This is a genomic window from Stenotrophomonas sp. NPDC078853, from assembly GCF_044901215.1.
GTDB classification, from domain to species: Bacteria; Pseudomonadota; Gammaproteobacteria; order Xanthomonadales; family Xanthomonadaceae; genus Stenotrophomonas; species Stenotrophomonas lacuserhaii.
Map to the genome: position 1 here is coordinate 1 of NZ_JBJDOQ010000021.1, position 56715 is coordinate 56715.

Below are 56715 nucleotides of genomic sequence, written 5' to 3' on the forward strand. Positions count from 1 at the left end.
CTGGCAGTGTCGCTGGCACCTGGCGCAGCAAGGGCTAATCCCGTTTCAATTCAATCACTTGCAACGGCTGACCACGGCAGTTTGTATATTATGTTATTGACTCGCATGGCTGTATCATCAAACTAGACGCGCTTTGTCGCTGTTTGCTAAGTCAAGGTAGTCGGCGCTGGTTATTCAACTTCAACCGCTCTGCTTGCTTCTGAGGCGAGACCAAAGCCCATCACGCGCAGCGTCGTTGATGATCGCCAGCGAGGACCGCGCCTCCACAAGTGAAATGAAGTGCAGGAAAGAGGCGCAGGCCGCACTGGCGAAGACCCCGCCGAAACCCAAAGCCGTGATCCCCTCGCCCAGTCCCTGCCTGGCCCCGGTGATGAGCATCGCTGCGCCGAGTACGGCAAGGACTATGTAACCTGCAACGCTCAACAGCATCTCGAGCTCCAGCCGGTAGGCTATCCTTCGGCGCCTTAGTGACCACGTCAAGCTCCGTCCCGTTGCATCCATCTGCAGAAAATCCGCACTCAGTGCAAGCCGGCGCAGCTTCTTCGACGGCCAGCTCAAACGGGTGACATGGCGGATCAGCTCTGCAGGAACGGACGCGCCATATCCGTGCTGGATCACTTCCTCCAGCCACAAGTCGGAACTTTCCAGACTGTCAGTCCTCCAGAACTCCAGAAATTCTTTACGGCGTTGGCGGCGCGTCGCGATCAGGAAAAATATCCCTTTGGCCAAAGGTACCGCCGCGAGCCCGGCAATCACGGCCATCGTAATCAGATCCCCATCCTTCACTACGCTCGAAATCTCAGTGGCGTTCAACGTCATCTTCTTTGAGTACTCGCATCCTGTACAAGCAACCATCTTCGCCTGAGGGAATCGCAAAGACTGAGACAGAGTTCGATTCGCCACATCGCCCCGACTCCACCAGTGTTGCCCCAACGCCCGGCCGAAGTGGAGTAGCGAAGCGGTTTAGCACCGATCCTCAATGACAACGAGAGTGGTCGTGAAAGCGCTTCGGCAAAGAACAGTTCCTCGGCGTCCGCAGGCCGGCATGGCCGTCGAGGAACTCAGCGCCCGCGTAACGATTCTGTCGTGTAACGCATTTCATTCTTGCACCCTCCCCGCCCACGACCCGCCTCACGCTATGACGGAACAGTTGCGCCGATAGCCAACCCATCCCGCTGGCCCTTCTCCAGAAGCATCACCCCTCCCTCACTCATTCAGCGCGAACGCCCGACGCCACTCGCGCGGGCTCACCTGGAACGCGCGGTTGAAACTCTGGCGGAACGACACGGCCGTGCGATACCCGGCTTGCTCCGCGACCTGATCGATGGACAGTGACGTCGATTCCAGCAGGTCCTTCGCGCGACGCAGCCGCTCGGCATCCAGCCAGGCACCCACCGTCATGCCCGTGGCCTTCTGGAAGCGTCGGGTAAAGGATCGCCGGCTCATGGCGACCCGTCCGGCAAGCTCATCCAGCGAATGATCCCGGCGCAGGTCTTCGCGGATGTAGTCCAGCAACCGGCTGAGCAGTGCATCCTGCGGTGAATCCGCCAGGGGTTGGTCGATGTACTGGGACTGGCCCCCTTCGCGATGCGGCGGCAGGACCATGATGCGCGCTATGCGGTTGGCCTCGCGGGCACCACAGAGTTTCCTGACCAGATACATGCAGCAATCCAGTGCAGCACCGGTTCCGGCCGACGTCACGATGCGGTCTTCATCGACATAGAGCGCGTTCATGTCCAGGCTGATCGTCGGGAAACGTCCGTGGAAATCGCTCTCTGCCAGCCAATGCGTGGCGGCCGAATGCCCGTCCAGCAAACCCGCGTAAGCCAGTGCATAAGCGCCGTAGCACAGACCCACGACATGGGCGCCGCGTCGGTGCGCAGCGATCAGCTTGGCGCGCAGTGCACCGCTGGGCGCCTCATCCAGATCATTCCAGCCGGGGATGATCACCACTTCGGCCTGGTCGAGCAGCTCAAGACCCCCGTGAGGGGTCACTGCCACCTGCCCGCCCGACAACGTGACCCCTTGACGCTCGGAAGCGATACGAAGCTGGAACAGCGACCGGCTGCCCGCTTCGATGTCGAAGATCATGAGGGGTACGGAAAGATGGAAGGCACTCACGCCCTCCGGCGCGACCACGACTACCGGGATGGGCGCTGTTTCCTGCTGGGCTGAACGGTCAGTGGTCATGGCCCGAATCCATCGATGTTGGTCTCTCAGGCCAGTATTCACAGGTTCCTTCGGGCGTCAATCTAGGCGTCATCCATCCAATCGGAGACACGCACATGAAATCGACCTCGCTCGCCCTGGGGGCGCTGTTGGCACTCGGTCTCGCCACCGGTGCCAACGCGGCAGACGACCCTGCCACGACCACGTCCATCCAACAGATCCGCAACGCCACGGCCAGGATCACCTATGGCGATACGGTGTTGCTGGTGGACCCCATGCTCGCTGCCAAAGGCGCCTATCCCGGCTTCCCGGACACCTATCGCAGCGAACTACGCAATCCGACGGTCGAGCTCCCGTTCGATGTCGGCCAGGTGCTGAAGGACGTGGACGCCGTGCTGCTGACCCACACGCATCTGGATCACTGGGATCCCGCCGCGGAAACGCTCATCCCGCGCCAGATGCCTATGTTCGTACAGCACGAAGCAGACGCTGCCCTGCTCCGCGCCAAGGGCTTCGCCGACGTGCGCATCCTTCCCGCACACACCACGTTCGGCGGAGTGAGCATCACCCGCGTCGCTGCCCAGCACGGCTCTGCGGATATGTTCAAGGTCGAGCCGCTGGCTGCGCTGCTCGGCAGCGTCACCGGCTTCGTGTTCCAGAAATCCGGCCAACCGACCATCTACCTCGCCGGCGACACCGTGTGGACCGGAGACGTACAGGATGCGATCAAGCGCCACACCCCGGACGTCATCGTGCTCAACACCGGCGATGCGCGGGTGAAGGGTTTCGATACCGGCATCATCATGGGCGTGGACGATACCTCTCGTGTCCACGCGCTCGCGCCGAAGGCGAAGATCGTGGCGGTCCACATGGATGCGGTGAACCACATGACCGTCTCCCGTGCTGACCTGCGTCGTTATGTGGATGACAAGGCAATCCAGGACAGCGTGCTGATTCCTGAAGATGGCGAAACCCTGACTTTCTGAAGGAATAATGATGAGAACCGCACTGATTGTTGTCGATATCCAGAATGACTATTTTGCTGGCGGCCGCTTCACGCTGGAGAACAGCGAGCCGGCCCTGGCGGCGTCGCTGGAGGCCATCGCAAAGGCCAGGCAAGCCGGCGAGGTGGTCGTGGGAATCCAGCACATCGCGCCGGACGACGGTCCGTTCATGGCGCGCGGAACCGCAGGCGCCGACCTGCATCCGGGGTTCAGCCGAGATACGTGTAAAAATGCCCCATAGAATCCGATTTCTTTTGTGGAATCATGTGGTTGCCGGATAAAAAACGCTTCGTGGTCTCTACTCACGACCACGGCCCTTCCCGGCGGATGCCGTGTCGGCAACTGCCTGTTCGGGTTTCAGCTGCGCCAATAACTGCTCCAGTGTTTCCAGACGCACACCTGCGCGCAAGGCGTCGGCTTCGGCTTGCTCGCGACGTTCCCGTTCCTTGGTCGCTTCGGCACGAGCGCTGGTCAGTTCGACCCGCGCAGCCTCTAAGGCCTGTACGTCTTTGGCCCACCGTTCCTGCAGCGCCTGATGCTCTGCAGCCGTCAGCCGCAAGGCATCCAGTTCCTTCTGCTGGGCCTCGATGCCGCGGCGGGCATCGGCCAGTTCTCGCTCCAGGCGCCCGTGGCGCTCCAACCACTGGCTGTTATCGCGATTGAGTTGCAGCAACTCGTGGTTCTTGGCGGTCAGCGCCTCGTTGGCCTGGCGCAGCGTGACTTGTAATTCCTGCACCTGGTGCTCGTGGCGACGCTGTTCCTGTTCGCGCTGCTCCTTCATCGAGGTCCGGAAATGCTCCAGCGCCTCACGGGCGTGGGCATGCTTCTCTTCCAGCGATTTCGCATGGGCTTCGTGCTCGGCCACACGGGCGCTCAGGCCGGCGATGCGTTCGCTGAGCTGGGCGATTTCCGTCACCCGCTCCGCTAAGGACTGCTGGGCCGAAGCGTGGGCGGTCCGCTCCTCGTGCAGCGCCGCTTCGGTTCGCTGCAACTGATTGCTCAAGGCGCTCGCTTCCTGCCGAGCCTGTTCCAGCGCATCGCTGCGCTGCTGCAACTGCGCGGCAGAGCGCTGCTGAGCCTCGGTGGCGACGGCCTCCGCCTCTTCGTGCAGGCGGGCCGCAAGCCGGCCGACCAGATCCTGCAACGCGTCGCTGACGGCGACCTTGGCGCCGAGACCTTGCCCTTCCTCTTCCTCCAGTTCCTTGAGGTAGCGGTGGATCGTCGTCTTGGAACCGGTGTTGCCCAGCGCCACACGAACCGCATCCACCGACGGATGCTTGCCCTGCGCCCGCAACGCATCGCGGGCCTTCTGCACGTCGCTCTTGTATAAGCCGCCTCGGGCCATAACCGCCTCTCCGGACTATTCTGTAATGTATTACATACCACGTAATTACATACCGTGTAAATTACACAATCGGCGCTAATGAGCATGTAATTACACGCGGGATAATATTGGTTTATCCCGCCTAACCTGCCCGAACCGGTGGATGGGCTGCGGAGGATGGTACGAAACGGTCGTCTAGGGCCACCCACGCTGGCATGACCACTGCAGTCCAAAGCGGCCACCGGCAACACGCAAATACCACTGAGCGCGGTCCAGAATGTGTGCCCAAAGACGGCTAGGGCAGCACCGTGGAACGGCTGGAGCCAGCAACTCAGAACTGGAGATCAACCATGAACGATCACAAGAGAGAGGTCGCTAAGTTCTTCTGTGGGTTTGAGAGCTTTCATACGCTCCTCCACGCCTATTTGTGGGTCTCGGGTACCACGTTTTCAGTCTTCGGAATCACGGCGACTCCAACCTGGAGCGCAGGCGGCACGATCCTGAACGGTGCTATTGCCATCATTCTCGGTCTCTACGGATGGAGGCGGCGGAAGTTGGCATGACGCTACGGCGAGCCAAGCGAAGGAAGCACTATGCAAACAGCTCCCGCGTAATCAGAAAGATGGCCCATGTGTAGCCCAAGAATGTTGGAAGCACCGTCAGTACGAAGCCGAAGCCTCGGCCTGGTGCGCCCCTTTCATAGCCGAGGAAAAACGTCACTCGTCCTATGCCAAAAAGCACCGTGGCACTGACAAGTAGCGAAAGCGCTGGCGCTGCAAGCACCGTGACCAGTGCTAGATACGCGCCGCTGGCCAACACGGCTTGCTCCAGACTGTTCTGCAAGAACGCGATCCGGATCGCCAGGCGCGGACTGGGCGGACCGTATGCCGAGCCCCGAATGTCCTGGGCCGACCGACGCCGTCCCCGGGAAACCGCCCCGACGCCCACCGCCACCCAAATCAGTAGGAATATTTGCAGGCGAGCCCAGAACACGAACCGGTCGGTCAGCGCTTCGGGAAAATTGAAGTAGCGCGGCAGCAGTAAATAGCCCGCGAACAGTCCGACGAAACAGACAAGCACGCCCAACCCTGCCACCTTGAACAAGCCTCGGCGCTGGCCGGCCAGATCAACGGGCGCGCCGGGTTTCGATTTGTCGGAAGTCTTTGTGTTCATGAGATGCCTCCGTTTCGCCAGTGGCGTGGCGGAAGCGAATGGCTAGACGTGCAGCGCCCAATTGTCCACGGCCATCGCTGCCTCCTTGAGCGCCTCGGGCAAGGTGGGATGGGCATGGCAGCTGCGGGCGATGTCCTCAGCCGAACCACGGAACTCCATGGCGACGACCGCTTCATGGATCAGCGAGCCGGCCTCGGGACCAATGATGTGCACGCCCAACACCCGATCGGTCGTGGCATCGGCGAGCACCTTCACGAAGCCGTCAGTCTGCGCCTTGGCGCGAGCACGGCTATTGGCGCTGAACGGAAAGCGTCCGACCTTGTAGCTCACACCGTCCACCTTGAGTGCGTCTTCGGTCTGCCCCACGGAGGCGACTTCAGGCGCCGTGTAGACGACCGCCGGAATGGCGTCGTAGTTGACGTGTCCCGGCAGTCCGGCCAGTTGTTCGGCCAAGGCGACACCTTCCTCGGTGGCTTTGTGCGCCAGCATCGGACCGCCGATCACATCGCCAATGGCGTAAATGCCGTCCACATTCGTGCGCCAGTGCTCGTCAACCTGGATATAACCCTTCCGATCCCGTGTGATACCGATGGCGTCCAGTCCCAACCCGTCGGTAAAGGGCCGGCGTCCGATCGACACCAGCACATAGTCGGCGCGAATCTCCTCGCTCGGGCCGCCTTGGGCCGGTTCGGCCATCAAGACGATTTCATTGTCCTCGCTTCGCGCGCCCGTCACCTTCTGCGAAAGCCGGAATACGAAGCCCTGTTCCTCCAGCACCTTGTGCAAAGCTTGAGAAAGCTCGGTGTCCATTCCTGAAGTGATGCGATCGAGATATTCGATCACGGTGACGTTTGCTCCCAAGCGCCTCCAGACCGATCCCAGCTCCAGGCCGACGTAACCTGCGCCGATCACCACGAGATGCTTGGGCACTTCCGGCAAGGTCAATGCGCCGGTGGAAGAGACGATGCGTGCTTCATCGATCGGCACGCCGGGCAAGGTCGCGCTGTCGGAGCCGGTGGCGATGACGATGGAAGTGGCAGTCAGCGCCTGCGTAGCGCCGCTACTGTCGGTCAGGGTGACCTGTCCAGGCGCGGGTATCGATCCGGTGCCGACCAGGCGCGTGATCTTGTGCTTGCGCATGAGAAAGTCGATGCCATTGCCGAGCCCCGACACGACGTTGTCCTTATGCGCCATTAGCTTCGGCAGATTCAGCCGCAGACCCTCGAACTCGACGCCGTGTTCGGCGAACTCCGTGCGGGCGGCGATGAAGCGTTCGGAGGATTCGAGCAACGCCTTCGACGGAATGCAGCCGACGTTGAGGCAGGTACCGCCCAGCCGTTGGCGGCTCTCGATGCACGCGACGCGCAGCCCCAACTGGGCGGCACGAATGGCGGCGGGATAGCCGCCCGGGCCGCCGCCGATAATGACGATATCGTAGTGCTCGCTCATGCTCAGCTCCGAGTGGTGTTGTCTGAAGTACGACCCGACCCCAACACGCCGTGCAGCGCGATCGCGATGGCACCGAGCACGATGGCCGAATCGCTGAGGTTGAACGCCGGCCAGTAGTAATCGCGCCAGTGCCATTGGATGAAGTCCACCACATGGCCGCGCAGCGATCGGTCGATGACATTGCTCAGCGCGCCGCCGATTACCAAAGCGTAGGGCAACGCAACCTTGTAGGCGGAGCGCGGTGTCTGGTACAGCCAGTAGGCCAGCAACCCGCTGATACCCAGCGCCAGGATCCCAAACACCACTTGCTGCCAGCCGCCGGCATCGCTGAGGAAGCTGAAAGCCGCGCCGGTGTTGTAGCTGCGGTACCAGTTCCACACGCCCTCGATCACCGGAACCGCGGTGTGCTCGGGCAGCGTGGCCAGTACCCAGTACTTACTGGCCTGGTCCAGCGCAATCACCAGCGCGGAGACCGTCAACCAAATGAGGGCGTTGGGGATGGGAGCCGTGCGCTTGCGATCAGTGCTCATGCGGGCCCTCGTCGGCGGCTGGACGCTCGTTCCATGCGGCATGCGGCACGCACCAGCGCCGGCAACTGCCAGAAGTTGCGCGCCAGCAGAAGCACCGCGAGGCCGAGGTAGATCCACGCCATCGCGGTCAGCACGACGATCTCTCGTGCCGGGGTGGCCTGGTAGAAGAACGCGAGCCCCAACTGGGTCAGGAACAGGACCGCCAGCGCGACGGCGCCCCAGACACTCAAGCGCAACTGCAGCAACAGCGCAAGGCCGAACAACGACTGCGCCGCGGTGAGGAAGAATTCTTCATGCTGGCGGGCATCCAGCGGCAGGCTCATCAGTTTTCCAGCGCCGATGCTCATCGCAATGGGCAACATGCCGACCAGCAAGGTCCACTGGTTGATCTTGTCACTGATCATCGTGGTCAGGCCGGCACGGGCGCGACCGCCGAGCACGAACAGGATCGCAATGGTCACCGCCGGCGCTTCGCTTGCCAGCGGCGCCAGCCATTGGATCAGCAGGAACTCGTCGATGCCCAGGCGGCGACCGGAGGCCACCAGCGACTCGGCGAACGGCTCGGCGGACAGCAGGATCACGGTGGCCGCAACAATGCTCATCCCCCCCATCACCGCCCAGCGGCGGGCGGGCGAGAAGGTGGCGATCACCGCGCCCGGGCCCGGCTCCTCGTCCTCTTCTTCCTCTTCGTTCTCGGCCCGCGATACACGCCACAGATAGGCACCGAACAACGCGCCCAGCACGATGAAGTCGAAGATTCCGATGCTGTTCTTGAGCACGATCACGAACGCGTACGCGCTGGCGGCCGCGAGGAAGACAATCTCGACCGAGTTATCCGCCTGCAACGTGATACCGCGCTGGCGCGAACGCCACCAGTGCAATCCGACCAGCAACGGCCAGGCCAGGCCGATCAGCAAGCGGTTGGCGCCGGTCATATTGGCGGCGGCATAAGCGACGTAGCCGGATGCCGGATCCTGTCCCGCGCGGTAGGCGTAGTAGAAATCCACCGCGTACTCGGGCAGCACGGTGATCAACGCGACCAACGCGAGCACGAAGCCAGTGGCGATGTACTTCTCGGCCGCTTCCGCCCCCCACGACAACAGGAATCCCGCCGCCAGGATCGCCAGGCCGAACAGTAAGGCGTCGCCGATGGTTCCAGCACTGTTGCCGCTGAGGCGCAGGAACAGCGCTGGCAGCACGGCCACTACAGCCACAGCCACGGGGACGATGAGTTCGCGGATGGCGTTGTGCGGTCGGGTCATTGCTTGCGGCTCCTATGGACGATGTCAATGAAGCGTGTCGTTATCTCTCACGTCTCGCCGTCGATGACGAACGCCTGTTCGACCGGACTGACGTAAACCGCCCCGGCCTCGGCGCGCCCTGTGCGGCCGACGCGGCGGAAGATCTCGACCGCACGCGCCACCTCGTCGTCCTCGCAGAACAGCTCCATCTGCATTTCGCTGATCACCTGATCGCCGAACTCGACCGAGTACTGCTGCTCGCGCGCACTCAGGGCGCGCAGCAGGCCTTTGACGTCGAACAGGGAGAGCCGCCGGAACCCGGCGGCCTCCAGTTCATGGATCAGGTCGGCGACCCGGTTGCGATGCACGAAGGCCTTGATTTGTTTCATCACGCGTTCTCCCTAGAGTTGCGCTCGGCGGCTTGGCGGTCGGAGCGATTCTCGAGCCATTCGTACAGCACGGGCAGCAGCACCAGCGTCAACAGGGTCGAGCTGATCAGTCCGCCGACCACCACGGTGGCCAACGGCCGTTGGGTCTCGGCACCCACACCGCTGGAGAGCAACATTGGCACCAAGCCGAGGATCGCGACGCTCGCGGTCATCAACACCGGCCGCAATCGCAGGGCCGTGCCCTGCACGACCGCGTCGCGCACCGACAGGCCCTTCCCGCGCAATTCGTTGAGGAAGCTCACCAGCACGATGCCGTTGAGCATGGCCACGCCGAAGACCGCGATAAACCCGATGGCCGACGGTACCGACAGGTATTGACCGGTAATGAACAGCGCAAGCAGTCCGCCGATGGTGGCGAACGGCACGTTGGCGATGATCAAGGTCGCGTACTTGACGGAATTGAACGCGGTATAGAGTAGCACGAAGATGAAGAAGATCGTGACCGGCACGATCAACGCTAGCTTGGCCAAAGCGCGTTGCTGGTTCTCGAACGCGCCGCCCCACTCGATCCAGTAGCCGGCGGGCAGCTGCACCTGTTGCTTGATCGCCGCCTGCGCGTCCTTTACAAAGCCGTCGACATCGCGGCCGCGCACGTCCATCTGGATCACCGCGTAGCGCTGCAACTGCTCGCGCCGGACGAACGAGTAGCCTTCGGCCACGCTGACCTCCGCCACCCGTGCCAACGGCACGATTGCGCCGGAGGCAGTGCGCAGCGGAATCTGTCGTACCGCCTCCACCGACGTACGTGCGGACTCGTCCAGTCGCACGGCGATGTCGAAGCGCTTGACGCCGTCCAGCAGCACACTGACCGGTTCGCCACCCAGACCATTGCGCACGATGGTCAGCACTTCCTCGGCGTTCATCCCGTACAGCGCCAGCTCGTCGCGGTTGACTGCGATCCGGATTTGCGGCTTGCCGATGTTGGCTTCCAGCGACAGATCGGCCACTCCCGGCACCCCCTGCAGTACCTGCTTGATGCGGCCGCTCAGCTGGTCGAGCTGTGTTAGGTCCTCGCCGTAAAGCTTCAGGGCCAGCGTGGCACGCACGCCGGAGATCAACTCTTCCACGCGCATCTGGATCGGCTGGGTGTAGCTCGGCACGACATTGGGCACCGCCTCCTCCAGCGTCTCCTGCATCGCGGCTTCGAGTTGCTTGATGTCGCGTCCCGACGTCCACTCGTCCTCCGGTTTAAGGGCGGTGTAGATCTCCATGTAGTTGACGTCGGCGGTTTCGCCCTTCTCGGCACGGCCAATCATCGCCAAGGTCGTCTCGACCTCCGGAAACTTCTTGAACGCCGCGGCGATGGTGTTGCTGGTCCGGATCGACTCGTCGAGCGAGGTCGACGGGATGCCGGTCACGCGCCACATGATCGAGCCTTCCTGCAACTGCGGCATGAACTCCTTGCCGAGGAACGGGAACAACGCCAGGCTCGCCACCAGCGCGACCACCGCGCTGATCACCACTACCTTTTTCTTCGCTAGTGCCTTGTCCAGCAGCGGCCGGTAGACGCGCTTGATACGTGCGACGAGCCAGGTGTCACGCTCCGGTTTGGGCTTGAGGATCATCGATGCCAGTACCGGGATCAGGGTCAGGCTGAGGATCAACGAGCCGGCCATCGCGAAGGCGATGTTGAACGCCATCGGCTTGAACATCTTGCCTTCCAGACCTTCCAGCGCGAACAGCGGCAGGAACACGACGATAATGATGATGATGGCGAAGGCGATCGGGTTGGCCACCTCCCGCGCCGCCGCCAGTACCGCGGCGGTCTTGTCGACCTTTTCGCCGTGCTCTAATCGCTCGGCCATGATCCGGAACGCGTTCTCGACCATCACTACCGCGCCGTCGACCATCATGCCGATGCCGATCGCCAAACCGGCCAGCGACATCAGGTTGGCCGACAACCCGGCCTGGCCCATGCCGATAAAGGCAATCAGCATTGCCAGCGGCAGGGTGATGACGACAACTACCGCCGAGCGCAGATCGCCCAGGAACAAGAACAAGATGATCGCCACCAGGATCGAGCCTTCGATCAGCGCCCGCACGGCAGTTCCAACGGCCTTGTTGACCAGATCCGTGCGTTCATACATCGGCTTGAGCACCATGCCCTTGGGCAAGGCAGCGCGGGCGGTGTCGATCTTCGCCTTCACCGCCTCGACCACGTTCTTCGCGTTCTCGCCGATGCGGGCCAGCGCCTGGCCCATTACCACTTCCTGACCGTCGCGGGTGACGGCGCCGAACCGTGGCGCCGGAGCTTCCACCACCGTGGCCACGTCACGCAGGTAGACCGGCACGCCGTCCTCGGACTTGAGCACGATCGCACCAATATCGGCCGTCGACTTGAGCAGGCCCAAGCCGCGCACCAGGAATTGCTCGCGGCCCACGTCCATAACGTTACCGCCAACCTGGCCGTTGTTGGCCGGCAGTGCGTTGATCACGTCGGCGAAGCCCAGGCCGCGGGCATACAGGCGTTGCGGATCGATCTGCACCTGGTACTGGCGTTCGCCGCCGCCCCAGGAGGTGACGTCATCGACGCCGGGCGCCGTGCGCAGGATCAGGCGCACCGTCCACTCCTGCCAGGTGCGCAGGTCCATGTCGCTGATCTGGTCCTTGCTGACACCGGGGGCGCGCTCGACGGTGTACCAGTACACCTGACCCAGACCCGAGGTGTTCGGGCCCATGCCCGGCTTGCCATAGCCTTCGGGTAGCCGGTCCCCGATCTCCTGCAACCGCTCATTGACCAACTGGCGGGCGAAGTAAATGTCCATGTCGTCCTTGAAGTACACGGAGACATAGGACAAACCGAACAGACTGACCGAGCGGATTTCCTGCACCTTCGGCAAGCCGGCGAGCGCGGATTCGACCGGCGTTGTCAGCAGTTGCTCGACGTCTTCCGCCGCCAGCCCGGGCGATTCGGTATAGACGTTGACCTGCACCGGAGTGACATCGGGGAACGCATCGATGGGGACGTTGCGCACCGCGCTGAGGCCAAGGAAGGCCACCACTGCGAATATGATCAACACTAGGAACTTGTAACGCAGGGAGAGTTCGACCAGGCGATTCAGCATGGCAGGTCACTCCACATCGCAGGAGGAGCCAGGCTCATTCTTCTTCTCCCAACTGCGACTTGAGCATCTGCGACTTGATCGCGAATGCGCCTTTTACCGCTACCACATCACCGGACTTCAACCCCTCGCGAATGACCGTGCGATCGCCGATCACTTCGCCGGCGCGCACCGTCACCGGTTCGAGCGCGCTTTCACGGTTGCGTCGGAAGACCACGGTGTCGCCCTGGAACTGCACCAGAGCTTCATTGGGCACCGACAGCGTGGTGGCGCTGGCGCGGCCGGAAACCGACTCGAAGAACACGTCAACGAAATCCCCGCCGTGCAGGCGGTCGCCCTCGTTTGATACCTCGATGCGCACCACAGCGTTGCGGCTGGCGTCCGAGGTTCGGTGCGCGGGGTGTTGCACGATGCCGATCAGGCGCTCGCCTGCGAACACGATGGTCGCCTCCGATCCCGGCACCACACGCGACACCGTGCCGGAGGGCAGTTTGGCGTCGACCCAGACCCATGACTCGTCGACTAGACGGAACAACGCTTTACCCGGTTCGATGCGCTCGCCGACGACGAAGGCGTCTTCGGTGATGCGGCCCGCGTGCGGCGCGGTCAACGTGAACTGGCCGTTGACGCCGCCCGAGGCGGTGCCGGGCAGGCCATAGGCCTGTGCCTTGGCCCGGGCCCTATCGACTGCCACCTTGGCCTCGCTGATGCGACGACCTGCCACGGCTTCGCGACCAAGCGCCGAAACCCGGCGCCATTCCTGTTCGGCGATGCGCAACTCGGCTTGGGCGTCGGACACCTCGACGCTCGCCAGCGTTACCAGCGGTGCGCCGGCGCGGACCTCATCGCCGAGCTTGGCATGGCGGCGCACGACCAGGGCCTCGATACGGGGCGTGATCAGCGTGGTGCCATAGGCATCGTCGACCACTTCACCGGGCGCCCGCAGTTCTTCGCTGAGTGCGGTCGTCTGGATGGCTTGCAACTCGATGCCCGCGGCCTTGAGGGCCGCGGCGTCCATCTTCAGCGGAGCCCCGACTTCGGCTTCCTCACCAGCGCTGTCGGCGTCGGCGTGTTCGGTCTCGGCCGATTCGGCGGCGGGCGTCTGGGCGGGCTTGCCTTCAGGCGATTTGCTGCAGCCGGTCAACACCAGCAACAGTGACACGGTGAGCAGGGACATCAGTCGGAACGGAACCATCGAATTCTCTCTCATGGGGTGCCCTCCAGGCCGGCCCAGCGTTCGAGCTGGCCGGTGGCGGCAAGGTAATCGGCGTAGGAGCGCCACAGACGCGCTTCGAGTTCGGCGCCGGCGAGTTGCGTATCCACGGTCTGCTTGAGCTGTTGCAGGTAGTCGGCGGTGGACAGCTCGCCTTCGCGCCACAGCCGTTCCAGCAACGTGGTGCGGCGCTCGACGTCGGTGCCGCGGCTGGCCTGCCAGCGGGTCCAGCTCGATTGCGCCGCGGCATAACTGTCGATCGCGCGGCGTCGGTCGGCTTCCAGCTCGAGGCGGACGCGTTCGGCATCGGCGGTCGCCGCGTCCGCCTCAGCCTGCGCGGCAACGACTTCAGCGCGGTAGGAGTTGCGCACGAACAACGGGACGGTCAGGGTGACTCCGTACACGTTTTCGCTGGGGCCGCCGGAATCGTATTGCTTGCGGCCGCCGTAGGCGCCCAGCGTGGGATCGGCGATGCGATCGCGTCGGGCCACGGTGACGTCGCGTTCGGCCGCCAACGCGGTGGCTTGGGCGACCTGCCAGTCCGCTAGTTGGTCGATGCCGAGGTCCGCCCTGATCGGCGGCGACAAGGTTGCGGAGGGAAGCACGAGGTTCGCAAGCAGTTCGGGTGAACCACCCGCGGCACGAAATCGTGCTTCGGCCTCGACCTGCTCGGCAATCAGTTGTGCTTGTTCGGCCTGCGCCTCGTCCTGAGCCAGCAGCGCCAGGTCCCGTTCCAGGCCGGAGATGTCGTCCGCGGCGAACTGTTTTTGCGCCAACTCGGCGAAGCGGCTCATCAACACCAGCCGCTTTTCGCCGGTGCGCACGCGTGCGGTGGCGGTCTGCAGCGCGGCCCAACTGCCGAACCACTGCTTGGCGAAATCGCGGCGATGCAGCCGAGCTTCGGCCGTGGCTAGATCGACGCGGGCGGCGGCGGCATCGCGGCGCACGCGGCGCTTGCCGCTGAGATCCAGGGTGAGATTCAGCCCGGCAGTAGAGGTCCGCTCCGAGCCTTCGTCCTCGGACGCCAATTCCAGTTCCGGGTTGTGGAGCGGTTGCCGGGCCGCGTCGAGGCGAGCCCGGGCGGCGGCTAGCTGTGCTTCGGTCGCCCGATAGGCGGGGTGGTGCTGCCAGGCCGACTGCAACGCCTCGCGAATGGCGGGCGGTGCCGCTGGCGCGGAGGAATCGGCCGCAGCGGCCGGCATCGATAGTGCCAGGGCCAACGCCATGGCGCAGGCCAACCGCACGGCAAAACGCCGTCGCGGTAAACGAACAAAGTGCATGGAGAATCCTCTGAGTCGACGACATGCCAACGGCCGGATTACCGAAGGCGAAACGCGGTCACTCAGGCGATCGGTGGCCTCAATTCCAGACGCAGATAGGTGCTGGGTGGTAGGCCGGACCGATAGCCGGCAGCGCGATCCGGCGGGATCGGGACGACTACGAGAACCGGGTTCGTCGGCAGCGCCGTCGCATGGTGGCAGCCACAATGGCTGCACGTGCCGGCAGGGGGGAACGAAGTCTTGGAAAGATCGCCCGCGTTTGTGTCCGTCGCTTGCACAATGACCCCATGCGTGCCACTGATACCGAAGTTTGACTCGGCGAAGTCGTTCTTCGCGCAGGCGGCGGCCGCACCGACTTTCAGGGCAAAGATCAGCAGCACCAGCACCGCCAAGCGCGTGGAAGCGCGCAGGCGGGCAAGCATCGTGGTGCGGTCAGGTCGGGACGACATAGCGATCAACGATACCGGGCGTCAGTGACGTTATGAAATTTCATGCGGCCCAGCGGCGCAGTTCGGGTGGAATGGGGGCGCTTCGAAAGGCGCCCATCGTGGTGCCGCCGGTGTTGCCGCGCGGCATCCACAGCCAGGTGAACAACCCCGCTGCAACGATACGCAGCAGTTGCCCGACGATCTCCCCACCATCCCGATACAGGACTGCCCAGCGCAGGAAGGCGATGTGGCTGCGGAGGTGGGCCCAAGTGTGCGGCTGGCCGAGCACGTGCGCTTGCTCGAACAGGGCGTACGCCTTCGCCTTGTCGCCCGATAGCAGCGCCGCATACCCGCGCGCCAGATAAACGTCGAACGCGTGCGCACGTTTCGCTTGACCAGGCTGCACGAACGGCCAGGCGAGTTGACGACTGTAATCGACTGGCATGGTCTCCTCCCGCAAGCCGACGTCGTCGGCGCGCACCGGTTCCGGACGGTCGAGGAAGGTGCCGAACAGGCGGTCCCAGACCATGAAGAATTCACCAAAGTTGACCTGCGCGTCCTCGTACTCGCGCTTGTGGTGCCAGCGATGCACCTCGGCCACGCCGAGCCAGCGCCGCAGTGGACCGACGCGGTAATCCAGGTTGGCGTGCTGGAACGCCAACTGGACGCTCAACAGCGTAAGCCACGCGCTCAGGATGTGCGGCGGCGCGCCCAAGGCGACCGTCACCAGCAAGCCGGGACCGGCCATCAGTAACGCGCTGAGTGGATGGCGGCGTTCACCATTGAGCCAATATAGCCGCTCGGCGCTGTGATGGATGGCATGCAGGCGCCACGCCCACGGCGCGTGGTGACTGAAGCGGTGCATGGCGTACAGGGCCACGTCGATGATCGCGCCGGCCAGCAGCAACTGCGTCCAAAGCGGCCAGGTCGTCGGCCACAGGGTCAGCACCGGCAGTGCACCTCGCAGCGCGTGCAAGGCATAGGCCGTCCCGGCCAGAAGCCCGAGATTGAAGAGGCCATGAAAGAAGTCGGCCCGCAGATCGCCGTGATCGCGCAGCCAGTCGCGCTCGTAGGGTTGGATGCGTTCCAGCAACGCCACGGCGGCAATGCCGAGCGCAGCGATCACCGCCAGCATCGGCCAAGCGGGCAACGTCCCGTACAGCACGAGCCCGACGGCACCGAACGTGCTCGTCATGACGACGGGGTAGACGCCGTAGCGAATCAGCGTGGTAAGGCGCATCTGGACTTCCTCCTTGCTTCCAACCCAACAAAAGGCGTCTCGGTCATTGGCGCAGCAACCGCAACCCGTTGAACACCACCAGCAAGCTGGCGCCCATGTCGGCAAACACCGCCATCCACATGGTGGCCTGCCCGGTAAAAGTAAGCACCAGGAAGATTGCCTTGATGCCCAACGCCAGCACGATGTTCTGCATCAACACGCTTGCCGTGGCGCGCGAGAGGCGCACGAAGGTGGGGACCTTGCGCAGGTCATCGTCCATCAGGGCCACGTCGGCCGTCTCGATAGCGGTATCGGTGCCGGCAGCGCCCATCGCGAACCCGATGTCCGCCTGTGCGAGCGCCGGCGCATCGTTGATGCCGTCGCCCACCATGCCCACCGTCCCGGCCCGGGCCAATTGCTCGACCTCGCGTTGCTTGTCTTCCGGCAGCAGATTGCCTTGGGCACGATCGATACCGACTTGCGCGGCAATGGCTTGGGCGGTGTGCGGATTGTCGCCAGTCAGCATCAGGGTCTTGACGCCCAGGGCATGCAGTTCGGCGATCGCTTGGCGACTGCTGTCCTTGACGGTGTCGGCCACGGCGAACAGCGCATGCACGCGACTGTCTCCGATCAGCATCACCACGGTCTTGCCCTCGGCTTCCAGCATCGAGAGGCGGCGCTCCAACTCCGGCGAGCTGACGCCCAGTTCTTCCATCAATCGGCGATTGCCCAAGTGGTAGGCCACGCCATCGATCTGACCTCGCACGCCGCGACCCGGCAGCGCGGCGAAGTCGCTGACCGCTTGCAGCACTACGCCGTCGGCCTGCGCGGCCAGCGCGACCGCCTTCGATACCGGATGGTCGGAGCGCGCAGCCAGACTGGCCGCCCATTCCCGCGCGGCGGTCGGCACCGCTTCGTTCCAGGTCAGGAAATCCGTCTGCACCGGCTTGCCGTGGGTGAGCGTGCCGGTCTTGTCGAGGGCGAGCCATTGCAGCTTGCGCCCGCCTTCGAGGTAGACCCCGCCCTTGATGAGGATGCCGTGGCGAGCGGCGGCGGCGAGACCGCTGACGATGCTCACCGGGGTCGAGATGACCAGTGCACAGGGACAGGCGATCACCAGGAGCACCAGGGCCTTGTAGACCCAATCGAGCCACGGCCCGCCGACCACCAGCGGCGGCACGATGGCCACGGCAAGCGCAACCGCGAATACGGCCGGGGTGTACCAGCGGGCGAACTGATCGACAAAGCGTTGCGTGGGTGCGCGACTGCCTTGTGCGGCCTCCACCGCATGAATAATGCGAGCCAGTGTGGAGTTGCTCGCGGTGGCGGTCACGCGGAACTCGAACGAACCGGATTCGTTGATGGTGCCGGCAAAGACCGGATCGCCCGGGGCCTTTTCCACTGGCAGGCTCTCACCGGTGATCGGTGCCTGGTTGACGGTGGAACGTCCCTCCAGCACTTCGCCATCGAGCGCAAGCCGTTCGCCCGGTTTGACGCGCACCCGGCTGCCGATCATGACGTGCTTGGCATCCATCTCCTGCCACGTGCCATCGGTTTGCTGCACCGTGGCCCGTTCCGGCGCGAGGTCCAGCAGCCCGCGAATGGCGTTGCGGGCACGGTCCAGGGACTTGGCCTCGATCACTTCGGCCAGCGCAAACAACACCATCACCATCGCCGCTTCGGGCCAGTGCCCGATGAGCATGGCGCCGGTGACCGCAATCGACATCAACGCATTCATGTTGAGGTTGCGGTGGCGCAGCGCGATCCAGCCCTTCTTGTAGGTCGGCAGGCCACCCGTCAGGATCGCCACCAGGGCCAACGCCATAACGGACCAGTGATTGCCGTTGTTGAGCCAATAGATCGCTTCGGCGGCGATGGCAGCCACCGCGGAAATCGCCAACGGCCACCATTTCGTTGGGGTCGGCGCCGCCGGCGCCACGGCACCGGCGCCCTCCATGACGTGTGCTTCAAAATCGAGCGTCCTCAGCGCCGCCAGCACCTGGGGCAAGGCATCGGGCGTATGGCGGACCTGCAAGGTGCGTTGCACCAGATTGAAATCGAGATTCGACACCCCCGGCACCGTCCCAAGCTTGGCCCGGATCAAGGCTTCCTCGGTCGGGCAATCCATCTTGGCGATGGCCAGCGTCGTTGACTGGTCAGTCGGCGCCCCTTGAACAAGCACCGCACGCATGCCGATCGCGGCCAAGGCCTGTTCCACGGGCGTCAGCGACGGCAAGGCGTGGTGCACCGTCAGCAATCGCTGCACCAGATTGAAGTCCAAGCGCTCTACGCCCGGTACGCCTGACAGCTTGTTGCGAATCAAGGCCTCCTCAGTCGGACAGTCCATGTTCTCGATGCGGTAAACCGTCGAGGCGGGCGTGCGAAGGTGCGCCTCGGGGGCCGCCGCTGCGGCCGAACAACCACAGGTTTTGGAGTCTGCTTGGCTCATGGGGGCTTAGTCCTTGGTCGTCCGCACCGAGGCGGGCGAGCGCATGTTGAAGAGGAAGCCGATCACAGCAACGACGGCCACGGCCAACTGGGCCAACAGCGATTGCCAGGAGGGATAGACGCCCAGCCATTCGATGCGCGGGGCCGCCACCAGGGCCTGCGCGATCCAGCCCGCCTCCTGCAGGGCCGCGACGCCTTTGCCGACCAGGACCACGGCCAGCACCGCGATCAGGATCGAACTGGCAGAGAAGAACTGGCCGATCGGCAGCCGCTTGCTCATGCGCAACATCCAATAGGCCACCCCGGCCAGGACCAGGGCACCGGCCAGCAGGCCGCCCAAGATCGCGCCGGAGGCCTGTTCACTCCACATGGCGATGAAGAACAGGATCGTCTCGAACACTTCGCGGTAGACGGCGATGAAGGCGAGCGAAAACAGGAACAGGGCCGACCGCCGGGTCAGCGCGGCCGACATCTTGGCGTGCAGGTACTGCTGCCAGCGCCCGGCCAGGCTCTTCTGGTGCATCCAGATACCCACACTCAATAGGACCACCGCGGCAAACAGCGCGGACACGCCTTCGGTGACTTCGCGATTGGCGCCGCTAATGTCCACCAGATGCGTGGCAACGGCCCAGGTCAGCACGCCCGCCAGCAATGCACCGACCCAACCGGCATGGACGTAGGGCAGCACTTCGCGCCGCTCGGCCTTGCGCAGGAACGCAATCATGCCCACGACGATCAGCAGCGCTTCCAGTCCCTCACGCAGCAGGATGATAAAGCTACCCAGGAAGGCTGTGGTTGTATCGGTGTGGGACGTTTGCAGTACCGCTTCAGCGCGATCGAACAAGCCGGTGATCTCCGCCGCCGTGGCGGTCACCTCGGCGGCCGGCGCACGGCGCCCCAACGCGTCGCGGAATCGGGCCATACCCGCTTCGATCTGGCGCATCAGAGCACGATCGCGGCTGGCCAAGGTCGGCTCCACCGGCTCCACACCGTCCAGGTAAGACGACAAAGCCAGTGTCTTGGCGTGCACTGCATCGCCGGCCGCATAGGCTTGCAAGCTGTCCGCCAGGCGTTGCCGCGCGAGTGCGAACGGGCTAGCCCCGACAGCGGCATGCGGCACCGCTTCAGCCGGGTGAGCACGCAAATACGCGGTGATCGCCTGCGCCTGTGCCACCGCCAACGTCTGGCCCAACTCGGCCTCGCTCGAACCGGACAGGGCGGCCAATGTCGGGAGCGCCTGATGCAGCTTCGGATCCTCTCGCCACAGGATTTCGCCGCGGCTGCGCGCCGCGTCGTCGTAGGCAAATCCCCCAACGTAGAAGGCCAGTGCCCAGCGGTCGGCTTCGGACAGATGGGCAAAGCTGGTCATGGCCGTGCCGTTCAAACCCTGCGAGATCACCTGATACAGCGCCAGGGGACTGCGCTGTGCTGCACGCTCCGCGTCGGTGAATGCGATCGGCCGCGGCGTGAGGCTAGCGGCTATGGGGCCATCTCCGCGGCCCTGGGCCCCGTGACATCCGGCGCACTGCTGGGCGTAAAGCGGGGCCGCGCTGGCCACGTCCGGCGGGGTCGTCGGTGCCGCCTCGATGCGGTAAACCGTCAGCAATTCGGCGGCCAGTGCATGCGCAGTTTTCGCGATGACTTCCGGTTCGGCGCGGGCGGCGACCGCCGCCTGCAGCCGCTCGGCCGAACTCACCAGCGCAGCTTGCTGCGGCGTCGCCGGGAGGCCGGCCACTTTCGTGCGCACCGTGGCCGCGAACTCCTGCATCTCGCTGTACTCACCCGGTTCGACCACTTGGCCGCCGCGCACGGCCCCGGCGTAATCCACGGCGATGTAATCGAGCAGCTGCCAGGCCTGCCGGGCTTCCGCCTGCGGGTCCGCCGCCCCGGCGACGCCGGCACTGAGCGCGATGATCAGGAGGGCGAGCGCGCAGTGACGCAGGACTTTCATCGAAAAAAAGGGCATTGCATGCGACCAGATGGGAGCCCATGGCGGCCAAGCGGCCAGGGCGTGGAATTTCGGAGGCCTCCAGTTTAGAGTCTGTACCTACTACAGAGTCAAGTAATGCGAATGACAATCAGTGACGCTGCCGCCGCCAGCGGCTGCCACTTCGAAACGATCCGCTATTACGAACGCGTCGGCCTGCTGCCCCGGCCCGGACGGACGCGCAACGGCTACCGCCAGTACACGCCGGCCGACGTGGAGCGCCTGCGCTTCGTCACGCGTGGCCGCGACTTGGGTTTCAGCCTGGAGGAGATCCGCAGCCTGCTGCAGCTGGCCGAGGATCCGGCGCTGTCCTGCGCCGAGGTCGACCGGCTGGCGCGCGAACACCTGGACGATATCCAGACCAGGATTCGGGATTTGCAGCGGATGGCCAGCGAACTGGAGCGCACCATCGGCAGTTGCCGTGTCGGCCAGCGCGGGCAATGCACGATCCTGGAAACGCTGCGGCGATTCCCCGACCATTCCTCCCCCTGACGCCGATGACCACGCCACTTCGACTCGCGCTGGCGCAGTTCGATTTTCCCGTCGGCGATCTGATCGGGAATGCCGACCGGATCACGGCCTATATCGCCGAGGCCCGCGATATCCATGGCGCCGATCTGGTGGTGTTTCCGGAGCTCACGCTGAGTGGTTATCCGCCCGAGGACCTGCTACTGCGTCCCAGCTTCCTCGCCGAGTGCGAGGCGGCCGTCAGGCACGTCGCGGCGGCGGCCCGCGGCATCGTGGCGGTAGTCGGCTGGCCGGAAGCGGCCGGCGCCGTGGTCTATAACGCGGTCAGCGTCTTGCGCGATGGCGCTATCGCGACCACCTACCGCAAGCGCGACCTGCCCAATTACGCGGTGTTCGACGAGCGGCGTTACTTCGCCGTCGATCCCGACGGTAGCGCCTGCGTGTTCGAGGTAAAGGACGTTCCCATCGGGCTGCTGATTTGCCAGGACCTGTGGGGCCTGGAACCTCTCATTGAAACCGCGGCCGCCGGTGCGCAGTTGGTGCTGGTGCCCAATGCATCGCCCTTCGAGCGCGACAAGCACGCGGAACGCGATGCCTTGCTGGCCGAGCGCACGCGGGACACGGGCGTGGCGATCGCGTACGTGAATGTGGTTGGGGGGCAGGACGGCATCGTCTTCGATGGCGCCTCGCTGCTGGCCAACGCAGACGGCCACGTGCATCCAGCGGCCATCGCGTTCGAGCCGCATTGGCTGATCGCGGACTACGACGTCGAAAATCGCACTCTGCTACCGGTGTCGTGGCCGATCGAAGGCGACGAAAGCCGCGATGGCCTCGCTTGGCGGGCCGTGGTCCTGGGCACACGCGATTACTGCCGCAAGAATGGCTTTGACCGCGTTTGGGTCGGCCTATCGGGTGGCCTGGACTCGGCGGTCGTGCTCGCGATAGCGGTGGATGCGCTCGGCGCAGACCGCGTCACAGCCGTGCGTCTGCCGTCGCGCTACACCGCCGCGGTGTCGAATGACCTGGCCGACGAGCAGTGCCGCGCCATGGGCGTACGCCTGATGACGCTGCCGATCGAGGAGCCTTTCCAAGGGTACCTGGATGCCTTGGCGCCGCTGTTTGCGCAGGCGCCAGCGGATGCGACCGAGGAGAATCTGCAATCACGCACCCGCGGTGCGCTATTGATGGCCTTGGCCAACAAGTTCGGCGGCCTGCTGCTGACCACCGGCAACAAGAGCGAATACGCGGTCGGTTACACCACGATCTACGGCGACATGTGCGGTGGCTATGCGCCAATCAAGGATCTGTACAAGACAGAAGTCTCCGCGCTCGCCCGCTGGCGCAACGCCGTGGCGGGCGCTCCAGTGGTCCCATGGGGTGTGATCGATCGTCCACCTTCGGCGGAGCTGCGCGCGGACCAGACCGACCAGGACACCTTGCCGCCGTACGACGTGCTCGACGCCATCTTGTTCCGTTCCATCGATCAGGAGCAGTCGCGAGAGGAGATTGTCGCGGCAGGATTCACCCCCGAAACGGTCGACCACGTGCTTCGTCTGGTGCGCATCGGCGAATGGAAGCGGCATCAGGCGGCGCCAGGACCGAAGGTCTCGCGCCGCGCCTTTGGTCGGGAGCGGCGATATCCCATTACCGACGCGTGGGCCGACACGGCGGAATAGTCAGAAGAAGGCACGGCATGAGTGATATCGACCGTTACCTGCAAGCCGCCACCCGCGACAACACGCGGCGCAGCTATGCCTCGGCGTTGCGGCACTTCGAGGTCGCCTGGGGTGGGCACCTGCCGGCCACGGCCGACAGCGTGGCCCGTTACCTGGCCGAACACGCCGGACGGCTGGCCGTGAATACCCTGAAATTGCGCCTGGCTGCCCTGGCGCACTGGCATGCCGAACACGGGTTTGCGGATCCGACCCGGGCGCCGCTCGTGCGCCAGGTGCTCAAGGGCATCCAAACCCTTCACCCGCAGGAGGAGAAGCAGGCCACACCGTTGCAGCTGACCCAGCTGGCGCAGGTCGTGGACTGGCTGGACGGGGCGATCATCGCCGCTCAGGCGCGGAACGCACAGGCTGCGGATCTGCGTCATCGACGCGATCAGGCGCTGATCCTGCTCGGCTTCTGGCGGGGATTTCGCGGTGACGAACTGATCCGGCTGCGGATTGAACACCTGCGCCTGGTTCCCGGGGAAGGCATGGTCTGCTTCCTGCCGCACAGCAAAGGCGACCGTCAAGCCCAAGGCAAGACCTACAAAGTACCGGCCCTGTCGCGCCTGTGCCCGGTAGCCGCGACACGGGACTGGCTCGATGCCGCACAGCTGACTTCCGGCCCGCTGTTTCGGAGCGTCGGTCGTTGGGGCCAGATCGCCGACGCCCCCTTTCATCCCAACAGCTTGATCCGGTTGCTCCGGCAGGTGTTCCTGCACGCCGGATTGGCCAACGTCGAGGGCTACAGCAGCCATTCCCTGCGCCGCGGTTTCGCCGGCTGGGCCAACGCGAACGGCTGGGACGTAAAGGCGCTGATGGAGTACGTCGGCTGGCGCGACGTGCACTCGGCGATGCGCTATCTCGACGGCGGCGATCCGTTCGCGCGCCAGCGCATCGAGGCGAGCCTGCCACCACCGGCATTACTCACTCCCTGACCGAACTGAGGCTTCAATGGCGTCGATCGAACGGACCGCATACCCGCAATTCAAGCGCAACCCCGTCGTCCGGGAACTGGTCGCCGCCTACACGCCGACCGACGCCGAATTGGCCTTCATCACCGACAACGCTCGCCAACCAGGCCATCGATTGACCTTGGCGCTGCTGCTAAAATCCTTCCAGCGATTGGGCTACTTCCCCGCAATCGATGAAGTTCCCTCTGCGGTCGTCCGGCACCTCCGCAACGCGCTGCGGTACCGGATCCAGATCAAGCCCGCCGACATCGCGCCGAACAAGCGCTACCGCTATTTCCAGCGCATCCGGGATTATCTTCAGGTTCGAGCCTATGCCGACGGCGGCCTCGACGTGGCGGCCCGCGCCATCCACGAAGCCGCCGCCGTCATGGACAATCCGGCCGACCTGATCAACGTGGCGATCGAACAACTTGTCCGCGACCGCATCGAGCTGCCTGCGTTTTCCGCACTGGATCGCCTGGGGCGCCGGATTCGCACCATGGTCAATGGTCGTTACTTCGCTCTCATCGATGCGCGGCTGACGGCGGACGAGAAGCAGCGTCTGGACGATCTGCTGGTCGTCACCGACGCTCGCATCAAGAGCCCGCTGCAGGCCATCAAGCGGCTGCCCAAGCGCTCCTCGCTGCAGCACTTCCAGGAACTGATCGACCATATCGCGGCGTTGGACGAACTGGTCGGCAGCGAACTGCATCTGGCGGACATACCGGAACTCAAGCGCAAGCATTTCGCCGCCGAAGCCCGGGTGCTGGACGCCGCCGAGTTGCGCGACTTCGGCCCGGCCAAGCGACACGCACTCCTGCTGTGCCTGATCCATCGCGCTCGGGTGCAAACCCGTGACGACCTGGCCGAGATGTTCATCAAACGCATGGGAAATCTCCACAACCGCGGCAAGGAGGAACTGGAGCGGCTGCGTGCGCGCTATCGTGAGAAGACCGAGGCCATCGTGGCCACGATGTCGGATGTGATTCAGGTGCTTGATCGTCACCCTGGCGACACCGATGCAGGACGGGAGATTCGCCGCCTGGTCAGTACGCGCGGAGGCATCCAGACCCTGCAGGCCGACTGCGATGCGATCGCCGCACACAGCGGCGACAACCATCTGCCGCTGCTCTGGCCGTTCTACAAAAGTCACCGCGCCACCATCCTGCGCATGGTGCGTATGCTGGACCTGGAATCCACCACCGAAGACCGTTCATTGATCAACGCGATCGAACTGATCCTGTCGCAGGAGCGCGCCCGCGGCGACTGGCTCGACGAACCGGTCGATCTGGCGTTCACGACCCAGCTTTGGCGGAAGACGATCACCCATCGCACCGAGCAGGGCGAGGAACGCATTCGCCGCCGTCTGTTCGAGGTGTGCGTGTTCTCCTCGCTGGCCAACGAACTGAAATCCGGTGACGTGGCCGTGCATGGTTCGGAAACCTACGCCGATTACCGCGAGCAGCTGCTGCCCTGGGAGCAATGCGAACCGCTGCTGGACGACTACTGTCGCCAGGTGGGCTTGCCGGCCTCTGCGGTAGGATTCGTCAATGCCTTGCAGTCAAGGCTGATGCAAGTCGCTGACCTGACCGATCAGGGTTACCTGGAGAACGGCCAGGTGATCATCGGCGACGACGGGTTGCCGGTGCTCAAGCGCCACAAGGCCAAGGACATGAGCAGTGGTGCCCGTGCCTTGGAAACGGCGATTCTTGCTCGTTTGCGCGAGCGCAGCGTCATCGAGATCCTGTGCGACGTGGCCCACTGGACCCGCTGGCCACGGCATTTCGGACCGCTGTCCGGATCCGACACCAAGATCGACCAGCCCACCGAACGCTACGTGCTGACGGCATTCACCTACGGCTGCAACCTGGGCCCGGCCCAGGCCGCACGGCATCTGCGTGGCGCCGCTTCCGCGCATATGCTTTCATTCGTCAATCGCCGTCACGTGGATGCGAACAAGCTGGCAGCGGCCTGTCGCGACATCATCAACAGTTACGCTAACCTGCAGCTCCCCAAATTCTGGGGCGATGGCAAGCGTGCCGCCGCCGACGGCACCAAGTACGACTTGTACGACCAGAACCTGCTGGCGTCGTATCACATCCGTTATGGCGGATACGGCGGCATTGCCTATCACCACGTGTCCGACACCTACGTGGCGCTCTTCAGCCATTTCATCCCATGCGGCGTTTGGGAAGCGGTGTACATCATCGACGGACTGCTGAAGAACACTTCCGACATCCAACCCGACACCGTTCACGCCGATACCCAAGGTCAGTCGCTGCCAGTCTTCGGGCTATCGCACCTGTTGGGCATCCAGCTGATGCCGCGTATCCGCAATTGGCGCGACTACCGGTTCTTCCGTCCGGACGAGGACAGCCGCTACGAGCACATCGATGCGCTGTTCCGGGAGGACATGGACTGGGACCTGATTGAGACCCACTGGAAGGATCTGATGCAGGTGGTGTTGTCGATCAAGTCCGGCAAGATCGCCGCCTCGACGCTGCTGCGCAAACTGGGCAACTACAGCCGCAAAAATCGCCTGTACCAAGCCTTCCGGGCGCTGGGTGCCGCAGTGCGCACGTTATTCCTGTTGCAATATATTTCCGACCGGGAGTTACGCGAGCAGATCACAGCCTCCACCAACAAGGTTGAAGCCTATAACGGGTTCTCCAAGTATTTCTTCTTCGGCGGAGAGGGCGTGATCGCCGACAACGATCCGCTCGAACAGGAGAAAGCGGTCAAGTACAACGACCTCGTCGCCAACGCCGTCATCTTTCATAACGTGGTCGAACAGACCCGCATCATCAAGACGCTGATGCGAGCAGGTTGGAAGATCACCCCGGAGGACGTGGCTGCACTCAGCCCCTACGTGACCAGCCACGTGAAGCGCTTCGGTGATTACCTGATCGACGTGGATGCTCTTCCGGAGCCGTACGAGATGGAATTGGCCTTGGCCGCGTAGCGTGGGTCAAGTTGTACTGCCGCAGCAGGGGCTGTGTTGCTGGATGGGCGGGCACGGCACCGTGCCGTAGGAACAGAACACACAGCAATCGCCTTCCTTGGGGCGCAGCAGGGTATGGCAGGCCGTGCACTCGTAGAAGAACTGACACGCCGTGGTGGGCATGATCTCGGTCGCTCGGTGCCCGCATGCCGGGCATGCCAGCGTGCTTTGCAACTTCACCTCAGCCACCGTTTGCGTCCGCCTTGGCGGTGGCCGGAAAACCAGCATCGGTGATGGCCTTGGCGATGACCGCTGCACTGGTGCGCTCGGCATCGAAGGTCACCGTCACGGTGGCGCCCTGAGTGTCGACACGGCGCGCCGTCACGCCCGGCACGGTGTCCATCGCCTTTCCGATCGTGATGCTGCACGCCGGGCAGGTCATGTTTTTCACTTGTAGTACAACTTGCTTTGGGGTAGCCGCCCAAGCTAGGCCCATCCATGCCGTGAATACCAAACCGAGAAGGATCTTGCGCATGGGGGACTCCTACAGGAACCAGCCGATGTAATAAGGGAAGAGCAGCAGCAGCGCGATCAGGCCGGTAGCGATCCACAGCCAGCGCCGCAGGCGTCGCAATCGCGCAGGATCGACGCAGATCCCGTCAATGCGGCAGCGCGAGGCCGGGCCATAGAGCATCCAGAATGCCCAGCCCAGACACGCCAGCGTGGCAGCGCTAAACCACGGGCGCCACGCATCCAGGGCTGTGAGATTGGCGATCCAGGCACCGCTGATACCCATCAGGACCAGCACCAAGGGCACGACACAACACACGGACGCGCCAATAGCCGCGACCGCGGCGCCCAAGAGGGCGGGCAAGGAGGACTGTGCGGGACGTTGGGCCATACCCGCATGTTAACCTCCGTACCTAAGTACGGAGTCAAGCCGATGGCCACCCACGTAATGACGATCAGTCGGCTGGCCGCGGCCGCTGGTGTGCATGTCGAAACGGTCCGTTATTACCAGCGGCGAGGCCTGCTGCCGGAGCCTGAGCGCCCAATGGGCAGCGTGCGCCGGTACGGCCCCAACGAAGTCGGCCGGCTTCAGTTCATCCGTCGAGCACAGACGATGGGATTCAGTCTCGACGAGATAGCGGGGCTGCTGGAGGTCAAAGGCCAGCGCGCCTGCGAGCAGACGCAGCAGCTGACCGAACAGAAATTGGCCGAAGTGCGCCGGCGCCTGGACGAACTACGACAATTGGAAGTCGACCTTGAGCATTTGGTAGATGAGTGTCGCCGCGTGGTGACAGGCGCGCCGTGCCCGACGCTCGATCTGTTGGCGCAACCAGCCGAGAAGAAAAATATCGGCTAACTCATTAACCTGAAAGAATTATTTGAGTTTTGCGGGGCATTTTTACACGTATCTCGGCTGAACCCCCATCCCGCCATCGCCGAGGCGTTGCAGGGCTGTCCTGTCATCGAGAAGCACCAGGCCGACAGCTTCCTCGCCACGCGCCTGGGCGAAATGCTGGCTGCGCACGATGTCACCGCCATTCGACTTGTCGGCATGATGACCCAGCATTGCATCACGCACACGGCGCTGTCGCCGGAGGCGGCCGGCCTGGAGGTCACCATCGTGGGCGCAGGCTGTGCCGCGCCGACGGCCACCCTCAGCGCCATCGCGCTGGCGGGACTGTCCGGTCGTTGCAAGGTCGTCTGACCCGCCAGTGCGGCAGCATCCAGCGGGCGTGCCACCCACATCGCGCGGGTGGTACGCCATTCGGCGCCGTGCGCCACACCTCAAGTCCGGCAGCGCCTAGGCATCGGGTGCACGCGACAGCCGTGCCAGCACGTCTGCGCGACAAACCTCCAGGATCTCCTCGGCCAGCGACGAATCATCCGGGCAGGAGCGTGACAACACGATGGCGCCGACGGCCTGCGCGATCAACGCGATCCGTTCTGCACGGGCACCCTGGGCTGCGGTGGCCTCGACCTGCGCATGATGCCCCTGCCCCGCTGCCAACTGCGCTTCGATACCCGCCACGAAGGCCTGCTTGACCGACGTGGGCTGCCGCGCCGCATCACTGCAGAGCGCCGCCATCGTGCAGCCCTGGCCAGGATTATCGCGATGCTCCCGCGACAGGTAATAGCCCAGGAACGCCGCCGCGTCCATCTCGCCCAGCGACTCGGACGAGTTGGCGAATCCGCAGCTGGCAGATTCGGCCATCAGGTCCGCTTTGGACCCGAAGTGTTTGTAGAAGCCGCCGTGGGTAAAGCCCGCAGCGGCCATCAGGTCCGCCACGCCCACGCCGTCGAAGCCCCGTTCCCGGAAAAGCGCGGAAGCGGTTTCGACGATGTGTGCCCGGTTGGCCTGCGCTTGTGCCTTGGTGACCTTCATGACGGCTTGCCTCTTGGTGCTTTGACCTGCTGGAAGCGCAGTTTACCACGCATAGATGATACGCATCATCAAACCGTTGACATCTAAGATTACGACCATCATCATTGCGCCGTCCCCCGCATCCGAGTCCTCCCCGCCATGACAGCGACGACGCTCTTCCAGCCCTACCCCCTTGGCCGCGTCACCTTGGCCAACCGCATCGTGATGGCACCGCTGACGCGCAACCGCGCCGGAGCCGGCCTGGTGCCCAGTCCGCTGGCTGCCACCTACTACGCCCAGCGCGCCTCGGCCGGCCTGATCATCACCGAGGCCACGCAGATCTCGGCGCAGGCCCAGGGCTACCAGGACACACCCGGGCTTTACACGCAGGACCAGATAGAAGGCTGGCGCAAGGTCACTGATGCCGTGCACGAACGCGGCGGACGCATCTTCGTGCAGCTATGGCACGTGGGCCGCATCTCGCACGTGGATCTGCAGCCGGGCAACGCCGCGCCTGTATCCGCCTCGGCCATCCGGGCGCAGACCAAGACCTTCGTTCACAACGGTTTTGTCGATGTGTCCGAGCCCCGTGCATTGGATATCGACGAGCTGCCGGCCATCGTCGACGATTTCCGCCGCGCCGCTGCCAATGCGATTGCGGCCGGGTTCGACGGTGTGGAAATCCACGGTGCCAACGGCTATCTGCTTGAACAGTTCATCAAGGACGGCGCCAACCAGCGCACCGATGCCTACGGCGGTTCGATCGAGAACCGTGCGCGCCTGCTGCTCGAAGTCACCTCCGCCATCGCGCAGGAGATCGGCGCCGATCGCACCGGCGTGCGCATCTCACCGGTCTCCCCGGCCAACGCGATCGCAACCCTCAGCGACCCTCAGCCGCAGTACGACTACATCGTCGACCAGCTCAGTGCGCTGGGCATCGTCTACCTGCATGTGGTCGAAGGCGCGACCGGCGGCCCACGCGATGTGGCCGCGTTCGATTTCGACGGCTTGCGCCGCCGTTTCACCGGCACCTACCTGGCCAACAACGGCTACGACCTGGAGCTGGCCAACACGCATCTCGCCGCTGGCAAGGCCGACCTGTTCGCCTTTGGCCGTGCCTTCATCAGCAACCCGGATCTGGTCGAACGCCTGAAGACCGACGCGCCGTTGAACGCCCTGGACCCGGCCACGTTATATGGCGGCGGCGCGCAAGGCTACACCGACTACCCCGCCCTGGCCGACACGCCCGCGCAGTAACCCCGTCTCCCTCGCCATCACGGCGTCCCCGCTCCCACATTGCCTTTCAAGAGACACACCATGAGCCTGCCCACTGTCCTCATCACCGGCGCCTCCAGCGGCATCGGCACCGTCTACGCCGAACGTTTTGCCCGCCGCGGCCACGATCTGGTCCTGGTTGCGCGCGACAAGGGGCGGCTGAATGCACTGGCCGAGCGCCTGCGCGACGCCACCGGCGTTGCCATCGACACACTGCCGGCCGACCTCACCCAGCGCAGCGACCTGGCCATCGTTGAAAGCCGCCTACGCGACGATGCCCGCATCGGCATCCTGGTCAACAACGCGGGCATCGCCCAATCCGGCGGATTCACCGAGCAATCGGCCGACAGCATCGAACAGCTGCTCACGTTGAACACCATCGCCCTGACCCGCCTGGCCGCGGCGGTTGCACCGCGCCTGGCCAACGCCGGCGAAGGCGCGATCATCAACATCGGCTCGGTGGTTGGGCTGGCGCCGGAGTTCGGCATGTCCGTCTACGGTGCGTCCAAAGCCTTCGTGCTGTTCCTGTCGCAGGGACTGAGCCTGGAGCTGACGCCCAAGGGCGTCTATGTGCAGGCTGTGTTGCCTGCGGCCACGCGTACCGAAATCTGGGAGCGTGCTGGCATCGACATCAACACGCTGACGGACGTGATGGATGTCGGCGAGCTGGTCGATGCGGCCCTGGTCGGCTTCGATCGTCGCGAGACCGTCACCATTCCGCCGCTGCATGTTGCCGAACGCTGGGACACGCTGGACGCCTCCCGCCAGGGACTGCTCTCGGACATCCGGCAGGCGCAGGCGGCGGAACGTTATCGCCCCGCCCAGTGAAGCCCTGACCGCACCGGCACACGCCCTCCCTGCCCCGCAACCCGAAAGCACTCCCCAACCAGAGGCACACGGCCCATGAAAGCCTTCCTGATCGACCGTTATGGCAAAAAGGAGACCGGCCGCATCGGCGACGCACCACAGCCTTCGCTTCGGGATGACGATGTTCTCATCCGCGTGCACGCGGCCAGCGTCAATGCGCTGGACACCAAGATCCGCACAGGGGAGTTCAAGCTGATCCTGCCCTATCGCCTGCCGCTGATACTCGGCAACGATATGGCCGGCACGGTGGTCAGTGTCGGTGCCGCAGTGCAGGACTTCAAAACGGGCGATGAAGTGTATGCGCGTCCCGATGATGATCGCATCGGCACCTTCGCCGAGTTCATCGCGGTCAACGCAGCCTCTGTTGCCCTCAAGCCCAGCAACCTCACCATGGTGGAGGCCGCCTCGCTGCCATTGGTCGCGCTGACCGCCTGGCAGGCGCTGGTCGAAACCGCGCAGCTCAAACCCGGTCAGAAGGTCTTCATCCAGGCCGGCTCCGGCGGTGTCGGTACCGTGGCGATCCAGCTGGCCAAGCATCTGGGCGCCTTCGTTGCCACCAGCACCAGCACCGCCAACGTGGGCTGGGTCAAAGAGCTTGGCGCGGATGTCGTGATCGATTACAGGCGGCAGGACGTCGTCACGGAACTGCGCGACTACGATGTGGTGCTCAACAGCCTGGGCAAGGATGAACTGAACCGCTCGCTGCAGATCCTCAAGCCGGGCGGGCATCTGGTCTCCATCTCCGGGCCACCAACTCCCGCCTTTGCTACCGCGCGCGGGCTTGCCTGGCCGCTCAAGCAGGTGCTGCGCCTGCTCAGCCGTGGCGTCCGCCGCAAAGCCAGGCAGAAGGGAGTGACGTACACGTTCCTGTTCATGCGCGCCGACGGGCGCCAGCTGAGCGAGATCGCTTCACTGGTGGAGTCCGGTGCCATCCGCCCGGTCATCGAACGGGTCTTCCCCTTGCATGAAACCCGAAGCGCGCTGGCCCACGTGGAGAGCGGGCGGGCCAAGGGCAAGGTGGTGCTGGAGGTGCTGTAACGCGCAATGCCTTCGGTAGGCAAGGACATGGCAACGGGTTAGAAGGTCCGACCCGCAGAATGGAATACAAGATAATGAACTGAATCGTCCCGGCCACGCATAACGTTGAATCGATAGCGACGCAGCGTTTCCCTTGCTGCAACATCAAGCACTCTATCTCCCGAACTCTCGTCGATGGACAGGTCCACCGGAACCCCGGACCGATTGATCTTGAAGCGAGTTCGGGTACAGGATCCAGCCACAGGCTCTTCGCCCATCGGGCCGCGTGGAATCACGAAAGGTTCCCGGTGAGCGATGAGGGCTTCGGTCGCCAGAATTCGAGCGTCTGTTGCGCCGCACGGAGATGGCGCAGGCGCTGGCGGAGACAGATGCCAATGCAGATTGATGAGCAATCGATCGCAGATGGGGGGATCGCGGTTGCTCAGGCAGGCCATGGTCATGTCATTGGTCGGATAGACCGAAAGCGCCGCGCTGGTGCCGGCCGCGCCCCCGCCGTGGCCCCAGTGTGGGAACTCTTCCGGGCCGGATGAGATGAAGCCATAGCCATACCAATCAGTCTGCTGTTTGATCGCCTCCTGCAACAGCGGCAACGAGATCAACGTGCCTGCCTTGAGCGCGCCGACGAAGCGCAACTGATCTTCGACGGTCGAAACTCCGCCCCCGGCTGGTGATCCTCGCCACGGTAGCTGGCTGGCACTGGGCACCAGCCTCCCGTCGTCGTCCCGGGTGTAGCCGCGTGCGATTCCCGACGTGTGTTCCCTGTCTGGATAGTGGGTCGCCGCCATTCCGGCGGGCTGGAAGATGTGCTCATCCAGATAAGCGTAGTAGCTCTGTCCGCTTACCTTTTCCACCAGCGCACCGAGCAGCACGAACCCGTAATTCGAGTAATCGAAGGCTGATCCGGGCGCAAACGACGGGCCGCGATCACCGTTGAGCATGATGAGATCGTCGATGGTGCGGGCCCAGGCGCGATTGACGCCCTCCTCCGGCTGGAGCACGCCGATATCGCCGGTGCCACCCTGATGGGTGAGCAGCTGCCGGATGGTGACCTTCCCCATCTCCTTGTTCGGATAGGCCGGCAGGTACTTCCCGATGGGATCGTCGAATTGCAGCGTGCCGGCGTCGATCATCTGCAACACCGCAACCGCAGTGAACATCTTGCCTTGGGAGGCGAACAGGAAGGGGGTGTCCAGATGCACTGGCACCTGATTCTCGCGATCTGCCAGTCCGAATGCCTTGCCGTACAGACGCTTGCCGTTGCGTTCGATGACGAGCGCGCCAGAGAAACGGTCGGCCCTCGCAAGCTGCGTGGCGAATGAATCCAGCGCCTTCAGTGCCTCATCCTCCGGCAACGGCTGCGGCTCCTGCTTGATCTCAGCGAGTTTCGTGTCGCCGGCCTTGCCAGCCGTGACCGTGATCCGCCGGTACGTCGGGAAACTGCGTTCACGTGTCATGGCTACGAAGACGCTCGGCTCATTCCGCTCAACCGTCACCACATCGAGGCCGCCGGTTTCTTCGCGGCTGTCGAGCAGGTAGTCCAGGTTGAGATCCGCGTCGGCGAAGTGATGCGCGTTGAACGCCTGAAGCTTGGCCTTGTCGTTGCTGTTGAACGCTACCAGCCAAGCATCAAACGCGGCTTCGGCAGGCGGCTTGGCAACGGCGGTTGACGCCAGCACAAGCAGCGCGGCCACCAGACCCATGCGTTGGAACGGAATCATGCTTGTCGCTACGGTCATGCGTTCTCCATTGCGTCCCGGCCGAGTTGACTATTGGACCAGACGCAAGCGCAGTCAATGCCCGTACCTGCGGAACCGGCCGGTTTGCCTGAAATAGCCCTTATCACCGATCATTCAGCGCTAACTTTTTGCACCCACGGAGAACATCATGAAAGGACTCTTGCTCAACATCGCCATTTCGTTGACGGCGGTGACGATCTCGCTTTACGCCCTGCATGAAGCGGGCAAGGCAAATGACCCATCCCGCATCCTGGAAGCCCGTGGCCTGATCGTCAGGGACGCATCCGGAGTGGCCCGCGTGGAGATAGGCGCACCGGTGAATGGGCCCATGATCCTTGGAAAACGCGAAGAACGCGTCGCGCAAGCGGCGGGCATCCTGCTCAATGGTCCAGACGGCAATGAGCGCGGCGGCTATCTGACCGTCGACACCGGCGATGAGGCCGTGCTGACGCTGGATGGTGCAGGCGACGGCGGTGAAGTCTTCAAGGTGGTGGCCAATGAAAAGGCCGGTGCGTCCTTGTTCGTCATCCACCAGAACGGATCGGTCGCCATGTTGACGACCTACCAGGGGCATCCTGAGCTCCGCTTCATCGAGCAGGATGGCACGGTGAGCTACTCGCAGGGGGCCAAGGAGTAGCGCGCCAGCCGGGACTACATCATCACCTTGTCCGGGCTGATCGGCGTACTGCGGATGCGCTTGCCCGTGGCGTGATGGATGGCGTTGCAGATCGCCGCCGACACGCCCACCAGGCCGATCTCCCCTACTCCCTTCGCCCCGAGGCTGCTGACCACCCGGTCGTCTTCCTCCACGAACAGCACGTCCACGTCATGGATATCGGCGTTGACCGAGACGTGGTACTGGGCCAGATCGCGGTTCATGAAACGCCCAAACCGATGGTCGGATTCGGTGTGTTCGTGCAGCGCCGCGCCGATGCCCCACACCACCCCGCCGATGATCTGGCTGCGTGCGGTGGTGGGATTGAGGATGCGACCCGCGGCGATCGCACTGACCACGCGCATCACCCGCACCGTGCCAAGTTCCTCGTCCACCCGTACCTCCACGAAGACGGCGCTGTGCGTGGCGCGGGTATAGCGGCGCTGCTTCAACACATTGGGCAGCAGCAGGTACTTGGCTTCGATGCTGGCTTTGCCGGCGTCGGCCAGCAGCGTGGTGAGTGCAACGGCGCTGCCCGGGTCAGCCCGCAGTGCCATGCTGCCATTGGCGAATACCACGTCATCCACCCCGGCGCGGGTGAACGCCGAGTCCTTTCTTCCAGCAGCAAGCGCGAGCAGCTGCCGGCGCAGCTTGGCACAGGCCCCATCCACTGCCGAGCCCACCGTGCTGACATGCGATGAGCCGCCCTCGATCGGGGCCACCGGCAGCGTGGAATCACCCAACTGGAAGGTGACCTGTTCCAGTGGAAGGCCCAGTGCTTCGGCGGCGATCATGCTCATCACCGTATAGGTGCCGGTGCCGATATCGGTGGCCGCACTGCTGACCACCAGCCGGCCATCGGCATGCAGCTCGGCATGGGCGCGCGCGAACATCTGCATCGCGTCCCACTGGCCGGTCGCCATGCCCCAACCGACCCATTCGTTGCCTTCGCGGCGCGCGCGCGGCAAGGGCGCGCGATCAGCCCAGCCGAAGCGCTCGGCCCCGCGGCGGTAGCACTCGCGCAGGGCCTTGGTGGAGAACGGTTTGCCATCGGCGGGATTGGTTTCGGCGTAGTTCTTCAGCCGCAGTGCCAGCGGGTCCATGCCGATCTCATTGGCCAGCTCGTCCATCGCCACTTCCAGCGCATGCATGCCATGCGCCGCGCCGGGGGCGCGCATGTCGATCGGCGTGTACTGGTCCAGGTCGACCAACTTGTAGCCCACGTGCACGTTGTCGCAGGCGTACAACTGGCCGCTCCAGTTGACCACCACTTCCACGTAGTCCTCGATGCGCGATGTCTCGGCCACGGCCTCGTGCCAGATCGAACGCAGGGTGCCATCGGCATCGGCGGCAAGCTTTACCCGCTGCACGGTCTCCGGACGGTGGCCGAAGGTGAACATCTGCTGGCGCGTGAGGACAACGCGCACCGAGCGTTCCAGCGCCAAGGCGCCCATCACCGCCAGCGCAAGCTGGTACTGCGGGCGAAGCCCGGAGCCGAACGCACCGCCCACGTAGGCATTGCGCACCGTGACCTTGCGCTTGGGCAGGCCGAACACATGCGAGACATACCAGCGGCTGTTCTGCGAGCCCTGGGTCTTGTCATGGATGGTCAGGTGGCCGTCGTCACCGCGGATCACCGTGCTGGCGAACAGCTCCATCGGGTTATGGTGTTCCACGCCGCTGTAGAAATCGGCCGATATGCGGTGCGCTGCCTGTGCGAACGCCTGGTCCGGCTCGCCCTTGTCCTTCGGCGGGGCGGAGAATCCGGCCTTCATCTTGCGCGGCTCACGCGCTCGCTCAACGGAGGTGACCAGATTGGTTTCGTGCGCCTCGACCTCATACCGCACGTCCACCAGCCCGGCCGCGTGACGCGCCGCCTCGAAGGTCTCCGCCAGCACCAGCGCAACCGGCTGGCCGCTGTAGCGGATCTGTGCGTCGTACAACGGCCGGAACGGTGATCCTGCAGGGGCCGTCATGTCCTTGTAGAAGACACCAGCACCGCGCATGTGCGGACGATTGAGATGGGTCAGCACCTGCAGTACGCCCGGTACCGCCAGCGCGGCGTCCAGATCGAAGCCGAGGATGCGCCCCTTTGCGATGCTGCTGTTGACCACCACGCCATGGACCAGATCCTCGGCCGGCCACTCGGCCGCGTAACGTGCCTGGCCGGTCACTTTGGCCCGGCCATCGATGCGCGGCGTTCCGGTCCCGGTCGGCACATGGCCGGTTCCCGGCTCGGCTACGGGAACCTGCGGTTGCTTGGGATACGCACTCATGCGGCATGCTCCGGTTGGCCGCGGCGTCGGCCACGATTGTCGATGGTGCCCTCGGTGGCTGCCTGCAGGGCGCGCACCACCGCGCGTCGTGCAAGCGGGATCTTGAAGGCGTTCTGACCCTGCGACTGCGCCCCTTCCAGCAGCCGATCGGCCGCTGATTCGAAGGCTGCATCGCCCGGCATCGTGCCGATCAGCAGCTGTTCGGCGTCGGTGCTGCGCCATGGCTTATGCGCCACGCTGCCCAACGCCAGCCGCGCATCGGTGATGCGTCCGTCGGGCCCGATTTCCAGCGCGGCGGCGACCGAAACCAGCGCGAACGCGTAGGACAGGCGCTCGCGGATCTTCAGGTAGGCACTGTGCGCGGCAAAACGCCCGCCTGGCGGAAGCGTCAGATGGGTGATCAGCTCGTCTGCCGCCAGTGTGCTGTCCTGTTCGGGCTGGTCGCCAGGCAGGCGGTGGAACTCGCCGAAGGGAATTGCGCGGGTGCCGCGCACGCTGGCGACATGCACTGTGGCATCGAGCGCTGCCAGCGCGACGCACATATCGGAGGGGTGCGTGGCGATGCAGTGCTCGCTGGCGCCGAGGATCGCGTGGTACTTGGTCAGCCCGCCCACGGCTGAACAGCCGCTGCCCGGTTCGCGCTTGTTGCAGGGCGTCGAACGGTCATAGAAATAGGTGCAACGCGTGCGCTGCAGCAGGTTGCCGCCGTTGCTGGCCATGTTCCGGATCTGCGGCGAGGCCGCCGCCAGAATGGCCGCCGCAAGCAGGGGATACTCGCGTTCCACCAGCGGGTGGTACGCCGTGTCGGCATTGCGGGCGGTGGCGCCGAGCTGCAGCCCTCCCTCTTCGGTGAGCGTGATGGCATCCAGCGGTAGCGCGTTGACATCCAACAACCCGCTGGGCTGCATCACCTGCAGCTTCATCAGATCGAGCAGGTTGGTGCCGCCGGCGATGGGCTGGATGGGGCGCCCGGGGGTGCTGGCAAGCTGCTGCAAGGCCTGCTGCAGCGACGCGGCGCGTTCGTAGGTGGGGGGAATCATGCGGGCACCGTGCCGGGTGTCCAGTGCCCGGGAGATGGCTCGGGGGCATCCGGCGTGCCTTGGGTTTCCTCAAGCACCGTCATCACCGCATCGGTGATCTGCGGGTAAGCCCCGCAGCGACAGATGTTGCCACTCATCAGTTCGCGCACCTGGTCACGGGTGCAGGCCTGGCCCTCATTGATCAATCCCTGCGCCGAACACAGCTGGCCGGGCGTGCAGTAGCCGCATTGCAGGGCATCCTTGGCGATGAAGGCCTGTTGCAGGGGATGCAGCGCATCCCCGTTCGCCAGGCCCTCGACCGTGGTGATGTCGGCGCCCTGCTGCATGACCGCCAGAGTCAGGCAACTATTGATGCGGCGGCCGTCGACCAGCACCGTGCATGCACCGCATTGGCCGTGGTCGCAGCCCTTCTTGGTGCCGGTCAGCTGCAGACGGTCGCGCAGCAGGTCCAGCAGGCTGACCGTGGATTCAACCTCCAGCGTATACGCCTCGCCGTTGATGGTCAGGCGCAGCGGATACCGGGGGGAAGCGTGCGTGGCGGGCGGCGGTGGCGTGGCCACCCCGGATGCGGGGAAATCGCTCATGGCAGGTCCGGCTAGCGCGTCTGCCAACCACCCTGCGCCTCGGCTCGTCTATTTCGGGTGCACGTTGCATGTGCTGCGTGCGAAGTCATGCCGGGCGAGCTCGGCGGTTCCCTTCTCCGCAGCGCCAGGAAGCGCGGATATTGCTTTGCTTCCCGCAGCGGGGGCCGGGGAACGGCCTGCCGCTGTTGGGAACACGGCGGCAACGCCGAGGGTGAGCAGTTGTCGGGTGCACATGGGCACGTCTCCTTGAAGCAGGATCAGCCGGCAGGCCGGGAAAGGTGCGGGTATCCCGCTTCGGCAAGTGCGGCGAGGAATACGGCGGGCTCCCGGACCGTGTCCACGCGCACCGTCCGCGCTGCGACGTCGATCTGGATCCCGGCCGAAGGATCGGCACCCAGCAGGGCGGCCCTCACCGGCTTGGCGCAGGAACCGCATGTCATCTGGGGAATGTGGAACTGAAGCATGGTCATCTCCTGGTGGGTTGGTACGCCGACTACTTTCGGCATTGCCAACGTGGCAAGGTCAACCTGCTTCTTCGAGGAAATCGCATCGTCCTTGGCTTGCGTTCATGTGGTCGCAGATGCTGCCGAGGGCACTGCTGCCGAGGGCACTCCGGTTCAACCCTTGCGCGGCAGGCTCCTGCGCGCACGCGGCGAAGCCGGCGTATCCGTGCCGAAGCGCGGCGTCCTGCGCGGCGATGCCGCCGTGGCGCTGGCTTTCCCGGCACCGACGGGCTCTGCGAGCTCTTCGATGATCGGGCAGTCGGGGCGATCGTTGCCGTGGCAGCTGCTGGCAAGATCACGCAGCGTGCGCGCCATGGCCTGCAGCCCGCTGATCCTGTCTTCCAGTTCGGCAACGTGCGCCAAAGCGACCCGCTTCACGTCCGCGCTGGCACGTTCGCCGTCACGCCACAGCAGCAGCAGCTCGGCGATCTGTTCCACCGTGAAGCCAAGGTCGCGCGAGCGGCGGATGAAGCGGAGGGTGTGTGCGTCCTGCTGGGTGTAGCAGCGATAGCCGGCCTCCGACCGGGCAGCGGGCGGGATCAGGCCGATGCCTTCGTAGTAACGGATCATCTTGGCCGACACGCCGGAGGCTTTCGCTGCTTGTCCAATGTTCACGCTGGTTTCCCTTGCCCGCTGTGCGGTCAGTATGGATCACGCGCGAGCGGTGCGCGGAAGCGCTTGAGCCGCAGCGCGTTCACCAACACGAAGATGCTTGAAAGGGCCATCGCCGCAGCGGCGAAAACTGGTGACATCAACGTGCCGTTGAAGGGATACAGGACGCCGGCCGCGACCGGGATCAGCACGGCGTTGTAGGCGAAGGCCCAGAACAGGTTCTGCTTGATGTTGCGCAGCGTGGACCGGCTCAGTGCGATGGCGTTGACCACCCCGCGCAGGTCACCAGCCATCAGCACCACGTCGGCGGCCTCTATCGCCACATCGGTCCCCGTGCCGATTGCCAGGCCGACGTCTGCTTCAGCCAGCGCCGGCGCATCGTTGATGCCATCACCCACGAAGGCAACCCGTGCGCCGTCGGCGCGGAACCGCTTCAGCGCGGCCACCTTGCCATCGGGCAGCACTTCGGCCGCCACGTCGTCGATGCCGAGCTGGCGAGCGATCGCCGCTGCGGTAGCGGCATTGTCGCCGGTGATCATCGCCACGCGCAGCCCGAGCGCATGCAGCGCCTTGATCGCCTCCGGGGTGGTGTCCCGGATCGGGTCGGCTACCGCGATGATCGCCGCCAGGCGACCGTCGATCGCGGCATACAGAGGACTCTTGCCCTCCGCTCCCAGCCGCTGCGCAACCGGCAGGAACACGCTGGCATCCAAGCCCAGCCGGGCCATGAAACGGTCCGCTCCGACGGCCACCTGCTGACCGTCAACGGTGGCGGTGACCCCGAAGCCCGGGGTCGCATCGAAGCCTTCGGCCGCCCCGATGGCAAGCCCGTACCGGGTGGCAGCGGCCACGATGGCCTCGGCGATAGGATGCTCCGAGCGAGACTCCACGGCTGCGACCAGCGCCAGCACGCGGTCATGATCGAAGCCTGCGGCCGGCACCAGATCGGTCAGTTCAGGGTGGCCCTTGGTCAGCGTTCCGGTCTTGTCCAGTGCCACCACGCTGACATCGCGCAGGGCCTGCAGTGCCTCGCCTTTGCGGAACAGCACGCCGAGTTCGGCTGCGCGGCCGGTACCCACCATGATCGACGTCGGCGTGGCCAGCCCCATCGCACATGGGCAGGCGATGATCAGTACGGCCACCGCGTTGACCAGTGCGAAGGTCAGCGCTGGCGAAGGCCCGAACACCAGCCACGCCACGAACGTCAGCGCCGCCGCGGCCATCACCGCCGGCACGAACCACAGCGTCACCTTGTCCACCAGTGCCTGGATCGGCAGCTTGGAGCCCTGCGCCTGCTCGACCAGGCGGATGATCTGCGCCAGCACCGTGTCCGCGCCCACCCGGGTGACGCGGAAGCGGAACGCGCCGGTCCGGTTCAGGGTGCCACCCACTACCCCGGCACCCACGCCCTTGGATACGGGCGCCGGCTCCCCGGTGATCATGCTTTCATCCACCCAGGAAGCGCCTTCGACGACCTCCCCGTCCACCGGCACCTTTTCACCGGGGCGGACCGACACCACGTCGCCGGCCGCCACCTGGCCCAGCGGTATCTCCACGCTGGCGCCGTCGCGCTCTACCCGCGCGGTCCGCGGCTGCAGTCCGACCAGTCGCTTGATCGCCTGCGAAGTGCGTCCCTTGGCGCGCGCCTCCAGCGTGCGGCCCAGCAGGATCAGTGCAACGATCACCACGGCAGCTTCGAAGTAGACGTTCGCGGTGCCAGGGGGAAGCACCTGGGGGGCGAACGTTGCGACCACCGAGTAGGCATAGGCTGCAGAGGTACCGAGCGACACCAGCGAGTTCATGTCCGGCCCGCCGCGCAGCAGCGCCGGCACGCCCGCGCGGAAGAAGCGCAGCCCCGGCCCGAGCAGGACCAGCGTGGCCAATGCGAACTGCAGGTACCAGCTGGTCTGCTGGCCGAGCGTATGCATTACCCAGTGGTGCACGGATGGCACCAGGTGCGAGCCCATCTCAAGCACGAAGACCGGCAGACCGAGGACCGCGGCAAGCCACAGTGAACGACGCAGGCCAGCCGCTTCGGTCTGGCGGCGCGCGGCCTGCTGGTCTTCCTCCCCGGCATGCGCATCCATCACCGGATGCGCACGATAGCCCGCTTTTTCGATGGCACCGGCGAGCTGGCCGAGGCTGACCACCCCGGCAAGGTGGCGCACCTGGACGCGTTCGGTGGCCAGGTTCACATCGGCCTGGACCACGCCGGGCAGCTGTCGCATGGCTTTCTCCACCCGCCCCACGCAGGAGGCGCAGGTCATGCCGTGGATCGTCAGCACGCTGCTTTCTTCCGCCAGCGCATAGCCTGCCTTGACCACCGCATCAGCCACTGCCTGCGGGTCGGGCACGCCGTTGAACGTGACCTGCGCACGCTCGGTAGCCAGGTTGACCCCTGCTGTTCTCACGCCGGGAACCGCGTTGAGCGCGCGCTCGACGCGTGCGGCGCAGGACGCACAGGTCATACCCGTGATCGGGATGCTCAGCGCCCCGTTGGACGGGTCGCCTCGCCCGTAAGCGTCTGGAAGAACGGCCGAAGCCATGGGTTACACCTCGAAAGCCCAAGTTGCGGACAGCTTGGGGATTCCCACCGTGGGAAGGTCAAGGCGGCGCCGTGCCGCCGTGCCGACCCGGCTGGCCCGGCACGCCGAATCACCGGCTTTCAGTGCGGCGGCTTGTATTTACGCAGTTCGGTGGTCAACACACCGACTTCCTGTACGGCCCGCTTGAGCTGGTCTTCGTCAAGGCCCAACTCCTTTGCCCAGAAGCGGAGCTCCCATTCCTCGTTGATGTTGATCCGGTCCGGATCCTTCGGTTTACCGCCTGGGGTCTGCACGGGTTTGGGTGGCTGGGTCACGGGAGTCTCCTGGGGCTGCAGTCCCGGGAAATCTACCGGGAGCGTAGCGAAGGTGCCCTGCTTCCAGTGTCGCGACGATGGCAACGAAGCGGCGCGTTTCGTCACCCCGGCTGAACCCTCGGGTCGGCCGTCAAGCGCGCGTGACCTGTGTGTCTACGCCTGCGCGCCATCCGCACACAGCTGCATCTCACGGCGTTGCCGGGCCAGGCGGCAGCATCCAGCTTCCTCATCCATGAGATCCGCGCCATGTCCTTCATCGTTCCCCTGCGTGCCACCGTCGTCGCCCTGGGCCTGATCGGCAGCAGCGCCGCCAGCGCACAGACGAGTGCAGCCCCTTCCCCCTCCAGCAGCGCCGCTTCCACCGCCAACGCCCCGTCTGGCGAACTGCGCCAGCAGCAGGCCCTGGGCGTGCTTTCGGCGATCAACCAGGCGGAAATCAACGCCGGGCAACTTGCTCTGTCGCGGGCCCAGACCGAACCTGCCCGCCACTACGCGCAGGCCATGGTCCGCTCGCACACGGAAAACGAGAAGATGCTGGCAGCGTGGAAGCCCGACCGCAGCAGCGCGCCGGCGCAGGCCAAGACGGCCGAGGCAAAGGCTGAAGCCGCCGCATTGGCCAAGCACCAGGGCGCCGCGTTCGACAGTGCTTACCTGCAGGCCATGGTGAAGGACCACCGCAAGGCGCTGCAGACGTTGGATGACAGCCTCCTGCCTGCGGCAGCCGATGCCGAGGTGCGGACATTCCTGCAGAAGACCCGTGGACACGTAGCAGATCACCTTGCCCAGGCAGAACGCCTGACCGGCACCCCCGCCAGCGGCCGCTGATCCACGGAGCCCACCATGCACGTTCCCGATCCCCATGACAGCGAAGCTGCCCGCCCAGCGCCGATCAGGCGGGCGATTACCCTCCAGGCCAGCGTCGAGCGCGTGCTGGATGCATGGACCGACCCGGCCGTGCAGTCCGTCCTGTTTGCCGGCTTCGCTGATTTCGTCGAGTCGAGCAGGGAAGGCAGCCGCTGGCGGGTGAGCGCACCGCTGGGCCAGCATCCGGTCGTTTTCCTGCGCACCGTGGGGCAGTCCGCGCTGCGGGTGCAGCAGGACGTGGAGGGCGACGCCGGCGTGCTGGCATCGCTCTCGCTCACCGCCAGGCCCTGCGTCAACCGGGATGGCGTGGAAGCGGAACTGCAGGTGCGTTACGCGCCGGACGGCGTGGTCGAACGGCTGGCAGCGCGACTGCTGGATCCCGCCCCCCCAGCCTTGGCCGGGCAGATCCTGCGCCGCCTCCGCGCCGGCCTGGAAACCGGCGAAGTCCCTACCCTGCAGTCCAATCCGGCCGCACGTTGAGGCCGAACAGGAGATTCCCCCATGCGTGCCCTCTGCTGGAATGGCGTCAACGACCTGCGGGTGGAAACCACCCCTGATCCGATCCTGGTCAACCCGGGCGATGCGATCATCAAGGTCGGGCTGAGCACGACCTGCGGCTCGGACCTGCATTTCATCGATGGCTACATCCCGGGCATGCGCGAAGGCGACATCATCGGCCACGAATTCATGGGAACGGTGATGGAGGTCGGCCCGGCGGTCACCGCGATCCGCCCTGGCCAGCGCGTGGTGATCCCATCCTTCATCTCCTGTGGCCGCTGCTGGCACTGCGGGCGACACGAATATTCGTTGTGTGACAACACCAATCCGAACGGTCACCTGCAGGAGCCCGTACTGGGCTACCCCACTGCCGGGATCTACGGGTACACGCACGCCTTCGGTGGCTATGCCGGTTCGCACGCCGACTACATCCGCGTGCCGCATGCCGACGTCGGCTGCTTTGCCATCCCGGACGACGTCAGCGATGAAGATGCGTTGTTCTTGTCAGATGCCGGACCGACCGGGTTCATGGGCGCGGATTTCTGTGCCATCCGGCCCGGCGACGTCGTGGCGGTATGGGGGTGCGGCGCGGTGGGCCTGATGGCCCAGCTGAGCGCACGCCTGCTGGGCGCCGAGCGGGTGATCGGCATCGACCGCCTTGCCGAGCGCCTGGCCATGGCGCGGGACGTGGTGGGCAGCGAAACCCTCGACTACAGCGCCGTGGACAGCGTGCCCGAGGCGCTACGCGAACTGACCGGCGGCCGCGGGCCCGACGCCTGCATCGATGCGGTGGGAATGGAAGCCCATGGCACGGGCGCCGGCTACGCCTACGATCGCGTGAAGCAGGCGCTGCACCTGCACACCGACAGGGGCCAGGCGCTGAGGGAAGCGATCCTGGCCTGTCGCAAGGGCGGCACGCTGTCGGTGCTCGGCGTCTACGGGGTCATGGACAAGTTCCCGCTGGGCACGCTGATGAACAAGGGCATCACCGTGCGCACCGCGCAGCAGCATGGTCAGCACTACCTGCCCAGGCTGCTCGCGCTCGCCCAGCAGGGTGATCTGCTGCCGCGCTTCATGGCCACCCATCGCATGCCGCTGGAGGACGCGGTGCGTGGCTATGACCTCTTCAAGCACAAGAAGGAAGGCTGTGTCCGCGCCGTGTTCGTACCCGGCGCGTGAGCCGCACTGGGGCACCGAAAAAGCCCGGCCATGGCCGGGCTTTTTCAATGCGTGATGGTTCCAGCGCTGGGGTCAGGGCTCGCGGGGCCGGCGCAGCACCGCGCCGGCGCCCACGCCAGCACCCAGTTCGGCGCCTGTCGCCGGCTCGATTTCCGGATTGGACATCGTTCGCAGGGTCATTTCCTCCACTGCCGCCTGCTCGGCCGGCGTCAAGCCCACTGAGAACGATCCGTCGCCGCCGTCCAGGGCCGCCTGCGCATCGCGGTCAGTGACCCGTTCCCACAATTCGCCGCTGTTCCAGCTGCCAACCTGGTCACCCTCGCCCTGGGACATATCCATGTACAGATCGGTGAAGGCCGGATCGCCCGGCATCTTGCCCGGCGGGAAGTTCGGCGTGATGCTGTAAAGGGCCTTCTCGAAGGACTTCTGGTGGGCCACTTCGCGGGTCATCAGGAAACGCAGTGCATCCTTGATGCCCGGATCGTCGGTCACGTTGATCAGCCGCTCGTAGACCAGCTTCGCACGGGCTTCGGCGGCGATGTTCGATCGCAGGTCCGCGGTCGGCTCGCCAATGGAATCCACGTAGGCGGCAGTCCACGGCACGCCGCTGGAGTTGACCAGGGCGGGGCCGCCACCGTAGAGGATCTGCTCGGTATGGCTGGTGCTGTTCTGGCTCAGCAGCCGCATGTCCTCGACCTCGGCCATCGCTTCGGACTGCACGGCCTTGGGGCCCTTGTTCAACATCGCGATGATCGTACCGATGATCTCCAGGTGGCTGATCTCTTCGGTGGCGATGTCGTACAGCATGTCCTTGCGCCCGGGATCGCATTCGCCCAGTGCCTGGGTGAAATAGCGCATGGCGGCCGCCAACTCACCTTGTGGCCCGCCGAACTGTTCCAGCATGAGGGTGGCAAGCGCTGGATTGCTTTCGCGCACGCGGACCGTGTACATCAGCTTTTTGTGGTGAAGAAACATCAGCAACTCCTCTTTTTGCGACGGCGCCGCAGCGTCTGCGCGGTGCGCGCACGCTGGGTCCGATGGCTCGACATTGATGGTGTGCGCCCAAGGCTTTCGGCCCACGCAACGAGGATGCGCGTGGCACCCGTGTACGGCCGTGGATGGCACGTGGGCAGCGCATGAGTACCTGCCGCCTCGATGCTGATATGGCGTTCACGAACCGGTCGCCGGCGCAAAGAAAAACCCCGGCCGTCGCGCCGGGGTTTTCCTTGCGCTGCTGCCGCGGACCGGTTACTTCTTCGCGGTCACGCCGGGGGTCGCGTCACGCACGAGGAACTCTTCGGTAACCTCCGGCAGGTTCTCGAGCAGCCAAGCGGCCATCGCCTCTTCCTGGACCAGGATCTCACCGCACACCTGTGCGACTTCATGCTCGCCGGCGGTGCGCGCTGCGGCGATCAGCGAGGTGTAGCTGGCGATCTCGAAGCACTCGAACACATAGCCCGCCATCGCACCCTTGACGATCTCGTCCGATGCGGTCATTCCGCCGATGGCCTGGCCCATCGCCGCCATCTTGCCCAGCGCATCCTTCACGATGGACGGCGACCCGCCCAGGTTGCTGATGCACTGTTCCAGGCGCTCACGCTGGCCCACCGTTTCCTGGATGTGTTCTTCGATACGCGCCTTGAGTTTCGGATAGTGATCGATCCGACCTGCCTGTGCTTTCAGCATCTGCTCGGCCTGCTGTTCCATTGCATGGGCGTCACGCAGCCAATCCAGCAGGTTTTCCTTGATCTCTGTCATGTCGTTGCTTCTCCGCGGGTGGGAAGGGACAGCATGTCCGCTGGCCCGTCAACCAGCCGCCAACGGGTCGTGGAAAGTGTGTGCTTTTAAGGTGCAGGGGCCGTTAGCACATGCTTGTCGCGGTTGCTCACCCGCGCTTCGACCGTGATGAAAAAAGCCCGGCACCCACGCGCGGAGCGCTTCAGGTGCCGGGCCCAGGGAGGGGAGGTGCAGATTACCTCTGCTGGCGCCCGCCCTGCTGGTTGCCCTGGTTGCCGCCTTGGTTGCCACCGCCGTCCTGGCGCTGCTGGCCGCCCTTCTGCCCGATCTCGGACATGTGCTCGCGGTCCTGGCTTACCGCCTCGCCACCCTTGCGACCGGCTTCGCGGGCCTCTTCCGAGCTGAACTCATGTGCGTTACCGGATTCATGCGCAGCACGTCCGCCCTGCGCGGCGATCTCGCGCTGCTTGTCTTCGTCCATGCCAGCGAAACCACGATTGGACTGGTTGTTGTTGTTTGCCATTTCGTTCTCCTGGATAGCGTAGAAGTCGGTGGAAGTACCGACGTGCATAGCGTAGGCGGCGCAGTTTGAAAACGCCGTCGAACGCATGACGATGCCACGTGACACCAGACGCGGCAGTACTGCACGAGACGATGACGCGGACGGCGACTCCTGTGTCGACACGCGACCGCGCAGCCGCAGAGCGGCGTGCACTCAAGCAGCATTGTCGGCGCAGGCACGTGCTTGGCGCGCTGCAGACGCACCGCGCATCCTGTGCAACACGGTCACGGAATCAACGCGCGCTGGAGACTCCCGCACCTGCCTCACGGCCCTGCAGCTGGAAGCCGTCGATGGCGTCGATGCGCCCCCGCCACAGCGGAAGCGCAGGGGCCATTGCATCCGCGCTGCCGACTGCCGTGACGCGCACATCGATCAGGTGCAGGTAATCAGGCGGGTCGGTACTGTCGTCGGCGTTGCGGCTGCCGTAGCGCGCCGCATGCATGGCGATGCTGTCGTGCGCGGTCTGGCGCTGCGCCTGGTCGGCGAGGTCGAGCGCATCCGGAAACGCGCGCGCGAAACGCTCGAAGTAAGCCGTGCCCGAAACCAGGCTTCCGCTTATCTCCAGCCCATGCACATGCAGCACGATGCCAAGGCGCAGGTGCGGGCGATGGTTGACCAGGCTGACCAGTGATTGCAGGAACCAGTCGCCCGGGCGACTGCCGCCCGCGCCCGCATCCGGCCACGTCCGGCTGGCCGGATCGTTCGCGGCCGCATCCTCCACACGACGGCGCATCGGGTCCGTCATGCCACGGTCCCGGCGCGAATGGGTAACACGCAGGCGGTCAGCACCGCAGCGCCAGGTCGTCCGCGCGGCATAGCGGACGGCGCTGCGTGCGCAGCAGGTGCGACGTGGTCATTCGGGGCGAGGGATCGCAGCACGTGGTGGCGCTTCCTTAAGCCAAGGTTGCAGTCACTATCGGCGGCGCCCGTCATACAGCACGTGGCCGGCAGGTAACGAACGCATCAACCCCGGCATCACGTGCCGTCACACTCCCTGCACGCGGTGCCTCGGCGTGCGCTGGGCGACCGTATCCACACAGTGTGGTAACCCCGTGCAACGGCATGATGGTCGGTATTGAACCGGTTGACACATCCACCAGACGGCGGCGAGCATGGCCACTATTTCTCAATTCGGGGCACACCGCGACATGGTGTCAGAAGGAAAATTCCACGTCGTCGGCATCGGTGCTTCCGCTGGGGGCGTAGAAGCGCTGGAGGGGTTCTTCCGCGGCGTTCCCAACGACACGGACATGGCATTCGTGGTGGTCACCCACCTGAATCCTTCACGCAGGACCCAGCTTCCGGAGATCATCGCGCGCTTCACCCCGCTGCCCGTGGTGCAGGCCGAGGAAGGCATGCCGGTCGAACCCCGCAATGTATACGTGATGCCAGAGGACAGCGTGCTGGGCATCCGCGAAGGCAAGCTGACACTGCAGGATCTGCACGGCCATCGCGAGCCGAAGCCGGTCGACATCTTCCTGAGCGAGCTGGCCGACGATGCACAGGCGCTTGCGGTGGGCGTGATCCTGTCCGGTGGCGACGCTGACGGCACGCTGGGTCTGAAGGCCATCCAGGAAAAAGGCGGCATGACGCTGGCCCAGGTCGCGGACGGATTCGGGCCCCAATATGCGGACATGCCCGATTCGGCCATCCAGCTGGGCTTTGTTGATTTTGCATTGCCGGTTGAATCCATGGGGCCGAAGATCGCCGAGTTCGCCGCCAACATCGGCATGCTCGACCAGGCCATAGCCGGCGCGCGGACGCAGCGCTCCTCGGCCCAGGACGCCGATTCGGTGGCTGAGATCTACATGCTGCTGCGCAGCCAGGTGGGCCATGATTTCAGCGGCTACAAGACCCGCACTTTCCTGCGCCGCGTGCACCGGCGCATGCAGGTGCTTGGCCTGCGCGATCTCGGCGCTTACGTGGACGCACTGCGGAAGGATCCACAGGAGCCGGGGCTGCTGTTCCGTGACCTGTTGATCAATGTCACCAATTTTTTCCGCGATCACGATGCCTTCAAGAGCCTGGAGGACAACGTCATCCCGCAGCTTCTGGCCAACCGCGGGCCCGAAGAGACGGTGCGCATCTGGGTACCTGGCTGCGCGACCGGCGAAGAAGTCTATTCGCTGGCGATCCTGATGCTGGAGCACATGGCGACGTTGCCGGTTGCCCCGCGCGTGCAACTGTTCGCCACCGATATCGATGATCGCGCGCTGGCCGTTGCACGCGCCGCGCGTTACCCGCGGCCGCTGTTGAGCGCGGTCAGCCAGGAGAGGCAGCAGCGCTTCTTCGTCCCGGATGGCGAAAGCATGGTAGTGGCCAAGCAGGTGCGCGAGATGTGCATCTTCTCGCCCCACAGCGTGATCCGCGATCCTCCTTTCTCGCGCATCGACATGGTGTCCTGCCGCAACCTGCTGATCTATTTCGGCGCGGACGTGCAGGCGCAGGTGATCCCCACCTTCCACTATGCGCTGCGCCCGGAAGGCTTCCTGTTCCTGGGTACTGCCGAGAACCTGAGCCAGTTCGACGAACTGTTCGTGGCCGTGGACAAGCGCAATCGCATATTCCGGCGCCGCAACGGCTCCACGCCGAGCGTGCGGCTGCCGATGTCGCTGATCCTGCCGCGCCAGCAGGCCGCGACCGACAGCAGTACCCGGCGCCTGCCCGCCGCCGGCTCCATGCGCCACAGTGCCGAATCGCAGGTGCTGGACCGCTATGCCCCGCCCCACGTGGTGGTGAGCAGCGACGGCGACGTGGTGTACTTCTCCGGCCGCACCGGCAAGTACCTGGAAGTCCCGGCAGGCGCGCCCACCCGGCAGCTACTCACCCTTGCACGGCGGGAACTGCGGCTGGACCTGCGCACGATCTTCCGCGAAGCGGTGGAAAGCGGCCGCAGCGCCCAGCGCAGCGGGCTGGCGATGGAAGTGGACGATGGCCGGGTGCAACTGGTCAACATGGTCATCGAACCGCTCAACGAGCGCATGGGCAGCGAAGCCCTGTTCCTGGTGCTGTTCGTGGACCAGGGCCCGGCGCTGACCCGCGAAGAAGCCTCCGAACGCGCGATCGGCCAGGGTGGGGACCGCGCCGACCACGCCTCGCAGACCGAGCGCGAGCTGCATGAGACGCGTGACCGCCTGCAATCGCTGATCGAAGAATACGAAACCGCGCTGGAAGAACTGAAGTCCTCCAACGAGGAGCTGGTGTCGGTCAACGAAGAGATGCAGTCCACCAACGAAGAGCTCGAGGCCTCCAAGGAAGAGCTGCAGTCGGTCAACGAAGAGCTGCACACCGTGAACTCCGAACTGCACGGCAAGCTGGAGGCGCTGGACCGCGCCAACAATGACCTGGTCAACCTGTTCCGCGCGACCGAGGTAGCGACCGTGTTCCTGGATGAGCGGCTGGCGATCCGCTCCTTCACTCCGGCGGTCGAGTCCATTTTCAACATCCGCAACAGCGACCTTGGGCGGCCGATCACCGATCTGTCGGTCCGCGTTGCCCTGCCCGGGTTCGACGCTGACCTGCAGCGGGTGCTGAAGGAAGAAGTGATGATCGAACGGCGTGCTTCCTGCGCCGATCGCGGCTGCAGCTACCTGGTGCGCGTGGGTCCGTACGTGGACGCCGCAGAGCGTTCCAACGGCGTTGTGGTGACCTTCCTGGACGTGACCAGCCTGATGCGTTCGGAAGAGCGCCAGCAGATGCTCATCGCCGAACTGCAGCATCGCACCCGCAACCTGCTGGGCGTCGTACAGGCCATCGCACTGCGCACCCTGGGCAAAGGCGAGGACGTTGCCGATTTCGGCCAGCGGCTGGCCGCACTGGGACGCGCGCAGAGCCTGCTGGGCGGTACGCTGGCCGGCGAAGTCGACCTGGGCGAGATGGTCCGCACGGAACTGGCCTCGCTGGGCGTGCCGATGGAGCGCGTCAAGTTGAGCGGCGACGCGGTCGCCCTGAGCTTCGACATGGCCCAGACGTTCAGCCTGGCTCTGCACGAACTTTCCACCAATGCGACCAAGTACGGGGCGTTCAAGGTGGACGGGGGCCAGCTGCTGGTGGCGTGGGAACTGAAGGAGAATGAAGGCCAGCAGTGGCTGGCGCTGACCTGGAAGGAGACCGGCGTGCCGATCGACCACGCGCCTTCCCGGACCGGCTTCGGGACGCAACTGATCGTGCACGCGATGTCGCACACGCTCAACGCCGAAACACGACTGGAGTATGCAAGCGACGGGGTCTTCTGCAGCATCGAAGTGCCCTACGACCACACACATTGACAGCCATTCGCGGACGGGGGGCCGCCTGGCGGGAGGTTGAGATGAGCAACGATATTCTGGCCGGATGCCGGGTGTACGTAGTGGAAGACAACTACCTGCTGGCCCTGAGCGTTTCCGAATTCCTCGAATCGGCAGGCGCCGAGGTACTCGGCGTCACCGGCAAGCTGGCCGAGGCGCAGCGGTACGTGGCCGAGCACGACGACCGGATCGACGCGGTGCTGCTGGATGTGAACCTGCGCAGCGAGATGTCCTATCCTCTGGCCGACCAGCTGGTCGCGCTGGACATCCCGTTCCTGTTCACCACCGGCTACGATGCCGCAGCCATCGATGCACGCTTCGGCGATCACCCGGTGTGCAGCAAGCCGTTCGTTCCGGCGACCCTGTGGGAGATGGTCAGCGCGATCTGCACCCGGCACTGAGCCGAGACCCTGCTCCTTACAACGCGGTCTCGACGCCACTGCGTGCACCATGGACCGTCCCGACCACAGGTAATGCGATGGCACCGCATTCGACGGCGATCTATCAACTTGACGTTTCCCTGTTCCGTGATGGCTGCGGGAGGGGCTGGGGCACCTTGTCCGGTGTCGTCGAGAAGCTCGACTACCTGCAATGGCTGGGCATCACCCACCTGTGGCTGTTGCCGACCTACCGCAATGGCGGCCGCGACGGTGGCTACGATGTGATCGACCACTGCGCGATCGATCCGCGCATCGGCGATTTCGACAGTTTCGATCTCCTGATCCGGGAAGCCACGCGGCGTGGCATCAGGGTGATCGTGGAGCTGGTCATGCAGCACACCTCCGACCAGCATTCCTGGTTCCTGCAGGCGCGCAGCGGCGACGCGCGGATGGCAGCGCGGTATATCTGGGCGGACTCGCCGCCGGAGCAAGGGCCGGACCCCATGTTTCCCCCGATCGAAGCGTCGGTGTGGAGCTGGGACGCGGATGCCGCGCGGTTCTACCAGCATCGGTTCTACCGGCATGAACCCGATCTGGAGCTGGCCAATGCCGAGGTGCGCGAAGAGATGGGACGCATCATCGCCTTCTGGCTGGACAAAGGCGTGGCGGGTTTCCGCGTCGACGCGGTGCCCTACATGGTGGAACGCGCGGCCCTCGCCGACCCGCGCGACGAAGGCCGCTGGCTGCTGCAGCTGATGCGCGGACAGGCGGCGGCGCACCACGATGCGCCCATCCTCATCGGCGAAGCCGACGTGGAGGCGGGTGAGTATGGGAAGTACCTGGACCACGGACGGCGCCTGTCCCATCTGCTTGATTTCCACCTCAACAACCATCTGTTCCTGGCGTTCGCGCTGGAGGACGCCAGCCAGATCACCTCGACCCTGGCCGAGTACAACGCCGATGCGCCGGCACGTTCGCGGCTGGCGTGGTTGCGCAACAACGACGAACTGGACCTGGAGCAGCTGAGTCCCGAAGAACGCGCCAGCGTGATGGACCGGTTCGCACCCGAGCCGGGCATGCGTGTCTACGAACGCGGCATCCGGCGCCGGCTGGCCCCGATGTTCGACCACGACGTGGGCGCGCTGGCGATGGCCCACGCCGTGCTGCTTTCGCTGGGACAGGTGCCGGTGCTGCGCTATGGCGATGAGATCGGTCTGGGCGATGACCTGCGCCTTCCCGAGCGCGATGCCGTGCGCGTGCCGATGCAGTGGGCCCCTGGCCCGCGGGCCGGCTTCAGCGATGGCCCCGCACCGCCCTGGCGCGCTGCGCTGTCCAGTCATGACCGCGGCGTGGCCAGCGATGCGGTCAATGTGCAGGCGCAACGCGACGACCCGGATTCGCTGCTTGGTCGCGTGCGTGAACTGCTGCAGGCGCGCCGTTCGCTGCCATGGCTGGAACAGGACGCCGAAGCGCTGCCCGGCCTGCCGCGTTCCATCCTCGGGCTGCGCTTCCGCAGCGGCGACAGTGCCTTGCTGACCCTGGTCAACGTGGGTCGCACGCCCCAGCGCCTGCACCTGGCCGAGGCAACCCACGCGCGCCCGGTGGTCCTGCGCGGCGCCGATGTCGAGGAGCAGACCGTGGTGCTGGCCGGCTACGGCTACGCCTGGCTGCTGGTGGACAGCGGCGGGAGCTGAAGCGCGGGCAGCACCCGGGACGCGAAGTCGTCGATGAAACGTTCCTGTTCGAGGTTGACGTTGTGCAGGTACAACCGCTGGAAACCCATGTCCAGGTAGCCCTGCAAGGCCTCACGATGCACGCCGGGATCGTGGGAGACGATCACCCGCTCGGTGAGCCGTTCATCGCTCACCTGCTGGCCGAGCTGTTCATAGGCTTCCGGCTGGCTGAGCTGTTCACTCTGTTCGGCGCTCAGCACGTTCTGGCGCCATTGCTCGCGCGCCCCGGCGAGCGCGGCGTCGTAGCTGCGCGCATAGGAAAGCTTGACCTGCAGGTACATCGGTTTGCCCGCGCCGCCGCCTGCTTCGAAGGCGCGCACTACCGCACCCAGATCCTCCATCGGCATGCTGGTGGTGATCAGCCCATCGGCCCAGCCCCCCAGCCAGTGGGCGGTTTCCGGGGTCAGCGCAGCGCCCAGCAAGGGGATCGGGGTGGCCGGCCGGCTGTACAGCCGCGCCTCGCGCACCTGCACGCCCGCCTCGCCCTCGACGCTGACCTTGTCGCCGGCCCACAGGCGGCGGATCACCTCTGCGGATGCGCGCAAGCGCGCGTTGCGGATGTCCTTGCTCGGCCAGGGCTGACCGGTGATCGCCTCGTTCAGCGCTTCCCCACTGCCCACTGCCAGCCACACCAGGGTGGGCGCAAACTGTTCCAGCGTGGCCACCGCCTGTGCCACCACGGCGGGATGGTAGCGCCCGGACGGGCACGTCACCATGCCCAGCGATACCGGCACCTGGCCGAGCAGCGCCCCGGCCCACGCCCAGGCCTGGCCGGATTGTCCCTGGCGGCGCGACCACGGATGGAAATGGTCCGAGCACATCACCGCATCGAACCCACTGTCCACCGCGCGCCGCGCAAGGGCGAGCAGGCTGGCGGGGGCGAACTGCTCATGCGAGGCATGGAATCCAATCACGGCGCGCTCCTGTACGTTTGACACGATTGCAACAGGGCACGATTTAAAACCGCGTCATGAACATGCCAAAAGAATGCATCGGCCATCGCCGCTGGGCGATCGCCGAAGGGTACATCCCGGGCTGGAGCAACGGCCCACAGCCGGCGCTGGAAAGTCACGAAACCTGCTGCATCCTCAATGCCAGTGAACGACCTGCACAGGTCGAACTGTGGTTGTACTTCGAGGACCGCGAACCGGCGGGGCCGTATCGCGTCGAGGTGCCGGCGCAACGCACGCGCCATGTCCGCTTCAACGACCTGGACGATCCGATGCAGGTGCCGCGCGAAACGCCGTTCGCCACCCTCATCCACTCCAGCGAACCGATCATCGTGCAGCACACGCGGCTGGATTCGCGGCAGGCGGAAAATGCGCTGATGACGACCATCGCTCACCCGCTGTGACACCGCACTGACACCGCATCGGCAGGTCATTTACGGGCAAGCGCGCAGCATCGGTATCTCCTTTCACCGCACTGGAGAACGCGATGTCCCTCCCCGACTACCCACGCCCCCCCTTCAAGCCGCAGCAGCAGGGCTTCCCCGGCAAAACCGGACCGATGGAACCCACCCCGGACCACGGCGAGACCACCTACCAGGGCCATGGCCTGCTGGCCGGCAAGCGGGCCTTGATCACCGGTGGCGACAGTGGCATCGGCGCGGCGGTGGCCATCGCCTTTGCCCGCGAAGGGGCGGACGTGGCCATCGCCTACCTCCCCGACGAACAGGCCGATGCCGAACGCATCGGCGCGCTGATCGAAGAGGCGGGGCGCAAGGCGCTGCTCGCTCCGTGTGACATCAGTGACCCTGCCCAGGCCGAGCAGCTTGTGGACCGGGTGGTCAAGGAGCTCGGCGGACTGGACGTGCTGGTCAACAACGCCGCGTACCAGCGTTACTTCGAGAGCTTCGACGAGATCACGCTGGAGGAATGGAAGCGCACCTTCGATACCAACGTGCACGCAGTATTCAACCTGGTGCGACTTGCGGTGCCGCATCTGCAGAACGGTGGCAACGTCATCAACACCGCCTCGGTGAATTCCAAGAAACCGACCCCGAACATCCTTCCCTACTCCGCCACCAAGGGCGCAGTGGCCAACCTCACGATCGGGCTGGCCGGCCTGCTTGCGGACAAGCAGATCCGCGTCAATGCGGTGCTGCCCGGTCCGATCTGGACGCCCTTCATCCCTGCCGGCATGGCGGCCGAGGAAGTCGAGAGCTTCGGCTCGCAGACGCCATTCGGCCGGCCGGGCCAGCCGGCTGAACTGGCCTCGGCCTATGTGATGCTGGCCTGCGACGGTGCCAGCTACACCTCCGGCGCGCTGCTCACCGTGTCCGGCGGCGCCGTGACGCTGTGATGGAGCGTTGGCACGCGCTTCGCTCCGCGTTGCCAACATGGCTGGACGAATGGCTGGACGTGGTCGTCCCGGTCAGCGAGTTGCTGCTGATCGGGACGTGTGCGTGGCTGCTGGTGCGCTTCGTCGCGATGACCGCGCGCACGATGGCCAGCCGATACGAGTTCCCGCCGGCGTATGCCGTCGGCGCGCGTCGTATCGCTGCAACGCTGGTCTATGCGGCCGCCCTGCTGCTGGCGCTGGAGCGGCTGGGCGTCTCCGCACGCGTGTTGTGGAGTGCGTTGACCGGCTTCGCCGCCGTGGGGGCG

General features: G+C 65.0%; 53 protein-coding genes and 1 pseudogene (1 of these 54 only partly in view). 22 read left to right on the top strand and 32 right to left on the bottom strand.

Annotation, left to right across the window (positions count from 1 at the left end; all coding sequences use genetic code 11):
• Positions 1-180: 180 nt before the first annotated feature.
• Both ACI2JH_RS17275 and ACI2JH_RS17280 read right to left on the bottom strand, forming a co-directional pair.
• Positions 181-813 (bottom strand): hypothetical protein, encoded by a 633-nt coding sequence (locus ACI2JH_RS17275; protein ID WP_404736796.1) that lies wholly within the window; start codon positions 811-813, stop codon positions 181-183.
• Between the two features lie 393 nt (positions 814-1206).
• On the bottom strand, positions 1207-2190 hold the full coding sequence (locus ACI2JH_RS17280; RefSeq protein WP_319275652.1) for a helix-turn-helix domain-containing protein: 984 nt from the start codon (positions 2188-2190) through the stop codon (positions 1207-1209).
• A gap of 95 nt (positions 2191-2285) precedes the next feature.
• Here ACI2JH_RS17280 and ACI2JH_RS17285 point away from each other — a divergent pair, with 95 nt between their 5' ends.
• Entirely contained in the window at positions 2286-3155 is an 870-nt protein-coding gene (locus ACI2JH_RS17285) for an MBL fold metallo-hydrolase (RefSeq protein ID WP_404736797.1), read from the top strand.
• A 10-nt stretch (positions 3156-3165) separates the two neighbouring features.
• The gene (locus ACI2JH_RS17290; protein ID WP_404736798.1) at positions 3166-3414 is read left to right on the top strand and encodes an isochorismatase family protein; all 249 of its coding nucleotides are present in this window, start codon (positions 3166-3168) and stop codon (positions 3412-3414) included.
• Positions 3415-3471: 57 nt separating this feature from the next.
• Here ACI2JH_RS17290 and ACI2JH_RS17295 read toward each other — a convergent pair whose 3' ends face one another.
• Positions 3472-4518, bottom strand: coding sequence for a DNA-binding protein (locus ACI2JH_RS17295; protein WP_293979356.1), 1047 nt, complete (start codon positions 4516-4518; stop codon positions 3472-3474).
• Positions 4519-4847: 329 nt separating this feature from the next.
• On the opposite strand from ACI2JH_RS17295, the gene ACI2JH_RS17300 reads away from it, so the two are divergent.
• Entirely contained in the window at positions 4848-5060 is a 213-nt protein-coding gene (locus ACI2JH_RS17300; protein ID WP_270922108.1) for a hypothetical protein, read from the top strand.
• A 28-nt stretch (positions 5061-5088) separates the two neighbouring features.
• Here the strand turns inward: ACI2JH_RS17300 and ACI2JH_RS17305 are convergent, their stop codons facing one another.
• From ACI2JH_RS17305 to ACI2JH_RS17360, 12 genes are all read right to left on the bottom strand, one after another.
• Positions 5089-5670, bottom strand: a complete 582-nt coding sequence (locus ACI2JH_RS17305) for an MAPEG family protein (RefSeq protein WP_270922109.1) — start codon at positions 5668-5670, stop codon at positions 5089-5091.
• Positions 5671-5712: 42 nt separating this feature from the next.
• Positions 5713-7119, bottom strand: a complete 1407-nt coding sequence (gene lpdA / locus ACI2JH_RS17310; RefSeq protein WP_270922110.1) for a dihydrolipoyl dehydrogenase — start codon at positions 7117-7119, stop codon at positions 5713-5715.
• A 2-nt stretch (positions 7120-7121) separates the two neighbouring features.
• Complete coding sequence (gene lspA, locus ACI2JH_RS17315; RefSeq protein WP_270922111.1) at positions 7122-7649, bottom strand: signal peptidase II; 528 nt, start codon at positions 7647-7649, stop codon at positions 7122-7124.
• Positions 7646-8911 carry a hypothetical protein gene (locus ACI2JH_RS17320; RefSeq protein ID WP_270922112.1) on the bottom strand — a complete coding sequence of 422 codons (1266 nt, stop codon included), beginning with the start codon at positions 8909-8911 and terminating at the stop codon, positions 7646-7648. Before ACI2JH_RS17320 ends, lspA begins: the two co-directional genes overlap by 4 nt.
• A gap of 47 nt (positions 8912-8958) precedes the next feature.
• Positions 8959-9279: a P-II family nitrogen regulator gene (locus tag ACI2JH_RS17325; RefSeq protein WP_270922113.1), complete on the bottom strand. Its 321-nt coding sequence runs from the start codon at positions 9277-9279 to the stop codon at positions 8959-8961.
• On the bottom strand, positions 9279-12404 hold the full coding sequence (locus ACI2JH_RS17330; RefSeq protein ID WP_404736799.1) for an efflux RND transporter permease subunit: 3126 nt from the start codon (positions 12402-12404) through the stop codon (positions 9279-9281). The genes ACI2JH_RS17325 and ACI2JH_RS17330 overlap by 1 nt, the downstream gene beginning before the upstream one ends.
• Positions 12405-12438: 34 nt before the next feature.
• Entirely contained in the window at positions 12439-13611 is a 1173-nt protein-coding gene (locus tag ACI2JH_RS17335; protein ID WP_404736800.1) for an efflux RND transporter periplasmic adaptor subunit, read from the bottom strand.
• Positions 13608-14894, bottom strand: a complete 1287-nt coding sequence (locus tag ACI2JH_RS17340; protein ID WP_313231892.1) for a TolC family protein — start codon at positions 14892-14894, stop codon at positions 13608-13610. The genes ACI2JH_RS17335 and ACI2JH_RS17340 overlap by 4 nt, the downstream gene beginning before the upstream one ends.
• A gap of 62 nt (positions 14895-14956) precedes the next feature.
• Complete coding sequence (locus ACI2JH_RS17345; RefSeq protein ID WP_270922117.1) at positions 14957-15316, bottom strand: hypothetical protein; 360 nt, start codon at positions 15314-15316, stop codon at positions 14957-14959.
• Between the two features lie 67 nt (positions 15317-15383).
• Positions 15384-16562: a DUF3703 domain-containing protein gene (locus ACI2JH_RS17350; RefSeq protein ID WP_404736801.1), complete on the bottom strand. Its 1179-nt coding sequence runs from the start codon at positions 16560-16562 to the stop codon at positions 15384-15386.
• A 43-nt stretch (positions 16563-16605) separates the two neighbouring features.
• On the bottom strand, positions 16606-18990 hold the full coding sequence (locus tag ACI2JH_RS17355) for a heavy metal translocating P-type ATPase (protein ID WP_404736802.1): 2385 nt from the start codon (positions 18988-18990) through the stop codon (positions 16606-16608).
• A 6-nt stretch (positions 18991-18996) separates the two neighbouring features.
• Complete coding sequence (locus tag ACI2JH_RS17360) at positions 18997-20940, bottom strand: FTR1 family protein (RefSeq protein ID WP_404736803.1); 1944 nt, start codon at positions 20938-20940, stop codon at positions 18997-18999.
• Between the two features lie 120 nt (positions 20941-21060).
• Between ACI2JH_RS17360 and ACI2JH_RS17365 the strand changes: the two genes are divergently transcribed.
• From ACI2JH_RS17365 to ACI2JH_RS17380, 4 genes and pseudogenes are all read left to right on the top strand, one after another.
• The gene (locus tag ACI2JH_RS17365) at positions 21061-21468 is read left to right on the top strand and encodes a helix-turn-helix domain-containing protein (protein ID WP_293979315.1); all 408 of its coding nucleotides are present in this window, start codon (positions 21061-21063) and stop codon (positions 21466-21468) included.
• A gap of 5 nt (positions 21469-21473) precedes the next feature.
• On the top strand, positions 21474-23120 hold the full coding sequence (locus ACI2JH_RS17370) for an NAD+ synthase (RefSeq protein ID WP_293979313.1): 1647 nt from the start codon (positions 21474-21476) through the stop codon (positions 23118-23120).
• Between the two features lie 17 nt (positions 23121-23137).
• A pseudogene (locus tag ACI2JH_RS17375) lies at positions 23138-24085 on the top strand (site-specific integrase); the annotation flags it as partial.
• Between the two features lie 25 nt (positions 24086-24110).
• Complete coding sequence (locus tag ACI2JH_RS17380; protein ID WP_293979311.1) at positions 24111-27071, top strand: Tn3 family transposase; 2961 nt, start codon at positions 24111-24113, stop codon at positions 27069-27071.
• 6 nt (positions 27072-27077) lie between these two features.
• Here ACI2JH_RS17380 and ACI2JH_RS17385 read toward each other — a convergent pair whose 3' ends face one another.
• The 3 genes from ACI2JH_RS17385 to ACI2JH_RS17395 are packed head-to-tail and all read right to left on the bottom strand — an operon-like array spanning position 27078 to position 27951.
• Positions 27078-27338 (bottom strand): GDCCVxC domain-containing (seleno)protein, encoded by a 261-nt coding sequence (locus ACI2JH_RS17385; protein ID WP_343236716.1) that lies wholly within the window; start codon positions 27336-27338, stop codon positions 27078-27080.
• Positions 27292-27585 carry a heavy-metal-associated domain-containing protein gene (locus ACI2JH_RS17390; protein ID WP_293979307.1) on the bottom strand — a complete coding sequence of 98 codons (294 nt, stop codon included), beginning with the start codon at positions 27583-27585 and terminating at the stop codon, positions 27292-27294. The genes ACI2JH_RS17385 and ACI2JH_RS17390 overlap by 47 nt, the downstream gene beginning before the upstream one ends.
• Before the next feature lie 9 nt (positions 27586-27594).
• On the bottom strand, positions 27595-27951 hold the full coding sequence (locus ACI2JH_RS17395; protein WP_293979305.1) for a mercuric transporter MerT family protein: 357 nt from the start codon (positions 27949-27951) through the stop codon (positions 27595-27597).
• 42 nt (positions 27952-27993) lie between these two features.
• Between ACI2JH_RS17395 and ACI2JH_RS17400 the strand changes: the two genes are divergently transcribed.
• Both ACI2JH_RS17400 and ACI2JH_RS17405 read left to right on the top strand, forming a co-directional pair.
• Complete coding sequence (locus ACI2JH_RS17400; RefSeq protein ID WP_293979303.1) at positions 27994-28416, top strand: MerR family transcriptional regulator; 423 nt, start codon at positions 27994-27996, stop codon at positions 28414-28416.
• Between the two features lie 87 nt (positions 28417-28503).
• Positions 28504-28764, top strand: coding sequence for an isochorismatase family protein (locus tag ACI2JH_RS17405; RefSeq protein ID WP_404736804.1), 261 nt, complete (start codon positions 28504-28506; stop codon positions 28762-28764).
• A gap of 96 nt (positions 28765-28860) precedes the next feature.
• On the opposite strand, the gene ACI2JH_RS17410 is transcribed toward ACI2JH_RS17405, so the two are convergent.
• The gene (locus ACI2JH_RS17410) at positions 28861-29442 is read right to left on the bottom strand and encodes a TetR family transcriptional regulator (protein ID WP_404736805.1); all 582 of its coding nucleotides are present in this window, start codon (positions 29440-29442) and stop codon (positions 28861-28863) included.
• A gap of 138 nt (positions 29443-29580) precedes the next feature.
• On the opposite strand from ACI2JH_RS17410, the gene ACI2JH_RS17415 reads away from it, so the two are divergent.
• From ACI2JH_RS17415 to ACI2JH_RS17425, 3 genes are all read left to right on the top strand, one after another.
• Positions 29581-30678 carry an alkene reductase gene (locus tag ACI2JH_RS17415; RefSeq protein ID WP_404736806.1) on the top strand — a complete coding sequence of 366 codons (1098 nt, stop codon included), beginning with the start codon at positions 29581-29583 and terminating at the stop codon, positions 30676-30678.
• 60 nt (positions 30679-30738) lie between these two features.
• On the top strand, positions 30739-31524 hold the full coding sequence (locus ACI2JH_RS17420; RefSeq protein WP_404736807.1) for an SDR family NAD(P)-dependent oxidoreductase: 786 nt from the start codon (positions 30739-30741) through the stop codon (positions 31522-31524).
• Positions 31525-31599: 75 nt separating this feature from the next.
• A complete protein-coding gene (locus ACI2JH_RS17425) occupies positions 31600-32601 on the top strand; it encodes an NADP-dependent oxidoreductase (protein WP_404736808.1) in 1002 nt (333 codons plus the stop codon).
• A gap of 38 nt (positions 32602-32639) precedes the next feature.
• Here ACI2JH_RS17425 and ACI2JH_RS17430 read toward each other — a convergent pair whose 3' ends face one another.
• Positions 32640-34337, bottom strand: coding sequence for a serine hydrolase (locus ACI2JH_RS17430; RefSeq protein ID WP_404736809.1), 1698 nt, complete (start codon positions 34335-34337; stop codon positions 32640-32642).
• Between the two features lie 160 nt (positions 34338-34497).
• Here ACI2JH_RS17430 and ACI2JH_RS17435 point away from each other — a divergent pair, with 160 nt between their 5' ends.
• The gene (locus ACI2JH_RS17435; protein WP_404736810.1) at positions 34498-34974 is read left to right on the top strand and encodes a hypothetical protein; all 477 of its coding nucleotides are present in this window, start codon (positions 34498-34500) and stop codon (positions 34972-34974) included.
• Positions 34975-34988: 14 nt separating this feature from the next.
• On the opposite strand, the gene ACI2JH_RS17440 is transcribed toward ACI2JH_RS17435, so the two are convergent.
• The 7 genes from ACI2JH_RS17440 to ACI2JH_RS17470 all read right to left on the bottom strand — a co-directional run bounded on the left by ACI2JH_RS17440 (position 34989) and on the right by ACI2JH_RS17470 (position 42846).
• Positions 34989-37268 (bottom strand): xanthine dehydrogenase family protein molybdopterin-binding subunit, encoded by a 2280-nt coding sequence (locus ACI2JH_RS17440; protein ID WP_404736811.1) that lies wholly within the window; start codon positions 37266-37268, stop codon positions 34989-34991.
• Positions 37265-38332, bottom strand: a complete 1068-nt coding sequence (locus ACI2JH_RS17445; protein WP_404736827.1) for an FAD binding domain-containing protein — start codon at positions 38330-38332, stop codon at positions 37265-37267. The genes ACI2JH_RS17440 and ACI2JH_RS17445 overlap by 4 nt, the downstream gene beginning before the upstream one ends.
• Entirely contained in the window at positions 38305-38892 is a 588-nt protein-coding gene (locus tag ACI2JH_RS17450) for a (2Fe-2S)-binding protein (RefSeq protein ID WP_404736812.1), read from the bottom strand. Before ACI2JH_RS17450 ends, ACI2JH_RS17445 begins: the two co-directional genes overlap by 28 nt.
• Before the next feature lie 257 nt (positions 38893-39149).
• Positions 39150-39356: a heavy-metal-associated domain-containing protein gene (locus tag ACI2JH_RS17455; RefSeq protein ID WP_101100523.1), complete on the bottom strand. Its 207-nt coding sequence runs from the start codon at positions 39354-39356 to the stop codon at positions 39150-39152.
• Between the two features lie 153 nt (positions 39357-39509).
• Positions 39510-40010, bottom strand: a complete 501-nt coding sequence (gene cueR / locus ACI2JH_RS17460) for a Cu(I)-responsive transcriptional regulator (protein WP_404736813.1) — start codon at positions 40008-40010, stop codon at positions 39510-39512.
• Positions 40011-40036: 26 nt separating this feature from the next.
• Positions 40037-42553 (bottom strand): heavy metal translocating P-type ATPase, encoded by a 2517-nt coding sequence (locus tag ACI2JH_RS17465; RefSeq protein ID WP_404736814.1) that lies wholly within the window; start codon positions 42551-42553, stop codon positions 40037-40039.
• Positions 42554-42672: 119 nt separating this feature from the next.
• Positions 42673-42846, bottom strand: coding sequence for a DUF3606 domain-containing protein (locus tag ACI2JH_RS17470; RefSeq protein WP_101100494.1), 174 nt, complete (start codon positions 42844-42846; stop codon positions 42673-42675).
• A gap of 267 nt (positions 42847-43113) precedes the next feature.
• Here ACI2JH_RS17470 and ACI2JH_RS17475 point away from each other — a divergent pair, with 267 nt between their 5' ends.
• From ACI2JH_RS17475 to ACI2JH_RS17485, 3 genes are read left to right on the top strand one after another with little or no spacing between them, the layout of a single operon-like run.
• Positions 43114-43692, top strand: coding sequence for a DUF4142 domain-containing protein (locus ACI2JH_RS17475; RefSeq protein WP_404736815.1), 579 nt, complete (start codon positions 43114-43116; stop codon positions 43690-43692).
• A gap of 15 nt (positions 43693-43707) precedes the next feature.
• Entirely contained in the window at positions 43708-44211 is a 504-nt protein-coding gene (locus ACI2JH_RS17480) for a hypothetical protein (RefSeq protein WP_319275466.1), read from the top strand.
• Between the two features lie 21 nt (positions 44212-44232).
• On the top strand, positions 44233-45408 hold the full coding sequence (locus tag ACI2JH_RS17485) for a zinc-dependent alcohol dehydrogenase (RefSeq protein WP_404736816.1): 1176 nt from the start codon (positions 44233-44235) through the stop codon (positions 45406-45408).
• Between the two features lie 72 nt (positions 45409-45480).
• Here ACI2JH_RS17485 and ACI2JH_RS17490 read toward each other — a convergent pair whose 3' ends face one another.
• The 4 genes from ACI2JH_RS17490 to ACI2JH_RS17505 all read right to left on the bottom strand — a co-directional run bounded on the left by ACI2JH_RS17490 (position 45481) and on the right by ACI2JH_RS17505 (position 48452).
• Positions 45481-46383 (bottom strand): manganese catalase family protein, encoded by a 903-nt coding sequence (locus ACI2JH_RS17490; protein WP_101100491.1) that lies wholly within the window; start codon positions 46381-46383, stop codon positions 45481-45483.
• Positions 46384-46656: 273 nt separating this feature from the next.
• On the bottom strand, positions 46657-47166 hold the full coding sequence (locus ACI2JH_RS17495) for a ferritin-like domain-containing protein (RefSeq protein WP_101100490.1): 510 nt from the start codon (positions 47164-47166) through the stop codon (positions 46657-46659).
• Between the two features lie 214 nt (positions 47167-47380).
• Positions 47381-47668, bottom strand: a complete 288-nt coding sequence (locus ACI2JH_RS17500) for a KGG domain-containing protein (protein WP_101100521.1) — start codon at positions 47666-47668, stop codon at positions 47381-47383.
• A 271-nt stretch (positions 47669-47939) separates the two neighbouring features.
• Complete coding sequence (locus tag ACI2JH_RS17505; protein WP_404736817.1) at positions 47940-48452, bottom strand: hypothetical protein; 513 nt, start codon at positions 48450-48452, stop codon at positions 47940-47942.
• Between the two features lie 403 nt (positions 48453-48855).
• On the opposite strand from ACI2JH_RS17505, the gene ACI2JH_RS17510 reads away from it, so the two are divergent.
• The 3 genes from ACI2JH_RS17510 to ACI2JH_RS17520 all read left to right on the top strand — a co-directional run bounded on the left by ACI2JH_RS17510 (position 48856) and on the right by ACI2JH_RS17520 (position 54067).
• Positions 48856-51975, top strand: coding sequence for a CheR family methyltransferase (locus tag ACI2JH_RS17510; protein WP_404736818.1), 3120 nt, complete (start codon positions 48856-48858; stop codon positions 51973-51975).
• 41 nt (positions 51976-52016) lie between these two features.
• Complete coding sequence (locus ACI2JH_RS17515; RefSeq protein ID WP_157825056.1) at positions 52017-52394, top strand: response regulator; 378 nt, start codon at positions 52017-52019, stop codon at positions 52392-52394.
• A gap of 77 nt (positions 52395-52471) precedes the next feature.
• Positions 52472-54067 (top strand): alpha-amylase family glycosyl hydrolase, encoded by a 1596-nt coding sequence (locus ACI2JH_RS17520; RefSeq protein ID WP_404736819.1) that lies wholly within the window; start codon positions 52472-52474, stop codon positions 54065-54067.
• Here ACI2JH_RS17520 and ACI2JH_RS17525 read toward each other — a convergent pair.
• The gene (locus ACI2JH_RS17525; protein WP_404736820.1) at positions 54031-55020 is read right to left on the bottom strand and encodes a TIGR03885 family FMN-dependent LLM class oxidoreductase; all 990 of its coding nucleotides are present in this window, start codon (positions 55018-55020) and stop codon (positions 54031-54033) included. The genes ACI2JH_RS17520 and ACI2JH_RS17525 overlap by 37 nt on opposite strands.
• A 56-nt stretch (positions 55021-55076) precedes the next feature.
• Here ACI2JH_RS17525 and ACI2JH_RS17530 point away from each other — a divergent pair, with 56 nt between their 5' ends.
• From ACI2JH_RS17530 to ACI2JH_RS17540, 3 genes are all read left to right on the top strand, one after another.
• Entirely contained in the window at positions 55077-55460 is a 384-nt protein-coding gene (locus ACI2JH_RS17530; RefSeq protein ID WP_182656002.1) for a sensory rhodopsin transducer, read from the top strand.
• 83 nt (positions 55461-55543) lie between these two features.
• The gene (locus ACI2JH_RS17535) at positions 55544-56410 is read left to right on the top strand and encodes an SDR family oxidoreductase (RefSeq protein WP_191768696.1); all 867 of its coding nucleotides are present in this window, start codon (positions 55544-55546) and stop codon (positions 56408-56410) included.
• Positions 56410-56715, top strand: partial view of a mechanosensitive ion channel domain-containing protein gene (locus tag ACI2JH_RS17540; protein ID WP_182656000.1) — the 5' portion only. Its footprint extends 255 nt past the window's final position; the window shows 306 of its 561 coding nt (coding positions 1-306); it begins with the start codon at positions 56410-56412; its stop codon lies off the right edge, out of view. The genes ACI2JH_RS17535 and ACI2JH_RS17540 overlap by 1 nt, the downstream gene beginning before the upstream one ends.

Bases quoted from the DNA above. Each gene is read 5' to 3' on its own strand.
- ACI2JH_RS17390 (WP_293979307.1), bottom strand. From the start codon at position 27,585: ATGCGCAAGATCCTTCTCGGTTTGGTATTCACGGCATGGATGGGCCTA.
- ACI2JH_RS17305 (WP_270922109.1), bottom strand. From the start codon at position 5,670: ATGAACACAAAGACTTCCGACAAATCGAAACCCGGCGCGCCCGTTGAT.
- ACI2JH_RS17320 (WP_270922112.1), bottom strand. From the start codon at position 8,911: ATGACCCGACCGCACAACGCCATCCGCGAACTCATCGTCCCCGTGGCT.
- ACI2JH_RS17395 (WP_293979305.1), bottom strand. From the start codon at position 27,951: ATGGCCCAACGTCCCGCACAGTCCTCCTTGCCCGCCCTCTTGGGCGCC.
- ACI2JH_RS17400 (WP_293979303.1), top strand. From the start codon at position 27,994: ATGGCCACCCACGTAATGACGATCAGTCGGCTGGCCGCGGCCGCTGGT.
- ACI2JH_RS17425 (WP_404736808.1), top strand. From the start codon at position 31,600: ATGAAAGCCTTCCTGATCGACCGTTATGGCAAAAAGGAGACCGGCCGC.
- ACI2JH_RS17280 (WP_319275652.1), bottom strand. From the start codon at position 2,190: ATGACCACTGACCGTTCAGCCCAGCAGGAAACAGCGCCCATCCCGGTA.
- ACI2JH_RS17355 (WP_404736802.1), bottom strand. From the start codon at position 18,990: ATGAGCCAAGCAGACTCCAAAACCTGTGGTTGTTCGGCCGCAGCGGCG.
- ACI2JH_RS17385 (WP_343236716.1), bottom strand. From the start codon at position 27,338: ATGCTGGTTTTCCGGCCACCGCCAAGGCGGACGCAAACGGTGGCTGAG.
- ACI2JH_RS17290 (WP_404736798.1), top strand. From the start codon at position 3,166: ATGAGAACCGCACTGATTGTTGTCGATATCCAGAATGACTATTTTGCT.
- ACI2JH_RS17350 (WP_404736801.1), bottom strand. From the start codon at position 16,562: ATGCGCCTTACCACGCTGATTCGCTACGGCGTCTACCCCGTCGTCATG.
- ACI2JH_RS17285 (WP_404736797.1), top strand. From the start codon at position 2,286: ATGAAATCGACCTCGCTCGCCCTGGGGGCGCTGTTGGCACTCGGTCTC.
- ACI2JH_RS17415 (WP_404736806.1), top strand. From the start codon at position 29,581: ATGACAGCGACGACGCTCTTCCAGCCCTACCCCCTTGGCCGCGTCACC.
- lspA (WP_270922111.1), bottom strand. From the start codon at position 7,649: ATGAGCACTGATCGCAAGCGCACGGCTCCCATCCCCAACGCCCTCATT.
- ACI2JH_RS17495 (WP_101100490.1), bottom strand. From the start codon at position 47,166: ATGACAGAGATCAAGGAAAACCTGCTGGATTGGCTGCGTGACGCCCAT.
- ACI2JH_RS17340 (WP_313231892.1), bottom strand. From the start codon at position 14,894: ATGCACTTTGTTCGTTTACCGCGACGGCGTTTTGCCGTGCGGTTGGCC.
- ACI2JH_RS17515 (WP_157825056.1), top strand. From the start codon at position 52,017: ATGAGCAACGATATTCTGGCCGGATGCCGGGTGTACGTAGTGGAAGAC.
- ACI2JH_RS17510 (WP_404736818.1), top strand. From the start codon at position 48,856: ATGGTGTCAGAAGGAAAATTCCACGTCGTCGGCATCGGTGCTTCCGCT.
- ACI2JH_RS17520 (WP_404736819.1), top strand. From the start codon at position 52,472: ATGGCACCGCATTCGACGGCGATCTATCAACTTGACGTTTCCCTGTTC.
- ACI2JH_RS17505 (WP_404736817.1), bottom strand. From the start codon at position 48,452: ATGACGGACCCGATGCGCCGTCGTGTGGAGGATGCGGCCGCGAACGAT.
- ACI2JH_RS17365 (WP_293979315.1), top strand. From the start codon at position 21,061: ATGACAATCAGTGACGCTGCCGCCGCCAGCGGCTGCCACTTCGAAACG.
- ACI2JH_RS17490 (WP_101100491.1), bottom strand. From the start codon at position 46,383: ATGTTTCTTCACCACAAAAAGCTGATGTACACGGTCCGCGTGCGCGAA.
- ACI2JH_RS17455 (WP_101100523.1), bottom strand. From the start codon at position 39,356: ATGCTTCAGTTCCACATTCCCCAGATGACATGCGGTTCCTGCGCCAAG.
- ACI2JH_RS17430 (WP_404736809.1), bottom strand. From the start codon at position 34,337: ATGACCGTAGCGACAAGCATGATTCCGTTCCAACGCATGGGTCTGGTG.
- ACI2JH_RS17370 (WP_293979313.1), top strand. From the start codon at position 21,474: ATGACCACGCCACTTCGACTCGCGCTGGCGCAGTTCGATTTTCCCGTC.
- ACI2JH_RS17360 (WP_404736803.1), bottom strand. From the start codon at position 20,940: ATGAAAGTCCTGCGTCACTGCGCGCTCGCCCTCCTGATCATCGCGCTC.
- ACI2JH_RS17380 (WP_293979311.1), top strand. From the start codon at position 24,111: ATGGCGTCGATCGAACGGACCGCATACCCGCAATTCAAGCGCAACCCC.
- ACI2JH_RS17325 (WP_270922113.1), bottom strand. From the start codon at position 9,279: ATGAAACAAATCAAGGCCTTCGTGCATCGCAACCGGGTCGCCGACCTG.
- ACI2JH_RS17420 (WP_404736807.1), top strand. From the start codon at position 30,739: ATGAGCCTGCCCACTGTCCTCATCACCGGCGCCTCCAGCGGCATCGGC.
- ACI2JH_RS17295 (WP_293979356.1), bottom strand. From the start codon at position 4,518: ATGGCCCGAGGCGGCTTATACAAGAGCGACGTGCAGAAGGCCCGCGAT.
- ACI2JH_RS17530 (WP_182656002.1), top strand. From the start codon at position 55,077: ATGAACATGCCAAAAGAATGCATCGGCCATCGCCGCTGGGCGATCGCC.
- ACI2JH_RS17535 (WP_191768696.1), top strand. From the start codon at position 55,544: ATGTCCCTCCCCGACTACCCACGCCCCCCCTTCAAGCCGCAGCAGCAG.
- ACI2JH_RS17500 (WP_101100521.1), bottom strand. From the start codon at position 47,668: ATGGCAAACAACAACAACCAGTCCAATCGTGGTTTCGCTGGCATGGAC.
- ACI2JH_RS17345 (WP_270922117.1), bottom strand. From the start codon at position 15,316: ATGCTTGCCCGCCTGCGCGCTTCCACGCGCTTGGCGGTGCTGGTGCTG.
- ACI2JH_RS17335 (WP_404736800.1), bottom strand. From the start codon at position 13,611: ATGAGAGAGAATTCGATGGTTCCGTTCCGACTGATGTCCCTGCTCACC.
- lpdA (WP_270922110.1), bottom strand. From the start codon at position 7,119: ATGAGCGAGCACTACGATATCGTCATTATCGGCGGCGGCCCGGGCGGC.
- ACI2JH_RS17450 (WP_404736812.1), bottom strand. From the start codon at position 38,892: ATGAGCGATTTCCCCGCATCCGGGGTGGCCACGCCACCGCCGCCCGCC.
- ACI2JH_RS17330 (WP_404736799.1), bottom strand. From the start codon at position 12,404: ATGCTGAATCGCCTGGTCGAACTCTCCCTGCGTTACAAGTTCCTAGTG.
- ACI2JH_RS17475 (WP_404736815.1), top strand. From the start codon at position 43,114: ATGTCCTTCATCGTTCCCCTGCGTGCCACCGTCGTCGCCCTGGGCCTG.
- ACI2JH_RS17485 (WP_404736816.1), top strand. From the start codon at position 44,233: ATGCGTGCCCTCTGCTGGAATGGCGTCAACGACCTGCGGGTGGAAACC.
- ACI2JH_RS17300 (WP_270922108.1), top strand. From the start codon at position 4,848: ATGAACGATCACAAGAGAGAGGTCGCTAAGTTCTTCTGTGGGTTTGAG.
- ACI2JH_RS17440 (WP_404736811.1), bottom strand. From the start codon at position 37,268: ATGAGTGCGTATCCCAAGCAACCGCAGGTTCCCGTAGCCGAGCCGGGA.
- ACI2JH_RS17410 (WP_404736805.1), bottom strand. From the start codon at position 29,442: ATGAAGGTCACCAAGGCACAAGCGCAGGCCAACCGGGCACACATCGTC.
- ACI2JH_RS17465 (WP_404736814.1), bottom strand. From the start codon at position 42,553: ATGGCTTCGGCCGTTCTTCCAGACGCTTACGGGCGAGGCGACCCGTCC.
- ACI2JH_RS17480 (WP_319275466.1), top strand. From the start codon at position 43,708: ATGCACGTTCCCGATCCCCATGACAGCGAAGCTGCCCGCCCAGCGCCG.